Here is a 50,121-nt window from a genome sequence, read left to right on the forward strand (position 1 = left end):
ATCTTTAGACCCACGTATTGGCAGCCATTATAACAACCCTTCATTCGGTTACGGTGGTTATTGTTTACCAAAGGATACCAAGCAACTGTTAGCTAACTACGATGACGTACCAAATAACTTGATTAACGCCATTGTGGAATCGAACCGTACTCGCAAAGACTTTATTTCCGATGCGATTATCGCTAAAGCACCACGTAAAGTCGGTGTTTATCGCTTAGTCATGAAAGCAGGCTCTGATAATTTCCGCGCCTCTGCGGTACAGGGTGTGATGAAGCGCATCAAAGCGAAAGGTATCGAAGTGGTGGTGTATGAGCCGGTTTTAAAAGAAGAAGAGTTTTTCCGCTCTAAAGTTATTCGTGACTTAGAGACTTTCAAAGCAGAAAGCGACATTATTTTAGCCAACCGGATGGTGCCTGAACTGGAAGATGTGGCAGAGAAAGTCTATACCCGCGATTTATTTGGTAATGATTAATTTGGTGACGATGAGATGTCTGAAATTGTAACCCAAGAATTAGTTTCTATTATTATGCCTTGTTATAATGCAGAGCAATATATAAAAGACTCCATTAATTCTGTGTTAAACCAAACCTATCCTCACTTTGAATTAATTATTATTGATGACTTATCTACAGATAATTCTATTAATATTATTAATTCCTTCAGTGATAACAGAATCAAACTTATTCAATTAACACAAAATGGCGGTGCTGGGGTAGCTAGAAATACTGGTATAGAAGCAGCTCAAGGTCGGTTTATAGCTTTCCTAGATAGTGATGATCTATGGCGTCCAAATAAATTAAAAGCTCAATTAAGCCATATGATAGAAGGAAACTATCCTCTTTCGTATACTCAATACCAAAAGTTTACACAAGAGGGCAAAGGTAAACTCGTTATTCCTCCAAATACTGTGACATATAATGAATTACTTTATTGCAATATCATTGGTTGTCTGACTGCTGTCTATGATACAAAAATATTAGGCAAGCAATTTATGCCGCTGATCAGGAAAAGACAGGATATGGGGCTATGGCTAAAAATATTAGCCCAAGGTCACACAGCTTACTGTTGTCCTCAAGTCCTTGCTGACTATCGAACTGACTCAGGTATGACTCAAAATAAAATTGACGCCGCAAAATATCAATGGAAGTTTTACCGCCAGGAATTAAGTTTTAATATCATAAAATCAACTAAATATTTTATTGGCTATGCCATTAAAGGCATAATCAGAAAATAAAACTCAGGATTAACTATGCTAACTATCATCGGTGGTTCCGGTTTTATCGGCACCCGTCTCTCTAATCAATTAAAATCCCAAAATATCGATTTCAAAATTGTTGATATTCAAAAAAGCGAAGCTCATCCTGAAAAATGGGAATTTGCTGATGTTACCAAACCTGAAACACTTATTGAGCCATTAAAAGGCAGTGATGTTATTATTAATTTGTCTGCTCAACATAAAGATAATGTGCACCCAATTAGCCTTTACTATGAAGTGAATGTTGATGGTGCTAAAAATGTCTGTGATGTGGCTGAGCAGCTTGGCATTAAACATATTGTATTTACCTCTTCTGTCGCTGTTTATGGCTTTGTTGAAAAAGAAACTGGCGAAGACGGTGAATACCATCCGTTTAATGACTACGGCAAATCAAAACTTGAAGCTGAATATGTCTATGATGCATGGCAAGCCAAGTCAGCAGATAATATCTTAGTCACCATACGCCCAACGGTTGTTTTTGGTGAAAATAACCGTGGTAATGTTTATAATTTATTTCGCCAAATTGCTTCAGGTCGTTTCTTAATGATCGGAGCAGGGAATAACCAAAAATCGATGGCTTATGTTGAAAATGTCGCTGCATTTATTTATTTTGCGACTACGTTTACAACTGGAAAACATATTTTCAATTATATTGATAAACCTGACTTTACTATGAATGAACTAACCACTGTAATTTGTGGTGCGTTAGATAAACCAAAATCAAATATCCGAATTCCTTACCCAATCGGAATATTAGGCGGTTACTGCTTCGACATTCTTTCTAAAGTGACAGGTAAAGAATTTCCTGTCAGCAGTATTAGAGTGAAAAAATTCTGTGCAAGAACACAATTTAAATCAAACTACATTGCTGATACCTCATTTACACCACCAGTCACACTGGAAAAAGGTATAGCCAATACAGTTCAATACGAATTCAAATAAAATAGGCGAGTGCCTTTAACCATATTGCTATAGGGATAGAGTGTATTTATGAAGCGTCTTTCTGTTGCTGTACTTATGCTAACCGCATTAACGGGCTGCACCATCACCCCCGGTGCCTATATGTCAACCTCAGACAAAAATGTGGTTGATACCGGTGACCGTGACATTACCAAATTAGTTGATATCTACCCAATTTCACCAAAATTATTGGATGATATGTACACCGCCCCCACCATTGCTAAACCCAATGCGCAGTTAGAAAAGCAACTGACTAACTATGAGTACCGTGTGGGCGCAGGTGATGTATTAACTATCACAGTTTGGGACCACCCTGAACTGACTATCCCTGCGGGTTCATACCGTAGTGCGCAGGACTCCGGTAACTGGGTTCACGCTGACGGCACTATCTACTACCCGTATATTGGTAAAGTTAAAGTGATCGGTAAAACCGTCACTGAAATCCGTACACTGATCAGCAACCGTTTAGCCACCTATATTGAATCCCCACAAGTGGATGTCAGTATTGCTGCCTTCCGCTCACAAAAAATGTATGTCTCTGGCGAAGTTGCCAAACCAGGTACACTACCTATCACTAACGTTCCTTTGACTATCTTAGAAGCCTTTAATAATGCCGGTGGCTTAACCGAAAAAGCCGATTGGGATAACGTCGTTCTTACCCGTAATGGCAAGGAAATCAAAGTGTCATTACAAGATTTAGTTCAGTATGGCGATTTAACCCAGAATTACCTGATGCTACCAGGTGATGTGCTATATGTGCCACGTAATGATAGCCAGAAAGTGTTTGTGATGGGTGAAGTCGGTCAACCAACGACCTTAACCATTGACCGTGCGGGTATGAGCATTACTGAAGCTCTAAGCAAAGCGAGCGGGATAAACCAAACAACTGCTAATGCAACGGGTGTATTCGTTATTCGCCCAATTAAAAACCAGCCTGCTGAAGATAAAGAACTCGAAGCACTATTACCGAAAAAAATGGCCGCGGTGTATCAGTTAGACTTATCAGATGCCACCTCACTTGTGATGGGAACTGAATTTAAACTGCAACCTTATGACTTAGTATATGTTACTGCAGCGCCAGTAGTGCGTTGGAACCGCCTGATTACCCAACTATTACCAACCATTGCCTCTTATAACCAGTTAACGGAAGGCACCAAGCGTATTCACGATTGGTAATACACAATGTTTAATAATATTCTCGTTGTTTGTATGGGAAATATCTGTCGCTCTCCTACGGGGGAGCGTTTATTACAAAATTACTTCCCACAAAAAAAAGTGCGTTCTGCTGGTATTATCGCAAAAAATAAGTTGCCCGCTTATGACAGTGCCATCCGGATAGCCAAGCAACATAACCTTTCCCTTGAAAACCACCAATCACGTCGATTAACCAGCGAAATATGCCATAAAGCAGACTTAATCCTAGTGATGGAAAACGATCATATTGCTAAAATCCATCAGCAGTTTCCTGAAACTCGCGGTAAGGTGATGTTATTTGGGCAATGGATCAATAAAACCGAAATCCCTGACCCGCACAAACGCAGCGATGAAATGTTTGAACATGTTTACCAGTTGATGGAAAAAGCCGCGATTGCTTGGCAAGGCAAAATTTAATTTTATTTATTGGATGACTTAACATTTAACCTATTATGAACACAACAAAAAATAGCTCCCCTGCCTCAGATGAAATCGATCTGCTCGCTCTGTTTAAAGTTTTGAAATCCAACACCATTAAAATTGGGTTTTTTACTGTTATTTTTGCAGCTATCGCCATTGCATACAGTTTATTAGCAACCCCCATATACCAAGCGAATGCTACCTTACAGTATGACAAATTAGGTCAGGTCTCATTACTCGACCAAATGAGTGATGTCATGCCATTTGGTAACAGCAATAACCAAGTCGACTCTGAAATTGAAGTCATCAAGTCCCGCATGGTGTTAGGTAAAACCGTTGCAGACTTGAACTTAGACACTCAAGCAGCCCCTGAAGGCTTTGTCAGTAAGTTACTTGGTGAAGTGGCTCCCGTCCATATTGCCCTATTTCAATTACCTGAAAACTTAATTGGCCAGCCATTGACCCTGACGTATTTGGGGGATAATAATTATTCCCTCAATGTGGATGGCCAAGTCTTGCAAGGTAAAGTGGGTGAAGTGCTCAAACAAGGGGAAATTAACTTATTAATTTCCAGTTTCGCGGCTGAAACTGGCGAAGAGTTTTCATTAATCAAAAATGCCCGTTACTCCACCATTGAAGACTTACGCAATACCCTAACCATCGCGGAAGTGGGCAAAGGTACCGGTATTATCAGTTTAGCCATTAAAGGTGCGGATCAAGTTGAGAATGTTAACATTCTCAACAGTGTTATCCAAAACTATGTAGACCAAAATACCGAACGTAAAAAAGAAGTCACCAACAATACACTCGTGTTCTTAGATGGCTACTTACCTACGATTAAAAAGAAATTAGATAACTACGAAAACCAGCTCAATGCCTTTCGTAAAAAGAATGAATCGATTGACCTTTCTTTAGAAGCTAAAGCGGCTTTAGATACTGCTTTGCAGGTCGAAGAAAAGCTCAATGAATTGACCTTCAAAGAAGTGGAGATTCAACAGTTATATACTCGTAACCACCCAGCTTATCAGTCCCTATTAGACAAGCGCCAACAGTTGTTACGCGAAAAAGAAAAAATCAGCAAAAACATTCAAAAATTACCGAATACCCAACAAGAAATCGTCCGTTTAACCCGTGATGTTGAAGCAGAACAAGCGATTTACGCTCAGTTAGTTGCGAAACAACAAGAGCTCAGTGTACTGAACTCCGGTATTACCGCGGATGTGCGTATTATTGATTCTGCGGAGTCCCAACCAAAGCCTGTGGCACCAAAAAAATCACTGATTGTTGCTCTTGCCACTATCCTTGGCTTTATTGTCGGCTGTGCGTATGTGATTGCTCGCGAGTTCTTTAATAATAAAATTAAGAGCACGGAAGATATCGATGCATTGGGTGTCAACGTCTACGCTACCATTCCTTTCTCAGCCCATGAGAAAAAACTGATTGAAGCAGGCAATAAGAGCCCATTAGCGATAGAAAACCCAGCAGATACCGCCGTTGAAGCTATCCGTTCATTACGTACCAGCGTGTACTTCTCGGTTATGAACCAAGGTAACAACCTCGTTATGGTGACTAGTGCGTCACCTGGAGTCGGGAAAAGTTTTGTTACCTCCAATATGGCGGTGGTACTGGCTAACGCAGGTAAGAAAGTGTTATTAATCGATACCGACTTACGTAAAGGTCGTTTGCACAAAGCCTTTGGCTTAAACAATAAAGCGGGCTTATCTGAATATCTGTCACAGCAAAACATAGAATCACCCACTATTCATGCCAACGTGATTGAAAATCTTGATGTGATTTGCCGTGGTAAAAATGTCACTCACTCGTCTGAATTATTAATGGGTGAGCGCTTTAAGCAGTTGCTGGATAAAGTCAAAAACCAATACGACATTGTGGTGATCGATACCGCACCAATCTTAGCAATTACTGACTCAGCAATTATTGGTAAATATGTCGGTACTTCATTACTGATTGCTTTCTACGGGGTGAATACCGTGAAAGATGTCGATTTATCACTGAAACGCTTTAAGCAAAATGATATCGAAATTACGGGTGTGATCTTGAATGGTATCGATGCAAGATCTGACGATTATAACTACCATTACGAATATTAAGACTCAGGAATATTGAGATGAATAATCAACACGTTCTCGTTACTGGTGGTCTTGGCTACATTGGTAGCCATACCTGTGTACAGATGATCCAGCAAGGGATGCAGCCGGTTATTTTAGATAACTTGCATAATGCTAACCTTGAAGTGCTTAACCGTATTGAAGCTATCACAGGTGTTAAGCCGGTCTTTTACCAAGGTGATGTGCGTGATCGCCAAATTTTAGCGTCCATTTTTGCTAATCATCAAATTCATTCCGTCATTCACTTTGCTGGGTTAAAAGCCGTTGGTGAGTCAGTACAGAAACCGATTGAATACTATGATGTTAACGTCAATGGCACACTGGTATTAGTGGAAAGCATGAAAAAAGCTGGTGTTAAAAGCCTGATTTTTAGTTCATCGGCAACCGTATATGGCGACCCTGAAGAAGTACCATTAACAGAAAATTCCAAAGTCGGTGGAACCACCAACCCATATGGAACCAGTAAGTATATGGTTGAGCGTATCCTTTCGGATTTATATACTGCGGAAGATGATTGGTCACTGACATTGCTGCGTTACTTTAACCCTGTTGGCGCACACCCATCCGGAACCATGGGGGAAGACCCGCAAGGTATTCCAAATAATTTGGCACCGTTTGTTTCACAAGTCGCTGTAGGCCGCCGCCCACAAGTCATGGTATTTGGTAATGATTACCCAACACCGGATGGTACTGGTGTGCGTGACTATATTCACGTGATGGATTTAGCAGATGGCCATATTGCCGCACTGAATAAAGTTAGCCAACAAGCAGGATTACATGTTTACAATCTTGGTACAGGAACTGGCACAAGTGTGCTGGAAATTATTACTGCTTTTGAAAAAGCGGCAGGTAAACCAATTAAATATGAGATTGTAGCAAGACGCCCCGGTGATATTGCGGAATGCTGGTCTAGCCCAGAAAAAGCATTGAAAGATTTAAACTGGAAGGCACAGTATTCAATTCAAGATATGGTGAATGATAGCTGGCGTTGGCAGTCCATGAACCCTAATGGTTATAACAGCTAGCCTCAACGAGTTATTTCAGAGACGAGCCTTTATGGCTCGTTTTTTGTTTTCAGGGGTACAAATAATTTTTACGGTACAAATAAAAGTTCCACATGAAAACAAAGCCATTTGCGCGTAAACTCTTCTCATCATTTCTTATCAAAAATATCAGCTTAACGTTATGCCACACATTGTTTTATTCGAACCGGAAATACCGCCAAATACTGGCAATATCATTCGTCTTTGTGCCAATACTGGCTTTGATTTGCATCTTATTCACCCTCTTGGGTTTACATGGGATGATAAACGCCTACGCCGTGCGGGTTTAGACTATAGCGAATTTGCCGATATCAAGCACCACCATGATTATTTTACTTTTTTAAAAAGTGAAGGGCTAAACCCGGATAATAACCAATCTGAAAGTGGGGCTCGCGTGTTTGCCTTAACCACTAAAGGTAAACCAAGCCACAGCAATGTCAGCTACCAACAAAATGACTATTTGATGTTTGGCCCTGAAACCCGTGGGTTGCCACCTTATGTGCTAGATAACATGCCAATGGAGCAAAAAATTCGTATTCCTATGTTGGCAGATAGCCGCAGTATGAATTTATCCAACTCTGTGGCAGTGGTTGTGTTTGAAGCATGGAGGCAGTTGGGGTATGCAGGGGCGCTGCTAAAGGACTAGATTATAAAAGGAGCTCAGTTTGAGTTCCTTTAGTTTGAATCAATAAAAAAATGCTCTCCACCAATTAATGGGATCAACCTTGCGAGCACACTATCAAGAACCCCCTCATCAGCAACTACTCCAAACTTCATACTTCTATCTTTCCAAGATAGTGTTTGAATAAGGTTTGCCGCAGCAACACACGGAGTATCAAGATTATTTATCCCTACTTCTGTTATGTGCCCTCTAATGCTTGTGCTAATAGGACAACAAATTACCAAGCCTGATTTTTTATTATATTCCACACTGGATAAAACGAGTGCAGGCCGATATTTTCCTATTTCTTTTCCTTTCGTTGGGTCAAAATCTAACCAAATAATATCATTTCGCCTTGGTATGTAACTTTTACTCATTCACCAATTTCCATATCATTAATTTGAGCAAGTTCATCTGAATGACTATTATATTCATTCATATTGTCAAGCAAATAAGCTTCAGAAAACATCCTTATCTTCTTTTTGGGAGAAAGAACCAAATTACCGTTATTAACAGAAATATCAAGACGTTGACCAACCTCAATACCTAATTGTTTTAAGATAGCTGATGGGATAACAATGCCTTGGCTATTTCCCCATTTTTTTATAGCAACGCTCATTTCTCTTACCCCATACTTATTTTTGAGTATATTAGTTTCTCAATGTATAAACATTGTATAACTTCATTGAGGTTAAGGCAAATTTTTGGTCGATTTATATACAAATGAAGGAAATCAAAAATGAAAACGATCGAACTAGAACCCTCACAACTCAAATTCCATCCCCATCTTCAAAACCCCAAATACTGCCATTAAAGTTTTGATCCATTTCTAAGGACGGTTTATCGCTGGTTGGTTTACCGACAATACGTGCGGGAACCCCTGCCACTGTGGTGTGCGGTGGAACGGGATGAAGCACGACTGAACCTGCGCCAATTTTTGCGCCGCGGCCAATTTCAATATTACCGAGTATTTTTGCCCCTGCGCCAATCATCACCCCTTCCCTCACTTTCGGGTGGCGGTCACCACAGGTTTTCCCAGTACCACCGAGTGTGACGGATTGTAGGATTGATACATCATTTTCCACAATTGCAGTTTCCCCAATCACGATGCCAGTTGCGTGGTCAAGCATGATGCCACAACCAATACGAGCAGCTGGGTGGATATCGACCCCAAATGAAACGGAGATTTGATTTTGTAGGTAAACTGCCAGCGCTTGGCGGCCTTCTTTCCACAGCCAATTACCGATACGATAGGCTTGCAAGGCGTGGAAACCTTTCAAATACAATAATGGAGTGGAATATTTATCAACGGCGGGGTCACGTAGGCGAACCGCGGCTAAGTCCATTGCTGCAGAGAAAATCATGCCTTCGTCATTGCGATAAGCTTCTTCAACAATTTCACGCACTTCAAGCGCTGGCATAATCGGCGAGCTCAGTTTATTGGCTAGCATATAGCTGAGCGCACTGCCTAAATTGTCGTGCTTTAACAATGTCGCGTTAAAAAAGCTGGCGAGGAGTGGTTCGCAGTCCGCAAGAGACTTCGCTTCATCTTTAATGAAACCCCAAATTCTATCCAGTTCTTCACGCGACATAATCACTCACCTATCTATTTTTATTAATCATGCAGCTTTGGCATATCGGCAATTTCATCTTTCGTCGCACGCCCTAGTAGTGCTTGCGCCGCCTCTAACACATTTTTATGACGGTAAAGGATTTGATAAATTTGCTCAGTAATTGGCATTTCAACACCTGCCCGCTCAGCCAGTGCGCGGACTTCCTTGGTATTACGATAGCCTTCAACGACTTGGCCAATCTCTTTTTCTGCATCTTCAACGCTAACGCCATCACCTAGCATCATGCCAAAACGGCGGTTACGGGATTGGTTATCTGTACACGTTAACACAAGGTCACCTAAGCCTGCCATACCCATAAAAGTTGCAGGGTCTGCTCCCAAAGCTGCACCTAAACGACTCATTTCAGCTAAACCGCGGGTAATCAATGCAGTACGTGCATTCGCACCAAAGCCCATGCCATCAGAAATACCGGCACCAATAGCAATCACGTTTTTCACTGCACCGCCCAGTTGCACCCCAACCATATCCGGGTTCTTATAGACGCGAAAGCTCTTGCCGCAATGGAATAACTTTTGTAAGTCATCACCAAATTGGCTATCGCTTGCGGCAACAGAAATTGCTGTTGGTAAACCTGCGGCGAGCTCTTTTGCAAACGTTGGACCGGACAACACAGCCAGAGGAATTTCATTACCTAATACCTCACGTGCCACTTCTTGCAACAAACGGCCAGTATCCCTTTCTAAGCCTTTAGTCGCCCAAATAATACGGGAGTCTGCGCGTAAGTATGGCTGGATTTGCTTTAGTACATCACCAAAAACATGGCTCGGTACCACAATCAAGATATTAGGGCTCGCCTCAACGGCGCATTTTAAGTCCGTTTCGAGAGATAAACTATCAGGAAAAGAAACGCCAGGCAAAAACGCCTGATTGCTGCGATCTTGTTCTAATTGATGAATGTGTTTTGGGTCATGGCCCCATAACACAACCTGATGTGCATTACGTGCAAGCGTAATGGCTAAAGCGGTGCCGTACGAGCCGGCACCGATCACTGTCATTGAAGCAGTATTCATTAAGCGTCCTGTTGAGCTTCTGAGTTCTGCGCTTGTTCACCTTGTTGCTGCTGTAAATAGTTCATGAACAGTGCATCAAAGTTAACTGGCGCTAAGTTCAATTGTGGGAATGTACCACGGCCCACTAAGCTAGTGATTGCTTCACGTGCATATGGGAACAGGATGTTCGGGCAATATGCACCTAAGCAATGTGCCATTTGAGTACCTTCAATACCTTCGATAGAGAAAACACCCGCTTGCTGGACTTCACACAGGAAAGCGGTTTCTTCACCTAAAGTTGCAGTCGTTGTGACGCGTAAAACAACTTCATAAACACCTTCAGACAGCTGAGTTGAAGAAGTATCTAAATCTAATTTAATTTCTGGCTGCCACTCGTGTTGAAAGATGTGTGGTGCATTAGGTGCTTCAAATGAAACGTCTTTTGCATAAATGCGTTGAATTTGAAAAACCATTTCTGAGTTGTTTTGTTCTGACATAGTTTATGTACCTTTAACTTCCATATGAATTTTCCCTGTCATTCTTTGAGCTACAGGGGTGTTCGCTGCATTGCGCTACCCAAGTCACATACTGCGAATATAACTTGGGAGCAAATACATGCTGGATAACTACTTCTTACCACGAGCTAGCGGAAGGTTTTCACCTGCCCAGCCAGAGATCCCTTCTTTCAGGACAAAGACTTTTTCAAAACCGTGTTGTGCCAGCTGTTCAGCAGGTTTACCTGATTCCATACCACTCGCAGAAACGATAATCACTGGTTTCTGTTTGTGTTTTTCTAATTCACCTAAATTATTCTCTTTAATTTCAGACGGTGTTAAGTTAATAGAATCAATAATGTGCCCTTTACGGAAATCATCGCGAGAACGTAAATCGACAACAACCGCCTCTTCTTTATTAATCAGTGTAATCGCTTGTGAACGAGCAATCACTTTCGTTTTAGAGAAAAGGCCTTTAAAGGTCATAACAACCACAGCAACTAATAGCGCTATCCAAACCAGACTCAATAACATGTTCCGGCTTACAAATTGCATGATTTCTTGGATCATGGGGGGCAATCACTCCCGTTAGTTAAAAACGAATATCAAAGGGTTCTGAGTATACCTTTGTGTTGAGCTAATTACAGCCAATTCCCGCAAACTAGCTTATTTTTTTTGCGCTAAGGCACGCAAAATTAACACCGTTCAGTGAAAAATCGCTTTTCTGTTTCGAAGCGGTACGCAAATATTTTATCATAAACGTGCGAAACAGGTCTAAATCGTGCTTCAAATAGGCAGTGAATAAGAAAAAAGTATTGAATACTGGCTATACAAAATAAATCAGTGATAATAAAACTGTGTTATTTGACTTAATATAGTTCTGATTCAGGGCAAAAGTCCGAATTTATAAATGTTTTCAATACTATTTGTTAGACAGTGCTGGAAACCATCACTTGCAGATGAAATAATCAGTTATTGCATTTAATTGAGGTGATTTATCACGATGGCCAATACACATCATCGAATGAAAATTTCATTTATTCGTCAGGCTATTAGCGCTCTCTTTGGGTTAGGGTTGCTTGCGCTCGCCCCAACACAAACTGTGTTTGCCAACCAGATCACTGAAAATAAAGGGCAATTACATGATTTACTCAAAAGTATTGCTGAAAAAGAAAAAAGCGTAAAAGAACAACAAGCCAAGCGCTCAGCACTGCTTGAACAACTTAAACAACAAGAGCAAAGCATTTCCGCCGCAGGGCGTAGCCTGCATGAAACTCAAAATCAGCTAAAACAATTAGATAAAGAAATTGTTTCCTTAAATAGCAATATCAAGCAGCTACAAACCAAAAAACAACAACAAGAAAAATTATTAGCTGACCAACTAGACGCTGCCTTCCGGTTAGGTAAACACCAAGGGTTAACCCTCATGTTCAAAGGTGAAGAAGGCCAGCGAGAAGAACGTATTTTGGCCTATTACAGCTATTTAAATCAAGCGCGTGAAAAAAACATTGCCGCATTAGAAGAAACCACTAAAGAGCTACAAGAACAAAAACAACTCGAACAAAAAAAACAAGCCGAACAAAAAACAACGCTGGCTCGCCAGCAACAAGAAAAACGAAAGTTGGATAATGCACGTGCTTCACGGCAAAAAACCTTAAATGCCCTTGAAAGTACATTAAAAGAAGACCAAAAAAATCTTGCTGTTCTAAAACAAAACGAAGCGAGATTACGCGACAAAATTGCTCGCGCCGAACGTGAAGCTAAGGCCAGAGCAGAGCGAGAGGCCAAAGAAGCCGCACGTATTCGCGCACAAGTCGCTGAAAAAGAGCGTCAAGCCAAACAAAAAGGCTCAACCTATAAACCGTCAGAGAGTGAACGTTCACTGATGTCCCGTACTGGCGGTTTAGGGCGCCCTGCTGGGCAAGCTATTTGGCCAGTTCGCGGCTCATTGCTTCATAACTACGGTGATGTCATTTCCAGCGAACTACGTTGGAAAGGCATGGTTATCGCCGCTAATGAAGGAACGCAAGTCAAAGCCATCGCTGATGGGCGTGTGTTACTGGCTGACTGGTTGCAAGGCTATGGGCTCGTTGTCGTCGTTGAGCACGGTAAAGGGGATATGAGCCTGTATGGTTATAACCAAAGTGCCTTAGTGAATGTTGGCCAAGAGGTTAGAGCGGGCCAACCTATCGCCTTAGTGGGTAGCAGTGGCGGCCAAGAACGTCCTGCCCTCTATTTTGAAATTCGCAGACAAGGTAAAACCGTGAACCCTCGTCCATGGTTAGGACGATAAATTTTAAATTCAATTAATTAGGATAACATTATGTTGAAGCACTTTCCCTTTCGGCCACTCATTCTCTTCTCATTATTGATGATGTGTCTACCGGTGAGTGCTGCAAAATTAGCGATTGTGATTGACGATTTCGGATATCGCGTCAAGGAAGATAACCAAATTTTAGCCTTATCCCCAGCGGTGACTATTGCCATTTTACCAAGCTCACCTCATGGCCGTGAAGTCGCAGAAAAAGCGCATCAGCAAGGACGTGATATTCTCATCCATATGCCAATGAAACCATTGAGCAAGCAACCATTAGAGAAAGACACATTGGCCCCATCGATGAGTGCAGAGGAAATTGACCGTATTATTAAAAATGCAATAAGCCGGGTTCCCTATGCAAAAGGTATGAATAACCATATGGGAAGTGAGATGACGTCTAACTTGGCAGGAATGCGCCATGTGATGCACAGCCTGTCAAAGTCAAACTTGTTTTTCCTCGATAGCGTGACTATTGGCAATACTCAAGCAGGTAATGCTGCCAAAGAGTACAGCGTTCCCACGTTACGTCGCCATATTTTTATTGATAACCACCAATCGGAAGAAGAAACCCGCACTCAGTTGAATAAAGCCGTTGCTTACGCGCGTAAACACGGCAGTGCGGTTGCCATTGGCCATCCGCACCCATCTACCGTTCGAGCCTTGCAAAAATACCTTGCCCAACTTCCTGCTGATGTTGAATTAGTTGCCGTTAGTGCTCTGCTAAGCCCTCAATCTAAAACTAAACAACCAACATCATTAAGAATGTTATCTGAAGAAGCGAAGAAGGCACAGCCTCAGTCCGAACAACCAATGCAAAATGAAATAAAAACAGCGCCAACCGAAGAAGCTGTTATTGGGCAACCTGAGACCGTTAGCCAACCAGAAAATGTGATTATTCCGCAAGAGCTCGGTATATGTGAGTTTACATTACCAACCTCTAAGCGACAGGGAATTGATTTTATTATGTTTGTTGTTGAGAGTATTTATAACGATAAGGCTTTACAACCCCTGCTGGTTTCGGGCGATAAAGCGCAAAAACGCCCGCTTTTCAAGCAACAGCAGTAAGCCATTTGTATTCCCCCTTCTTAGTGCCAAAGCCAAGAAGGGGACTGGATATGATAAAAATTTAATCCCAGTTTAAAATCACTTTACCAGATTGGCCTGAACGCATGATATCAAAGCCTTTTTGGAACTCATCAATGGGGAATTGATGAGTGATAATTGGTGATAAATCTAAACCAGATTGAATGAGTGTCGCCATTTTGTACCATGTTTCGAACATTTCTCGGCCGTAGATCCCTTTAATAAATAACCCTTTAAAGATCACTTGGCTCCAATCCGTTGCCATTGAGGCAGGAGGAATCCCTAATAGGGCGATTCTGCCACCGTGGTTCATGGTGTCTAACATGGTCTGAAAAGCGGCTGGAGCACCAGAAACTTCTAATGCAACATCAAAACCTTCTTTCATTCCCAATTCGTTCATCACGTCTTTTAAATTTTCACGACTGACGTTCACGGCACGGGAAACCCCCATTTTTTTCGCGAGTTCAAGTCGATAATCATTCACATCCGTGATAACAACATGTCGTGCTCCCACATGTCGGCACACTGCGGCTGCCATGATGCCAATAGGCCCAGCGCCGGAAACCAGCACATCTTCCCCCACTAAATCAAAGGAAAGTGCCGTATGAACTGCGTTACCAAATGGGTCAAAAATCGCCGCTATTTCATCAGGAATGTTATCGGGAATTTTAAAAGCATTAAATGCGGGGATCACCAAATATTCAGCAAAACACCCTTCTCGGTTAACCCCAACTCCAATTGTATTGCGGCAAAGATGGGTACGCCCGCCGCGACAATTTCGACAATGGCCACAAGTAATATGCCCTTCCCCTGACACTCGGTCACCAATTTTAAAGCCTTTGACTTCCTGCCCAATTGCAACAATTTCCCCTATATACTCATGACCGACAACCATTGGAACAGGAATAGTTTTTTGTGACCATTCATCCCAGTTATAGATATGTACATCCGTACCACAAATCGCAGTTTTACGAATTTTGATCATCACATCATTGTGCCCGAGTTCCGGTTTCGGAACATCCGTCATCCATATACCTGGTTCAGCTTTCAGTTTGGACAGTGCTTTCATAAAAGACCTTTTATTTGATTATTTTTAGTTTTCTACCAATGCGGGTGAATGCATCAACAGCGTGTAAAATATCCTCCTCACTATGCGCTGCAGACATCTGAGTGCGAATACGTGCCAGACCTTGCGGTACAACAGGATAGAAAAAGCCCGTGACATAAATACCTTCATCAAGTAACTCTTCTGCAAAAATTTGGGCAAGTTTAGCTTCACCTAACATGACTGGGATGATGGCATGGTCTGCTCCAGCCAAGGTGAAACCCGCTGCTGTCATTTTTTCCCTAAATAACACAGCATTACGCCATAACTTCTCACGTAATGAATGACCTTCTTTCATCATATCGATCACTTTGATAGATGCGGCTACAATTGCAGGAGCGAGTGAGTTCGAAAATAAATAAGGGCGAGAACGCTGACGCAGCCATTCAACGACCTCTTTTTTCGCTGCCGTATAACCACCGGATGCACCGCCGAGGGCTTTACCTAATGTCCCCGTGATAATATCAATACGCCCCATCACATCGCAGTACTCATGGCTACCACGGCCATTTTCCCCAACAAAACCAACAGCATGTGAATCATCCACCATCACCAATGCTTGGTATTCGTCGGCAAGGTCACAAATGGATTTTAAATCCGCGATAACACCATCCATCGAGAACACACCATCTGTGGCAATCAAAATATGGCGAGCCCCTGCTGTTTTGGCTTCCTCTAAACGTGCTTTTAATTCCACCATATTGTTATTGCTGTAACGGTAGCGTTTAGCCTTACTTAACCTAACCCCATCAATAATTGATGCATGATTTAATGCATCTGAAATAATGGCATCTTCCGGTCCTAATAAGGTTTCAAACAGCCCACCATTTGCATCAAAACAGGATGAGTAGAGAATGGCATCTTCCATCCCAAGAAAGTCAGCAATTTTGCTTTCTAGCACTTTATGGCTGTCTTGCGTTCCACAAATAAAGCGCACAGAAGCCATCCCAAAACCATGGCTATCCATTCCTTGTTTAGCGGCCTCGATGAGTTCGGGGTGGTTTGCAAGACCAAGATAATTGTTAGCACAGAAATTAATAACTCGCTGGCCACCTGCAATTTCAATGTCAGCACCTTGTGAAGTCGTAATAATGCGTTCGTTTTTAAATAACCCGTCGGCTTCAATTTGTACCAATTGCTCTTGAATCTGCTGATAAAATCTTTCTGACATGATTTCTTCCTGTAAAGTGACTATTAATTGAGTTTAATAATAGTCTCTACACGTAGCGATATTCACAGCATAAATAAGTTAAGTTTGTAGCCAAGATCACGATATTTCCCTTGTTCTCATTTAAGTGTTAGCTCAATTCTCTTCTATCAATGCTACCGTCAGCGCCAAGAGATGTTATTATAGTCACCAATTACGATCCTATTTTCTTAACCCATTTGAGGTATACCCAATGATCATAGTCACTGGCGGAGCTGGTTTTATTGGCAGCAATATTATTAAAGCCCTAAATGCAATCGGCCGTACAGATATCCTAGTCGTTGATAATCTGAAAGACGGGACTAAATTCGCTAACCTTGTTGACCTTGATATTGCGGATTATGCAGATAAAGAAGATTTTATTGGCAGTATCATTGCGGGTGATGATTTCGGCGATGTCGATGCGGTATTCCATGAAGGTGCTTGCTCGTCAACCACGGAGTGGGATGGCAAGTATATGATGGACAATAACTATCAGTATTCGAAAGAGTTACTGCACTATTGTTTGGATCGCGAAATCCCATTCTTGTATGCTTCTTCCGCGGCAACCTATGGTGGTCGTAGCGATAACTTTATTGAAGAGCGCCAATTTGAAAAACCATTAAATGTCTATGGTTATTCGAAATTCCAATTTGACCAATATGTGCGTGAAATCCTGCCTGAAGCTAACTCACAAATCTGTGGTTTCCGCTATTTCAACGTCTATGGGCCAAATGAAGACCATAAAGGCAGCATGGCAAGCGTTGCTTATCACTTAAATAAACAAATCAATGAAGGGCAAAGTCCAAAACTGTTCGAGGGGAGCGATACTTTCCGCCGTGACTTTATTTATGTGGGTGATGTGGCTGCGGTAAACTTATGGTTCTGGGAAAATAATGTTTCAGGTATTTTTAACTGCGGAACAGGACGTGCGGAATCTTTCCAAGCTGTTGCTGATGCAGTCACTGAATTCCACAAAGATAAAAATGTGGCTATCGAATACATTGAATTTCCTGAAAAATTAAAAGGTCGCTACCAAAGCTTCACACAAGCTGACCTCACTAAGCTACGTGCCGCCGGTTATACCGCACCATTTAAAACGGTTGCAGAAGGTGTCACCGAATATATGCATTTGCTCAATAAAGACGCGTAACGCTTATTTCTGAAAAATTATTTATGAAAATATTGGTGATCGGCCCTTCATGGGTAGGGGATATGATGATGTCACAAAGCCTTTATCGTACGATCAAGGCGTTGCATCCCCATGCACAGATTGATGTGATGGCACCACAATGGTGTCGTCCTTTACTCGCCAAAATGCCCGAGGTTAACGAAGCCATTCCTATGCCTCTCGGACATGGTGCTTTGGAAATTGGGGAACGTCGTCGATTAGGTAAGAGTTTGCGGGCAAATGGCTATGATCAAGCTATTGTGTTACCAAATTCCTTAAAGTCTGCATTTGTGCCTTTCTTTGCAAACATCCCCAAAAGAACAGGGTGGCGTGGAGAAATGCGCTATGGCCTACTCAATGATATTCGTCCACTAAATAAAGAAGCTTTTCCTTTAATGGTGCAAAGATATGTTGCTCTTGCTTATGATAAGCAAACTATTAAATCAGCTTCCGATATTCCGACACCCATTTTACCGCCTAAACTAGTGACGGTGCCGCAAGAAGTTACTGAAACCCTGCAAACCTTTGGGGTTGATGGTTCTCGCCCTATTATTGGTTTTTGCCCTGGCGCAGAGTTCGGCCCCGCCAAACGTTGGCCCCATTATCACTATGCCTCTCTTGCTCAAACACTGATTAGCCAAAAAGGCTATCAAGTACTGCTATTTGGTTCACAAAAAGACCACGAGGCAGGTGAAGCCATTCGTCTAGAGCTGACCGATGATGCGAAATTACATTGCCATAATTTTTCAGGTAAAACATCTTTAGAACAAGCCGTTAATCTAATCGATGCCTGTAATGCAGTTGTCAGTAATGACTCTGGTTTGATGCATGTCGCGGCAGCGCTAGATAAACCTCTTGTCGCCTTGTATGGCCCAAGTAGCCCTGATTTTACCCCGCCATTATCAGATAAAGCAGAAGTCATTCGCCTAATTACGGGGTATCACAAAGTGCGTAAAGGTGACGGTGAAAGTGGTTATCACCAAAGCTTGATTCATATCCAGCCTCAATTAGTTATCGATGCGTTAACTCGGTTAAATATAGGTATTGAATGATGAGAGTATTATTAGTCAAGACATCTTCAATGGGAGATGTTCTACACTCATTACCTGCACTGACCGATGCACAGCAAGCCATATCGGGTATTCAATTCGATTGGGTCGTTGAGGAAGGCTTCGCGCAAATTCCAACATGGCACAGTGCCGTTAACCAGGTGATCCCTGTGGCCATTCGCCGCTGGCGAAAAAATTGGTTTTCTGCGCCGATCAGAGCCGAACGAGCCGAATTTCGCAAGAAATTACAAGCAACACATTATGATGCTGTCATTGATGCACAAGGGTTATTAAAGAGCGCTTTTCTTGTCACCCGCTTAGCGCATGGTGATAAACATGGCTATGACCGCCATAGTATTCGCGAACCATTAGCCAGCTTCTTTTATGACCATCGTTACGCAATCAGCAAGCAACAACACGCCGTTGAACGTATTCGCCAGTTATTTGCCAAAAGTCTTGGTTACACCTGCCCAACACAACAAGGCGATTACGCGATTGCTCGACACTTTTTGCAGTCTGCAGAAGAGCATCAAAGCCCTTATGTCATTTTTTTGCATTCAACTACCCGTGATGACAAACATTGGCCTGAAGAAAATTGGCGAGAACTTATTGGACTGATGGCTGAAAGTGGTATCAAAATCAAATTGCCCTGGGGAGCACCTCATGAGCAGCAACGTGCAGAACGATTAGCAAAAGGCTTTGATTTTGTTGAGGTCTTACCTAAACTCACGTTAGCTGAAGTTGCACAGCAAATTGCAAACGCTAAAGCGGTGGTTTCTGTCGATACTGGGCTTAGCCATTTAACAGCGGCACTTGATAAACCTAATTTTACCCTGTTTGGCCCCACCGACCCCGGCTTGATTGGGGGATATGGGCAAGGGCAACATACGATTAAATCTCCGAATAACCATATTGAGGATATAAGTGCTATCTACACTTATGAACAGTTGAAACATTTTCTATAGAAAGGTATCTTAGCTACTCAAGCCTTTTAGTCTTTTACCGCATCATTTACGTAGGCAATCTTTTTTCGTCTACTCAATACCAGACATTAATTATAATGAATAATTCAATTACAATCATAACGGCATTTTTTGACATCGGTAGAGGAAATTGGAATGCCAAGAGTGGTCGATCCGATAGATTAGAAAGAACTGCAGATACTTATTTTGAACACTTTCAACGATTGGCTAAACTTGATAATAAAATCATTGTTTTTACCTCCCCAGATTTAGAAGATAAAATCCTTAAACTTCGAGAGGGTAAACCTACTCATATAATTACCATTAATCTACATCAAAAATTTAAATTTATAATAGAAAAAATATCTTCTATTCAGCACAGTGATTCATTTAAAAGTCTTATAAAGACAGATCAATTACAAAATCCTGAATATTGGTCTGCCGAATATGTATTAATTAACAATTTGAAACCTTATTTTATTCATAAAGCCATTAAGTCCGGACTCACGGGTCAGGAACTCATTGCATGGGTCGATTTTGGTTACATCCGTAGAGAAAAAACACGGTATGGATTGGTTAAGTGGGCTCATCCATTTGATCGTAGTAAAGTTCATCTTTTTTCTATAAAAAAAGATTTGGATTTACAAAATGAACAAGCTGTAATGGACAAAGTCATCAACAATGAAACCTATATTATTGGTGGTGTGATTGTTGCGACTAAAGAAAAGTGGATTGAATTTTACCAGCTTGTTTTTCAAATACAGAAAAAATTAATACAATCTGGTGTTATTGATGATGACCAAGGCGTATTTTTAATTTGTGCTAGTCAAAAACCTAGTTTATTTAAATTAAACTATCTCGGCCATATGGAGTGGTTTAAAGTATTTAGATTATTTAATAAAGGCTCAAAAGTTAATTACTTAACACGTCTAAAAATTTTACTGAGAAGAATTAAATAATATTTAATTAAAAGCCCACCTTGTCTCTACAAGGTGGGTTTTCTCTATTTCTCTGGCGCAATAAACCCAAAGCACATGGTTTCAGGGGCGGCATCCGGTTCAGAACGATAAATCACATCTTCTTTTTCTATCGTAAATTGTGGCCAGAACTTACGTACCTTGGCAAAGTTTTCATGGGCACAATCATCATATTTCTTGCCCAGCAATAATGCACCATGTTGACGAATTTCGGCTTCAGTAATATCACGGTTATACACATTTGGCGGCATATGTTTTTCCATTGACCAGGGTTGGATCACATGCGGTCTATCCTTGCCATAAATAATAAACCATTGATATTGGTTATCTTCTCCACCAACATATTTAACTGGCGTGCCATATCGCTGGTACCAACGTTGTTCCCCGTCTGCTATCAAGGTTTTTACACCAATAAATTTTTGCCCTGCTCCACGGATATTCGCTGCCTGAACCGTGATATAACCAACCACGACTAAAACACCAAAAATGGCAAAACCAACCAATGACTTCTTAAACGGTTTTCTTGGCATCACGGTTATTGAGCCAACAAATAAAGGCGCACTAATAGCCATAAATGGCTGCAACCATTCAGTTATTCGACCACCATCGTGGAAAGAGAACCAGCCGTATATCACAACCAGTGGAAAAAGAAGGATAAAGTTAGCCATGCGGTTAGGCAACGCTTTAGGCCACCCTAACTTTCCGCCACTGCAATAAACAATAATCGCAGCAATCACTAACGGATAAAACACGCTAAGTGCGGCTTGTGTGGTATGAAGATTAAACCCAGGGTCGATTTGTGAATCTACCCATTTAAAAGCCGAAAAGTCCGTTGCCATCAACCAAAAGAAATTTGGCAATACCAAAGCAAACCATAAAGCAATCGCAAGGTAAAAAACAGGATGACGATAACTTTGACGAACTTGTTTTACGAATAGGGTCAATAAGAAAACAGACCCAACTAGCGCCAAGGTTGAGTATTTACCCATAGTTGCAAGACCCGCAAATAAGGCAAACGGTAACCACCATGCAGGGTTATCATCAACAGCACGTAAAAAGAAATAGATAACCCAAGGCCATAATGTCACTAAAATATAGTTATCATTATAAGGAATGATATCGAAATTAATGACACCAGATAAATTCAACATTAGCATTGCAAACCAAGCGAAATCACGACGCCCAGTCAAACGAAAGGTTAGCTTCCACACCCCAAGTAAACCAAATGCAATACCGACAAAATGGCTAAAATACCAATAAAAGCTGTAGGAGATATCAAGGTAAATTGCAGGCCACATCATGACGCCAACAAACCATGGGTTTTTAGGTGATCCCCACTCCCCATTCATTCCCCAGTTCACTGCTTCTACTGTGTCATAAGGTACGGTTGGGTCGAAATAAAAACTCGCTAAGATCCAAACTATGGCATAGCTTATGACCCATAAATAAACATATTTATTTGAAATTGATTGATTAGTGGCTGGCATATAGTCTTAAAAAGATAAGCAAAAGTTCCAACATTCCATTTGGATACTACCCTAATAGTAATAAACCAAATCGAATGACTCTATAATAAACGAGGCAGTCTACTATAGTTTAAATGCAATACTAGGATGTGCCATAAAATATTCGCAATTCATTGCTGTAATGTTCAAGTTAATACTCAAAAAAAGACATTACTTAGCTTTATTGCTCTCTCGGGGGTAAATAGGGTTGTAACAGTTTTAATAATCGTTGAAGAGCGCCTTGGTTCTCATGAAGAACCTCGGCGGCATGGCGCCCATAATATAACCGGTAATCTTCATCAGAAAGTAAACTGGTCACGGCTTGAGCCATTGATTCACTGTCTGTCACCGTAATTAAGCCATCTGCTTGAGTTAGTTTTCCACAAATATCTTTGAAATTAAATGTGTGAGGCCCCATTAACACAGGTAGCGCATGAGCTGCCGCTTCGAGCGGATTATGCCCTCCAGTTTCTACCAAGCTTCCCCCGACAAAAGCAATGTCTGCAATTCCATATAACAGCATCAGTTCACCCATGGTATCACCAATCACCACTTGAACCTCTGCGGAAGGAATCGTATTCGCACTGCGACGAATAAAGGTTAAACCGGCTTTTTGAGTTAGTTCTTCTGCTTTGGCAAAGCGTTCTGGGTGACGAGGGACTAAAATTAACAATAAATCAGGAAAACGAGATAATAATTTTTGATGTGTTTCTAAGACAATCGCTTCTTCACCCTCGTGAGTGCTGGTCGCTATCCAGACTGGGCGATGCGCCGCCCATTGTCGGCGTAAAGTTATTGCCCTGACAGCTAATTCAGGCGTCACAGAGATATCAAACTTCAGGCTCCCCGTGACACTCAATTGCATTCGCCGCAACCCTAATTGAACGAAACGTTCACCATCTTCCTGATGCTGTGCTGCGACCATGGTGACATTACGAAGCATTCGTTTCACAAAGCTGCCTAGCTTTTGATACCCTGCAGCAGAGCGCTCAGAAAGTCTTGCATTTGCAATAACCAATGGAATTTTACGTTTATGCAATTGGTTAATCATATTTGGCCATAGCTCAGTTTCCATTATGATCACAAGTTTTGGGTCGACTTGTTTCAGGAAGCGGTGCATTGAGCCAGGAAGGTCATAAGGTAAATAAACGTGGTCGACATCATCACCAAATGCAGAAAGAACACGCTCTGAGCCCGTTGGTGTCATCGTGGTTACTGTAATTGGCAAAGACGGATAATGATGGCGAAGTGCGCGGACTAGTGGAACGGCTGCGAGGGTTTCCCCGACAGAAACTGAATGTAATAAAATACCTTGAGGTTTTACTTTTCCCGCACAAAAGCCATATCGTTCACCCCAGCGTTTACGATAGGCAGGCGCTTTACGGCTGCGCAGCAATAGGCGAACCCATATAAATGGTTGGATAAGATAAAGAAGTACCTGATATAGACGCAGCAATAACATTCGATCTGATTCACTTACCAAAATTGGCGCTATCTTACCATAAAGCTCAAATAAAAGTGTGTAGAATATGCACCTAAAAATAGCAGTAAAATCTCATATACAGTTGCAACCCTACTAGATAGCCGATAATGTTAACGCTTATTCATGCTATTTTTTCGAATAGATAATACAAACAACGAGATACTATCATCATGATACACAAGGCTATTTACCCTGGTACGTTCGACCCAGTAACATCAGGACATGTTGATATTGTTACCCGAGCAGCAGCAATGTTTGACCATGTCCTGTTGGCTATTGCTAATAGCCAACGAAAAAACCCGATGTTTTCCCTTGATGAGCGCGTAGCCCTTGCTAAAGAAGTAACTTCTCACCTTGATAATGTTGAAGTTGTTGGGTTTTCTGAGCTTATGGCTAATTTTGCGCAAAAAAATGGCGCAAATATTCTTATTCGGGGCGTTCGTTCTGTGGCTGATTTCGAATATGAGTGGCAATTAGCGAATATGAACCGCCATTTTGTTCCTGACTTGGAAACCGTATTTTTATTACCATCGCAGAGTTTATCCTTTGTTTCCTCATCTTTAATCAAGGATGTTGCACTTCACGATGGTGATATTTCGTCTTTCCTACCCCCAGTGGTTGCTGAGGCAATGCTAAAGAAACTCAATAAAAAATAGCAAGGTTTCGCTATTTTTGACATTGCGGACAAAAGAAGGTGCTACGTTGCCCCTGTTTAATGCTTTCGATTGGCGTACCACACATTGAGCAGGGTTCACCTTTTTTTCCATAGACAAACAATTCTTGGGCAAAGTAACCCGGTTTACCATCCGACTGTAAAAAATCTTTCAGTGTCGTACCGCCTTGTTCAATAGAGCGCTGTAACACCTTTTTGATCTGCAACACTAGTTCAGTAATTTCAGCTAACGTTAAGGTATTTGTGATTTTTTCAGGTGATATTTTTGTTGCAAATAATGCTTCGTTAGCATAAATATTGCCTACACCAACAACGACTTTGTTATCCATTAACCATGGCTTAATTGCCACTTTTTTCTTTTGCGCTAATTCATAAAGATATTGCGGGTTAAAGGCGTCTGATAATGGCTCAGGCCCTAAGTGTGCAAGTACCGAACTGTTTTCTAAATCATCACACCAGAGCCAAGCGCCAAACCGGCGAGGATCCGTATAGCGTAATACCTTGCCATCTCGCATGACTAAATCCACGTGGTCATGTTTTTCTTCAGGCAATTCTTCGGTCAGAATACGCACACTACCAGACATTCCCAAGTGAACAATAATCCAGCCTTTTTGTAGCTCAATCAGCAAATACTTAGCGCGACGTTGAACACTCAAAACCGCTTCATCTGATAAACTTTTAATTTGTTCACTAACTGGCCAACGTAAACGACCGTTACGTACAATGGCGTAAGAGATTGTATTACCGACTAAATGTGGCTCTATTCCACGACGACTGGTCTCAACTTCTGGTAGTTCTGGCATATATAAACTCGCATTTTTCGCTTAAGGATACCATTTCGCAATTACCCCCATGAGCTCATCTTTGACAATTTCCCAAGTGAAATTATCATAAGCATGTTTTTTAGCATGGTAAGCTATTTCTTGACTATTTGGGTGATTTAACGCGCTAGTAATATCCTCCGCCATACTCAAAGGCGAAAGTGGCTCCCTGAAAATAAACCCAGTTTCATTATGGGAAATAAACTCTACCATTGCTCCTCGCTGGCTCGCTATCACAGGGCGACCCGAAGCCATCGCCTCTAATGCAACCATACAAAATGGCTCTGGAGCGATGGAAGGTACAGCAATCACATCCGCAAGAGAATAATAGTGCCGAATTTTTTCAGGATGAACACCACCTAAGAAAATGCACTGCTCACCCAAATTTTTTGCATAATCTTTTACTTCGTCTTGATATTGCGCTAGTTCACCTTTTAATGCAGCATTTGGGTCACCTACAATGACGAGCTTATAACGAGGGTCTTCTTTAAAGAAAGTCTCGCACGCCTGCATTAATTCAAGTAATCCTTTATCTCTAGCGATCCGGCCAGCGAATAAAACTATTTTATCTTCTGCTGTTAGCCCAAAATCCTCACGCTTGACCTCAGGTGGCTGAGCATAAATTTCACCATCAAACCCATTACGAACAACTTCAATAAGCGCATTTGGTAAACGTTCTCTGTACCAATTTTTCATAAAATGGCTTGGCACAATGATTTTTATGTCTTCAGGGACATCTTTAGGCTCGTACAAATTATGCATGTGTAACACAACATTATTATGTCCTTCTTTCTTAATTATTTTTTTGAAGGATTTAATATGATTGTGAACAAAAATAACACTTTTATTCGGGTTTGGCGAAAATTGATGTTTAATTTTGACAATTCTATCTGCATAAGAATATGGGTCTAACCTTGTCCATTTCTTAAATAGTCTTGTATACACTTTTCCAAACTTAATACGCTCAATTTCACAATACTCATTAACAACAGAATGAGCGCTATATCCATCATTTCGTATACAAACGATTCGGTTTTCAATGTCTAATCGTTTAGCGACATTGTACATCCACGATTCAATTGCAGCCGCACTTTTAGGGGGTATAGAAAATATAGGTGAAACTGTTAAGACAATCTTATTAATCATCATATTATTTTCTTTTTTTTGTGTGTTTTTCAAACAAGTAATATATGCCTGACAAAATACCTGATAAATAAGAGCCTTGCTTTAATAAGTGCTTGTACTCTTTTTTCCTTTCAGCAAATTTAGTGGCACACTTTAAATCATCCTTTGTCCAAGGTGATTGTGCTAATGCTTTATAAAAAGGCTGAGAAGAAGGATAGTTCGCCCATTTATGCCAAGGCTTACTCACCCCCGTGTAATGAATTAAAACTGTTTCAGGTGTAATAATGGTTTGATATTTTTGATGAGTTCGGTCATACAGTTCATTTTTTAGTGTATAAACCGTATTAAATTTCTGATTAAGTAATATCAGGTCATTCCTTAAAATAAGGTTTAACACATCTTGATCTGGGTACTTAAACCGTTGTTTCGCATTTTCTGCAGATAACAATTCAAAACATTGCTGAGTAACTCGTTTTTCGTGCCATTTTTTTAAGTTCACAAACATAACACCCGAGTTAAAATAGGTCTCAGCTAACTTTGGAGTGTGAAGCCGTGTCTCACTTTTTGTTCTTACACCGATGTCATCGGCAATAACACCACAAACTTTATCTTTAATTAAATCAGCCGCCAAATTCAATTGGCCATTACAGATAACATCCGCATCCAAATATAGAGCAACATCATAATCTTTCGAGAGATAATCTAAAGCAACTAACCGAAAATACATTGCTGAAGACCAAATATCAGAAGCTGGCAATGTTTTTAGTAATTGATTATCCAATTCATAAATATGAAATTCAGCTGGAAACTGATGAGAAATAACCTTCAGCTTCTCTAAAAAGCTAGGGCTGACTTTATCTAAAAAATAATGAAATCTGAAGAGCGTATTTGGGTTATTAATAAGTAAAGAGACCGCTGAAACACCAGCACCAAACTGATAGTTTTCATCCGAACCATAAATAACATCAAGACATGGTAATGAGGAATTACTCGTATTAGACCCCTCATTTAGTAGGTATTTATTTGTTATCAGGTTATTCATGGCACACTCTTTTCTGCTTAGTTGAACTATGTCCCATCATGGCGATTAAAAAACCTAAAAGAATACCTAAAGGCTTAAGGTCCACTTGTTCAAACATCCCACGAACGAGATAGAAACTAATAAGGCTTAACAGCAATGCAATGAAAGCAAAGTAAATTTCCGGTTCATCAGACCTATTTTTTATCCCTTGCATTGAGGAATAGCACATTGACAAAAATACCGCACTAAATATCGCTAACCCTGCAATACCCGCACCAAACCAAATATAAAGCCAAATATTATGGGGCCCGATAGATTGCTTAAATGTCCATTCCGGATGATTTTTTACAACACTATTGTATTTTTCATGATAGATTTTATCGCCAAAACCATAACCGATAACTGGATTTTCCAGTATAAGCTCAAAAGCGGTTCCTTGGGTTCCATTAGTATAACGGTGAGTGCTATCTGTCTGCTCTAGCTTATAAAACAGTTTTTTACTTGTATCGGGATAAATTAGTTTAATTGAAATAAGTGAAATTACCGAAAGGCATAATACAACCCCAATTAGCTTCCAAGGACGTTTAAAACACAAAAATAATAACCCCGCGACTGCGACTGCAACCCATGCCCCTCGAGCTAACGTTCCAAGTAAAACAAACAGAAATACAATACTTAAAATATAGAAATAAATAAGTCTAGATTTAGGCAATAAATACCAAAGAATAGGAAGTATTGGAAAGAAGAAAACTAACGCATCCGAAACATGCCTAAAATCATAGGTAGTAAACGGTAAGATACCCTGCTGATAGGCTATATAGTAGCGGTATAACTCAACAAGTAAAACTAAGGCTAACGATACAGTAAAACTCGTTAATAATAGTTTTGAAATCTCTTTTAGGCTTTCTCTATATAAAATAATTGGCAATAAAAGTGATAAACTTAGTATTCCATAATTCAATAAATTATTGTTAATAGTTTTAATAGATACACTTAATATATTTGAATAAGATGTTGATACGTAAAGAAAAATAGAAAAAGCAACAACTAAATATAAAAGTTTATTATTTAATCTTTTTAGCACTTTTTTTGTATCTAAAGACAGATAAACCAAAGATGTGGCTATCATCAAATAGAACAGAATATGCTTATATCTGGTTACATTTTCCACAAAAAAAAGAACAATAAAGATTAGCACCAAAGCTTTGTTATACTTTGAGAGAATACTTTCATTTCTATCTAAAAAAGACATAACTTGCCCAATTATTATTTACTTAATTTAACCAAAAAATACTGAAGATTATTTTTTATACCAGAGAGAATTTTTCCCTGATTAAACATATGCTTAGCACAATAGCGCAAATGATTACTGCTTTTAGCCTTCAGTAACGGAATGTCTTTCCAAGGTGATGCATTTTTTGCATTAGTAAAGGGCTGAGCTGTTGAGTAATTTGCCCACTCATGCCAAGGCTTAGTTGGGCCAATATAATGAATCAATACAGTTTCAGACGTTATTGGGTTCTCTTTTTTGCCTTTTTGCAGCTCATAATTAATACTATATTGAGTGTTGTATTTGCCATCAAGGTAAATGACTTTCCCTGTTAATAGCATATTTAAGATATCTTGATCTAAATAGGATAATTTTGCTTTAACAACATCTTGAGAAAGTAAGTCCATTGCTTTCGTTGAGATATCAAATTTTGACCAATTCACTAAATTTAAGACTAAAAAACCTGCATTAAAATACCCCGAAGCGATGCTCGGGATCCCTAACGCATCAGCTCTTTTTTGCCACCAAATACTATCCCTTTCAGGCACAACTGCAGCTATTTCATCATCTTTAAACGGAATATTTAACAGTGGCTGCAGCGTTCCTTGACACATAATATCTGCATCCATATAGATCATTCTATCTAGCTGGTTTGAAAAGTAATCCGCAATAATAAACCTGAAATAAGTTGCATATGACCAATTTTTGGTACTTGGGAGCAATTTAAGCTGTTCACAGTCAACTAAATAAACTTTAATACTCGTCTTATATTGCTCTGCGAGCTGTTTAAATAATTTACTTTGCTCATCATCAAAGTAGTCAGTAAACACATGAAATGAAAAAGAGATATCAGGATTTGTTTTTAATAGAGAAGCAATCGAGATCCCACAACCATATAGAAAATTACGGTCAATCCCATAGGAAATATGTAAGCTATCATTATTAACAATAGCGTCTGGTGACGATAAATCAATTTGCTGTGTAACCGCATTTTCTTTATTGAAGAACATTTATATCTCTCTTCTCTCTTTGACTCACAATGACTTTCTAATTGTGCGTTCTTTAATTTGTGCAGCTTTGCTTTCCGCTTTAGCTATCAATGATGCTTCTTGTTGCAAAATAACTCGCAGCGATAAGCCAAAATAGATTTTCATAAAACGAAGAATATCACGCTGAGTTAGCCCAATATTTAATGATGAGTAATATAAACCAATTAAATCTTTATTGCGCCAACGGGTTGGAACAGAATTTCTGAGTTGTGCCCGATGTAAATCAATTACTGATATTTTTAACTGTTCTTCATTTCCCGTAAATGGCAAATGCAGTAAAAAATGGCAAATATAACAATCACGATGGTTAATACCGGTCGCGTGCATTTTACGCACCATCTTCGCAACACGACGAATAATCATTTGTTTGGTACTAAAAGTTGGTGGGTTATCTAGCCAATTTGCACAATAATCTTCCAAACTCACCGTCGGGGTCAAATCTTCAGTAATAATAAAGGAGTGACGACGAAGAGGGTTAATCCCTTTTTGCCCAAAAGCTCGACCATTCATCGTGTCAACTCCCACTTGAGTCAGTTGATGAATAGCATTCCACTCTCGATCAGCGCCTAATACTGGCAACCGAAAAGAAAATAGATTTTTAAGAACTTCCTTTAGTGTAGTCCCATAATGAATTTTTATAAAATAGCTGCGTCCCTCAAGTTCAAAACGCAGAGTTTTACGCGATTCTAACGCACGAAAAACTTCACCTTGTAGCTTATCCGCCTCGATAAATGGATCTTTATTCTTCCACAATTCACTAAAAGGGGGTTTTAGCTCAATCATTCGCTTCCCCTAAAATAATATCTGCGGCTTTTTCTGGTAAACTATATAAATCTTCTGTATCGGCAAAATATCGCGCATTACTTGCCCATTGTGCTAATTGAACCGGATTTTTTAAACTATCTTCTAGAGCCAAGTTCAGAACCGTTTGCTCAAAGGGCTCATTTACCACAATACCGCATTTGGCTTGGCTAATAAATGAAGCATATCCACACACTTCTGTGACAATAATCGGTAAACCCGCGGTAATTGCCTCTAATAACACAATACCAGCAGCTTCTTGATAAGCCGGGTGCATTAATATATCGGCTGCAGCCATTAATTCTGCAATATCATTACGTCCACTAAAGAAAGAGACTTGTGAGCCGATTCCTAGCGTTTTCGCTAACTGTTGGTATTTCACTGGTTTATCTTGACCGACTACCATCAATAGCGTGTTTTTCTTAATATCATCGGGCAATGCCGCAATGGCTTTTATGGTCCGATCGACGCCTTTACGTTTGAAGTCAGAACCCACCTGCAATACTAAAAATGCAGATTCAGGTATTTGATTTTTTTCACGATAAACTTTTTTAGCTTCCGCAACTTGCTTATCATACTTTCTATCTTGGGCAATACCGGGTGGCAGCATATGGAAACGCTCATTTTCTGTCCCATAATGCTTTTTAAAATGACTAATTTGATGCGGTGTTAACATGAGTAATTGCGTCGGTTTCCCCACTGCAAAAACAGCTTTTTCAAATGCAGCATAGTGTTTATAGCGAGGCGTCAGCTTATAAAAAAAACCTTTTTCTTCAGCGACTTTTTGTGCATAACAAACATCTGCTGCATAATAAATATCTAGTCCTGGCATTTTATTGAAACCAACTACCCGCTCAGCAGGATGCTGCTTTAAATGCGCCAACACCCAGTCACAATATTGTGCGTTTCGTCCATGATTCGTTTTTGATGTCACCGGCACGATAATAATTTCAAAGCCGCTAGGCTTATCACCATCCCATGATTGGGTATAGACACGTACGTGATGCCCACGTGATTGGCATTCCGTTGCAATACGTAGAAAATCCCGCTGTAACCCACCAAACGGAAAGTATTTATATAAGCAAAATGCCAGATTCATGTTAATACCTTGTCATCATAGAGCGAATATTCATCGGCAATATTTTCTCTGTGGCTTTAATTACATCGGATGCAGGGACAATAGATAAATACTTTTTACTGCGGTCAAGTTCATCTCGCGGAGGCATAGGTTCATAGTCTCCGGCCCAGAATTGCACACTATTATCGCTCCAAGGCCGCCAAAAAATATGATTTGTCGCACCGAAAAGACACACAATTGGTGTTTTGACTGCAGCAGCAATGTGCATCGGTGCAGAATCAACACCGATGAATAGAGCGGCATGAGCAATCAGTGCGCCTAACTCTGGAAATGAAGTCTTTCCTGCAAGCTCAGTAACAGGCGTTGTTTGGCAACCATTTGCAATATCACTGATACATTCTAAATCTTCTTTACTCGGTCCCGATGTTAAAACCACTTGATAACCACGAGACTGCAATGCATCAATGACGGCTGAAAACTTTTCATTATCCCAACACTTAAAAGCTTGGCGCGCTGTTGGTTGAATAACGACATAGCTGCTATGGACACCTAAGCTTAGTAACCTTTCATCAATATTTTTCCAATCCTGCTCTGAATAAGACATCGTTAGATGCGTTTTTAATTCTTTTATTTCTAACGGCTTGAGCACTGATAGGTTATTCAGAACAACGTGTTCGCCTTCAGGTTCTATCAAATGCGTAAAACTATTACGCCAGTATTTAGAATCTCGATGGGTAAATTGATGGGAAATTTTTGTGTCAGCAGGAATAGCCCGAACTAATACACTCACCATCCACTGATCTGCAAGGTTAACAACTAAATCGTATTTATTTTTACGCAGCTTTAGCAGTAGCTTAATAAAATTATATGCTTTACTCAGCCCACTACTTTTTTTCCCCGCCATGCCGTACAAAGCGTTAATTTCAGCATTTTCAGAGAGAATGGGGATAGTATCCTGATAAAGCAAAACGTCAATTTCAGCATCAGGATATCGGTGTTTTAATGAGCTGATAACGGGTGTTGTCAGCAACATGTCCCCATGAAACCTCATCTTGATCACAAGAATTTTTTTAAACTGTTTTTTCACCAGGCACTCTTAATCAAGTCTATATGTAAAAGACAATAGTCATTCGACAACAAATATCATTATTAATTCAATGAATACTCACTATGTTACTACTTTCATAATAATGGTCATAGCTTCGAATGCACATATCCGCGACAACCCAAATTTTAGGTAAAAAAAAACTCAGCCGAAGCTGAGTTTTTAACGCAGAAAGCAAAATTATTTGATTTTTGCTTCTTTGTAGATCACATGCTTACGAACAACTGGATCGAATTTTTTCAGTTCCAGTTTTTCTGGCATTGTGCGCTTGTTCTTCGTAGTGGTATAGAAATGACCTGTACCTTCAGAAGAGACTAGCTTGATTTTCTCGCGAATACCTTTAGCCATTTTTTAGCTCCTTAGTACTTCTCACCACGGGTACGCAGTTCAGCAAGAACAGCATCAATACCCTTTTTATCGATAACACGCATACCTTTAGCAGATACACGCAGTGTTACGAAACGTTTCTCAGACTCAACCCAGAAACGGTGAGAGTGCAGGTTTGGCAAAAAACGACGTTTGGTCGCGTTTAATGCGTGTGAACGGTTGTTACCGCTCATTGGACGCTTGCCAGTAACTTGGCAGACTCGTGACATGTCTATTCTCCAAAAATCTAATCAGCTCGAGCTTTTTTGTTCTGGGTATGGCCGCCTCGTCAGGCTTAGGAGCCCATCTCAGCAAACTTTCATTGACTGAAAAAACCGTTGATACCTAAATAAAGATTTACTTTACTAAAACGTAAAAATTTACTGAGATAGGCCCTTCTCGCCAAACCCAAGATCCTTAAAGGTGGCGTAGTATACGCTTTCCATCGTTTTCACTCAAGCCCAACACAAAGAAAGTTGTCATTTTTTAGGCAAAAAAATAATTTTATAACCATCCTCGCTCCACAAATGACACACATTGCTTATGCCCAACGACAAAATGGTCAAGCAATTTAATCCCCATAATAGTACAAGCACGTTGGATACGCTCTGTCACTTGCCTGTCTGCTACGCTTGGTTCCGGATTACCTGATGGATGGTTATGGGCGAGTATAATCCCGTTTGCATTCATTTTTATGGCAAAGCGAATGATTTCTCTGGGGTGAACTTCAACTTTGTTTAAAGTACCTTTAAACAACTCTTCATGACAAATAATTTGATTTTTATTATTTAAAAATATCACGACAAAAACTTCACGCTCTTGCCCTGCGAACAAATCCAACAACTTTGCTTTCAACTGTTCAGGCCCAGTCATCACATCTTCATGTAAAAATTGTTCAGAGAAAAAACGGCGAGCTAATTCACTCACAGCCTGTAATTGGGTAAATTTACAACTCCCCATTCCTTTACATTGCTTGAGTTTTTCGTAGTCTGCTTGTAGAAGCAAATATACTGAACCAAACTCCTGTATTAAACGCTTCGCAAGCTGTAAAACGGGTTCGCCTTGGCTCCCTGTACGTAGAAAAATAGCGAGTAGTTCAGCATCAGATAACGCAGCTGCCCCGTATGCGAGTAGCTTTTCCCTTGGTGGTAGGTCTAGATGTTCACTCATCATATTTTTTGTCCCTAAATCCCTTGCTTCCTTTTTATCTAGTCTAAAAAACATTCACAATCACTCTCATAAGGGTTTGCGTAGCGCTTCGCAAAAATAGTACTGTGATGAAAAATCGAGCGCGCCACCTCGCGCTTCTCTGTGGTAATATGCCTCCCATGTTGACCGAATTGGATAAAAATAATGAATCAACTGTCACTATTAGGTAAGCAGATAGTTATTGGTATTAGTGGGGGCATTGCTGCGTACAAAATCCCTGAACTCACCCGCCGTTTGCGCGATAAAGGTGCGATAGTACGCGTTGTGATGACTCAAGGTGCTAAAGCCTTTATTACACCTTTAACCTTGCAAGCCGTTTCAGGGCATCCCGTTTCTGATGACCTGCTAGACCCTGCTGCTGAGGCTGCTATGGGCCATATTGAACTGGCTAAATGGGCAGATCTCATTATTCTAGCACCGGCTACTGCGGATTTAATTGCTCGCCTCAGTGCAGGAATGGCAAATGACTTACTCACAACAGTTTGCCTTGCTTCCGCAGCACCGATTGCACTTGTGCCAGCAATGAACCAACAAATGTACCGAGCAAAAGCAACCCAAGAAAATTTAATCAAATTGCAACAACGTCAATGTATGATTTGGGGGCCAGATGCAGGTAGCCAAGCCTGTGGTGATATTGGCCCTGGTCGCATGATTGACCCACTAGAAATTGTTCGTCTAGCCAATGAGTTTTTTACCCCTAAACTCGACTTACAAGGCATCAAATTACTGATCACTGCGGGCCCAACACGGGAAGCGCTAGACCCAGTTCGCTTTATTAGTAACCATAGTTCGGGGAAAATGGGTTTTGCCATTGCTAAAGCAGCCAGTCAACGTGGTGCCGATGTCACTTTAATTGCAGGCCCTGTAAATATTGAAACACCAGAAGGCGTTAACCGAATTGATGTCATGAGTGGCTTAGAGATGTATGAACAAGTGCATCAAACCATTGCTGAACAAAATATTTTTATTGGTTGCGCTGCAGTTGCAGATTATCGCGCAAAAAACATTGCTGAAAATAAAATAAAAAAACAAGGTGATGAAGTTTCGATTACACTTATCAAAAATCCAGATATCGTGGCTAGTGTCGGAAACCTAAAACACAATAGGCCATATGTTGTTGGATTTGCAGCTGAAACCCAAAATGTGGAAGAATATGCACGCCAAAAACGACAACAAAAGCAACTCGACCTCATTTGTGCCAATGACGTCTCACTAGCAGACAACGGGTTTAATAGCGATAACAACGCGTTACATCTTTTTGATGCAAACGGTGATACCCGTTTGCCTCACTGTAATAAAAACGAATTAAGCCACTATTTACTTGACGAGATACTTCAACGTTATGAAAAAAATTGACCTAAAAATCCTCGATAGCCGTATCGGTAATGAATTTCCTCTACCAGCCTATGCCACCACAGGTTCTGCTGGTTTAGACCTACGTGCATGCCTTGATGCACCAATCGATTTGGCACCAGGTCAAACAGAACTTATTCCAACAGGTTTAGCCATTCACATTGCAGATGAAAGTCTTGCTGCAGTCATCTTACCTCGTTCCGGTTTAGGTCATAAACATGGCGTTGTACTGGGCAACCTCGTTGGCCTCATTGATTCTGATTATCAAGGCCAGCTCATGGTGTCTGTCTGGAACCGCAGTGACAAAGCTTTTACCATTGAACCTGGTGAACGTATGGCACAAATGGTGTTTGTCCCGGTTGTTCAGGCGGAATTTAATATTGTTGATGATTTTGACACAACCGAGCGTGGAACTGGCGGTTTCGGTCATTCTGGCCGTCAATAAATAGAACATCCTGATAACTAATATGCTAGATAGAACCTAAATTAGGTTCTATCTTTATGAATAAAAACAATCAGCCGCATATTTTCTTTCAGGAAGCTTGCTCAACATTACTTATATTTTAAACATTTTTTAAATCCATTTTGCTTCGAAACTTTCTTTACTAAGAGCAAAATTTTGGATAGTTTGTTTTGCTGTTTTAGCAGGGGTCTTATTAGACATGGCAGAAAAAGCGATAACACAAAAACGTAACAGACGTGATGAGATTTTACAGGCTCTTGCGTTAATGTTAGAAAGTAGTGATGGCAGCCAACGTATTACAACAGCAAAACTTGCTGCTACGGTTGGTGTATCAGAAGCTGCGCTATATCGTCATTTTCCGAGTAAAATGAAAATGTTCGATAGCCTTATTGGGTTTATTGAAGACTCATTAGTTTCACGCATTAATCTGATTTTAACTGATGAAAAAGATACGATAATTAGAATTAAACTAATACTTGCCCTAATACTTGGGTTTTCCGAGAAAAATCCTGGGCTTACGCGTATAATGACTGGCCATGCTCTGATGTTTGAGCAAGATAGGCTGCAAGATCGTATTAACCAATTATTTGAACGTATAGAATCACAATTACGGCAGGTGTTAAAAGAGAAAAAAATACGTGATGGCCATGGGTTTATTCATGATGAGTCATTACTTGCTTCTCAGTTACTAGCCTTTTGTGAAGGGATGCTCTCTCGTTTTGTGCGTTCTGAGTTTCGTTATCGGCCAACCGTCGAGTTTGAATCGCGCTGGCCTTTAATTCTAGCTCAGTTACAATAACCGATTATTTATACTACTCACCCCGCCCATCATTGGGCGAGGGCTTTTTTTATTCAATTCCGTATTGTTCGCGATAAGCCTTCATAGCCGCTAAATGTTCCTGCATACCTTCCTTTTCAGCAAGATAGGTGATTAAATCGCTCATGGTAATAATTGAGTAAACTTTACAACCATAATCACGCTCAACCTCTTGTACTGCTGAAATTTCACCTTTGCCTTTTTCTTGGCGATCAAGGCATAACAGAACACCATTCAACGTAGCTTGTTGTTGTTTAATAATTTCCATTGATTCACGAATTGCCGTCCCTGCGGTAATCACATCATCAACTACCACAACACGCCCTTGTAAAGGACTTCCGACTAACACGCCGCCTTCCCCATGGTCTTTAGCTTCTTTGCGGTTGAAGCAGTATGGCATATCGATGTCATGGTGCTCAGAAAGTGCTACCGCTGTCGTCGTTGCAATGGGGATCCCTTTATACGCTGGACCAAAAATGACATCACACTCAATTGCGCTATCTTGTAATGCTTGTGCATAAAAACGACCGACAAGTGCCAGATCACGCCCTGTATTAAATAACCCCGCATTGAAAAAGTAAGGGCTTTTACGACCTGATTTCAGCGTAAACTCACCAAATTTAAGTACCTGTTTTTTCATGGCAAGTTCAATAAAATCGCGCTGATAGGCTTTCATTGGTCATTCTCCTCGTTGATGATTATTTATCTATTTTCAAAGCTGGCACACTAGTTGATGAACCAGCAGGCATAAAAAAGGCGACTTTTCAGCCGCCTAATTAATGATTAACTTACTTCAGCGCTTCTCGCTGAGCTTCAAAAATGGTATTTAAACCTGTTTTAGCTAACGCCAATAGGGCTAATAACTCTTCATGACTAAACGGTTCGCCTTCTGCGGTGCCCTGTACTTCAATCATTCGGCCATCATCCATCATGACAACATTCATATCGGTTTCAGCTGCAGAATCTTCAACATACTCAAGATCACATAGAGCTTCTTGGTTTACAATTCCAACCGAAACGGCAGCAACCATTGATTTTAGTGGGCTTTTTGCAATTTTACCTTGCTCAACCATGTTATTCAGTGCATCAACAAGCGCCACACAAGCACCAGAAATCGCTGCTGTCCGTGTACCACCATCCGCTTGAATAACATCACAGTCTAAAGTAATGGTGTATTCACCTAATTTTTTAAGGTCAACCGCAGCACGTAAAGAACGTGCAATTAAACGTTGGATTTCCATCGTACGACCGGTTTGTTTTCCTCGTGCAGCTTCACGTTGATTACGTGAGTTTGTTGCGCGCGGTAACATGCCATACTCCGCTGTAACCCAACCTTGCCCCTGCCCTTTTAAAAAGCGAGGAACCCCTTCTTCAACAGTTGCATTACATAACACCTTCGTGTCGCCAAACTCAATAAGAACAGAGCCTTCTGCATGCTTAGTATAGTTGCGCGTGATAGTAATCGGGCGCATTTGGTCTGCTTGTCTATCTGCTGGGCGCATGGTGTTATCTCCATTATCAACTCAAATTGGGACGCATTATACGTTGTTCAAGCGATAATGCCTATCCTGTCATCCTGCATAGCGTTATAATCGCCTAAATCTTTACGATAATGGGAACGAATTATGATCCGTAGTATGACCGCTTTTGCCCGTCGGGATATCAAGGGTGAATGGGGGAATGCGGCCTGGGAGCTGCGTTCCGTGAACCAACGTTATTTAGAAACGTATATTCGCTTACCTGAGCAATTCAGAAGCCTTGAGCCCGTTATTCGCGAACGTCTGCGTTCTCGCCTAACACGTGGAAAGGTAGAATGTAGCCTACGCTTTGAGTTAGATGGCGCAAATCGTGGTGAATTAATCCTAAATGAACAATTAGCACGCCAATTAATCAGTGCTGCGAATTGGGTTAAAAATTACAGCCATGAAGGTGAAATAAACCCATTAGAAATTTTGCGTTGGCCGGGTGTGATGTCAGCAGGTGAACAAGATTTAGATGTCATCAGCGAACAGCTACTGGCAGGCTTAGATGAAGCTATTGATGCTTTCATTCAAAGCCGTGAAGCTGAAGGTGCTTCATTGCATGCACTCATCGAACAACGCCTTGATGGCGTCTTAGTTGAAGTCGCAAAAGTACGTCAACATATGCCAGAAATTTTACAGTGGCAACGTGAACGCTTACAAAATAAGTTAGAAGAAGCTGATATTCAAGTGGATAACAACCGTCTGGAACAAGAACTTATTCTATTGGCTCAACGTGTTGATGTTGCAGAAGAACTGGATAGACTAGAAGCTCACGTTAAAGAAACGCGTAATATCTTGAAGAAAAAAGAGGCAACTGGTCGCCGCCTTGACTTTATGATGCAAGAATTCAACCGCGAAGCTAATACGTTAGCGTCAAAATCAATTAATAGCGAAGTTACAACCTCTGCAGTTGAACTCAAAGTATTAATCGAGCAAATGAGAGAACAAATTCAAAATATTGAATAATCACTCCTTGACGATTTTAATCCATAAAAAGCTAATCGACCTTAATTATCGTTTGGCTTTTTTTGGAGATATTCTCAATATTTACTCGAAATAGGTGCTAGTTGTCACGATTTTTGAAGCTATATTCCACAACAACCCTTCGACGATATTAAAAAATTTATACCGAAGCAGTATTAATTATTCTTTCTCAAATAATTAGTAACGTCGATTAAATCGTTCCCCATGAAATCATAACAACTTGATTTTTCATAATAAAATTTATTACCTATCTATTTTCCTAAAAATAAGATCTCGCTCATAAATCAATCAAATGTTTTGAGTTCAGTCACAGATAACAAAACAGATCTTTGACACCTCAATAACTGCTTATTAACATCCGTCTTGTATACAAGTTGAATTCAATATAAATACAATAAGGTTGATTACCTCGACAAACCAATAAAAAGGTAACTCTATGTCACATAATGATTCTGTTGTAACACCAGCAACGAAAGACTCACCAGGGCGTTTACGTTGGGGATTAGCAGCAATATTTTTTATTATCGGTTTGATTGCGTATATGGATCGCGCCAATATTTCCATTGTGGCCGAACATATGATGACCGATTTAGGAATGAGCAAAGTTCAATTTGGCTTTTTGGGTGCGTTATTTTCTCTTGGCTATGCACTAGCCCAAATCCCAAGCGGGATACTTGCAGAGCGGTTTGGTAGCAGACTAATCGCAACCATCAGCCTATATATTTGGTCTGCATTTACCATCTTAACTGTCGTGGCTCCTACCTATATTTGGCTATGTATCGTACGCTTCCTATTCGGCGTTGGGGAAGCGCCGCTCTACCCTGCAAATGCCGTTTTTAATACATGGTGGTTTCGCCAAAATGAAAAGGCACGAGCCGCTAGCTTCTTACTTGCCGGTTCCTATTTTGGGCCTGTGATTGCCCCCACTCTTACCGTATTTATTATGATTTCATTCGGGTGGCATGCCGTTTTCTATATATTTGGTGTGATTGGCATTCTTATCGGCATGGTTTGGTATTTTTTTGCCAGAAATAAGCCTGAGCAACACCCTAAAATTTCTCAAAGTGAAATCGCATTCATCCATGAAGGCCGAACAATTAGTGAGCAAGGCGGTACTGATGTTAAAGCCCCTTGGCGCAAATTTATGAAAGAACGTCCTTTCTGGGCTGTTGGCTTCCAATATTTTTTTGTTGCCTATATGACCACCTTATTCATGATTTGGTTACCCACCTACTTACAAGAAGCTCGAGGCTTTTCATTAACCCAAATGGGCGTAGCCGCCAGTTTTCCTTGGTTAGCAATTTGTATCGCAGTACTCACTGCAGGCTCAATTTCTGATTGGTTACTCAACAAAGGGTACTCGCAGTTAGTCGCTAGAGGCTATATCGCGATTGCCGGTTTTATTCTATTTATCGTGGGGATTTGCGGCGCAGCTCAAACTGAAAGTGCCATCGCTAGTGTTGCATGGCTAACCCTTGCGCTCGGCTCTCTAGGATTACCAGTTGTGACCTCTTGGGCAATCGCAGCAGATAAAGGCCGCCAATATGCTGGCTCGGTCAGTGGATGGATGAACTTGTGGGGTAATCTCGGTGGTGTTATTTCCCCTATTTTATGTGGCTGGCTTGCACAGCATTTTGGCTGGACCGTCGCTTTACTTTTCAATGTGATACCTATCAGTTTAGCGATTGTTTGCTGGTTTTTCATTCAGCCTGATAAACCTTTAGCTGCTGCCGTTAATCCTGACTAATTTTTACCCAAAACACATTATATTCAATAAATAAAGGTGTCCCTATGTTTACATTAAATCCTCGAGTTGCCTGTTTTAGCCCAGAAGTTATCGAAAGTTGCCGTGATGTTTGCCCGTCAACTATTGGACACATGACTGACTTCGGTTTTCTAAAAACATTACGCCCACAAATTGAACAGTGCCAATTTATTGGTAATGCTGTAACTGTACGTATTCCGCATATGGATTCATCTGCTGTACATAAGGTTTTCGACATCGTGCAAGAAGGCGATGTTGTCTGTATCGATATGTCTGGGGATTATGATCGTGCTTGTTGGGGCGAAATGGTTTCTTACATGGCACGGGCAAAGAAAATTGCCGGCGCAGTTATTGATGGTTGTGTCACTGATATCAAAGCATTAGGTGAGATTGGTGTTCCTATTTATGCACGTAAAGTGAGCCCGTTGACGACGCGAATCTTAGGTATTGAAGGCGCAATTAATGTGCCAATTAGTATAGATGGCGTAACGATTCATCCCGGTAATTTAATCATCGCAGATGGTGATGGCATTTTAGTCGCCGATGAAGTTACTCTGCAAGAATATCGTCAACGAGCCCTTAATGCTCAACATGCTGAAATTGATGTTAAAAAGCGCATTGATGCTGGTGAAACATTAGCGGCGATTTCAGGTGCAGCTAAATTTTTTGAATAAGGAGACTCCATGAAAATTGCAATTGCTCAGCTTGCCAGTAGCCCAGATAAAGCTCTAAATTTAAAAAAAGCCTGTGACACTATACAAAAAGCTGCTCAAGGCGGTGCCGACCTCGTCCTATTGCCGGAAATGTTCATGGCATTTGTTCCTGCAGATAGCGGTATTAGCTATGCCGATGTCGCAGAGCCTGTTGATGGCCCTTTTGTCTCCGAGTTGGCAAAAACCGCTAAACAATGCGGTATTTATGTGACTTGTGGAATTTATGAAAGTGCCCCGAATGAGCCGAAAAGAGCATTCAACACGACAGTTATGTTGAACCGCCAAGGTGAGCTTATCTATCATTACCAAAAAACCCACCTGTACGATGCCTTTTCATATCAGGAATCCCTCAACATTATTCAAAGTAATAATGCGTTAAAACCTGTGGAAACTGAATTTGGCAAAATTGGCGTTTTAGTCTGTTATGAGTTGCGTTTCCCAGAAGTTGCTCGAAAACTAACCTTAGCTGGCGCAGACCTTATACTCGTTCCCACAGCATGGGTAAGTGGGCCACTTAAAGAGGAGCATTACCAAACATTAGTTAAAGCACGCGCTTTGGAGAACACAATTCCTGTCTGCGCATGTGACCAAACTGGTAATATTTTTATTGGCCGCAGCCTTGTTTGTGATGCGCTTGGCGTAACCATTGCCTCTGCTGGCTACGATGAAACACTATTTTTTGCTGAAATATCAACGCAGCATACCGCAGAAACACGAGAAAAATTACCTTGCATGCAAAACCGGCGCCCTGAGCTGTATTAGTCTAAAAAACTGGCAAGGATGCTGGTTTATTCAACAAGTTAAGTTCAATTACCCACCAAAATTTAACAGCGCCCTAAATAATATAAAACTAGTGCATTACTTGTATACCAGCCTATTCCTTTCTATACTCACTAAAATTTCTATTATTAACACAAGATCCTGATGAAAGATAAACCACTAAGCCAACAAGCCTATACCGCAATTAAGCATAAAATTCTCAGTAAGCAATTTGGAGAGGAAAGTTATACCTCTGAAAATAGCTTAGTTGAGGAACTCGGTATGAGTCGCACCCCAATTCGCGAAGCCTTATATCAATTGCAAAATGAAGGCTTAGTCAAAATTATCCCTCGAAAAGGTGTTTTTATTCAGAAACTATCGTTAAAAGAGACTCGAGATAATTATGATTTACGCTTAGCAATTGAGTCACATGCAATTAAATTAGTGCGTGAATATTTAACTAATGAGCATTTTTCTATTTTAGAGACCATTATTGAGCGGCAAAATGAATTATTGAAGGAAAATGACTATCAAGGTTGGATAAAAGAAGATGAACGATTCCACCGTTTCTTCTTAGAATTACTGGATAACTCAGTTTTCTTAGATTTAGCGGACAATATTCGCCAGCGAGTATATTTTCAGCCCGACCCTATTTATCGCAATGAATATTATTATGAATCTACACGCCAACATCAGCAATTGGTTGAGCAACTCAAAGCAAAAGAATTTACCCTTGCGGAAGAAACGCTGACTGAGCATATTTTACGCGGTAAACGTAATTATGTTTAATGTTAAAACTAACAAAAAAGAGAAAACCAAATTTATGGTTTTCTCTTAAATTGAATGTTATTTATAACGATTTATCTTAGCTAGATTTGGCTTCTTTCAGTGCTGCGTCTTTATCATGGTGATAATGGAACGTAAATTGGAATATTATTGCCAATACAACAGTATAAGAAGCAAAAACTAACCAAATCATTTGCCAATCTTTAATACCATCCACGGTGTAATAGTCGACAACCAATCCACTTAGTATCGCACCAAAATAGGCCCCAACACCGTTAACCATTGTCATAAATAAGCCTTGGGCACTCGCACGCATACGCGTATCTACTTCTCTTTCAATAAATATAGAGCCTGAAATATTAAAGAAATCAAATGCGCAGCCATAAACAATCATCGACATGATCAAGAACATCAAACCAATGGCTGATGGGTCGCCAAACGCAAAGAAACCAAAGCGTAGTGTCCAAGCGAACATACTTAATAACATGACTGTTTTAATGCCATAGCGTTTCAAGAAAAATGGAATTGCTAAGATAAAACACACTTCAGCCATCTGAGAGATCGATAATAATATCGATGGATACTGTACCACCAAACTATCTTGGTATAACGGGTTCAGCCCGAAGTCGTGCAAGAATGGGTTACCAAATGTATTCGTGATTTGTAAAACAGCGCCAAGTAACATAGCGAATAAGAAAAATACCGCCATAATAGGCTTTTTAAATAACACCAAAGCATCTAAACCTAGCTTACTGATCCAACTACTTGAAATCGCTTTTTTATTGACTTCAATTTTTGGCAAAGTTAGTGAATAAAGCGCTAAAAGCAATGAACAACCACCTGCAATATAAAGCTGCATACTACTTAGCTCAAATTTCAATAAGCTAATGCTCCACATTGCAACAATAAAGCCTACCGTACCAAACACACGAATAGGTGGAAAGTTACTCACTGAATCGAGCTGATATTGGCTTAATGATGAATAACTGATGCTATTTGAGAGTGCAATTGTTGGCATAAAGGCCATTGCATTAATTAACATCACCCAGAACATGATAGTTGAACTTGTGACTGTTGCGGCATAAAACAATGCAGCAGCCCCAATCAAATGGCAAATCATATATAAACGATTTGCTGGAATGTATTTATCTGCAATGATTCCGATAAGCCCGGGCATTAAAATAGCAGCAATACCCTTTGAGCTATACACCATACCGACTTCTGCACCTGAAAAACTCAATGTTTTCATCATGTACGAGCCGAGTGTAACTAACCAACTTCCCCAAACAAAATATTGCAGGAAAAGCATGATTTTCAAGCGGGATTTAATATTCATACAAGGCTCCGTTTGGAGTTATATTTATTTGTTTTTATTTTCAACTCAGCAATGGTAACACCCATAAGGATGACAGCAACACCAACAAACTGAATGAATTCAAGAGGTAAATGCAATACCGTTACGGATAATAAAATCGTGACAGGTAACTGCATTGAGCTAACAATGGTCGCTAAACTGGTACCGATCAGTGGAGTACCTTTGGCAAACATCCACATACCGAAGAAAGAACCAAAGAAAGCCAGAGGTAATCCGTATGAGAAAAATAGAGATTGAAACGTTGAAGCGCTCAATAAGAATGTTGGCGGAACAACAATTGATGTCAAAATTGCGCCCCCTGTTACCATAATTGCAGAACGCATCATAGGATCTGTTTTAACCGCTAATGCTCCACTGACGTAAACACGAATAGCGTTCGATAATGCTGCACATAATCCTAATAGCACACCAAGCCAGTGAAACACGATCCCTGAACTGTTTAACAAACCTGTCGCTAATACTGTTCCAATTAATATCACCACAACTGACACCATGGTCATTACGGGAGGAATTTTGCGGTCAATAAATGCGTTAATTGCAACCCCCATCCATGTAAATTGCAAAAAGAGTACGACACCAAGTGCAGGGGATAAATATTGCAATGATGCATAATACAAAAGCCCGGTTAACCCGGTTGTCGTCCCAGTGAATAACATTAATAGGCCTTGCCGACGTGTTGGCCATACTAGACGTGCTTTTTTAACTAATACGCCTGCGACAACAAAAAACCACAGTAAAATCGCACCTAATACCGTTTGGCTACCGATGACATCATTCAAGGAATACCCTGCGCGGTAGGCCAACACGACGAGTGTTGAAAGGATGCCATAACTACAAGCGCCTAAAGAAACTAAAATTAGACCTTTAAATTTCATTTCAATATTCACCTTATTTAGTGTCATGGACATCTTTATATTAGTTTGAGAAAAAGAACCTAAAAAATTAGAAGCGTTCGATCACGCCTGTCACTAATTTCAAGAAGGTCGCTTTAACTTTTTCAGCTGTTTCAATAACTTCGTCATGACTAAGTGGCTGTTCTAAAATACCGCAAGCCATATTGGTTAAGCAGGAAATGCCCACTGTTTTAATTTGTGAATGATGAGCGACCAGAGCTTCTGGTACGGTAGACATACCAACAGCATCTGCGCCTAAGGTTCTGATCATACGAATTTCGGCAGGTGTTTCATAAGTTGGGCCTGTCCACCATGCATAAACACCTTCACGGACAGAAACACCTTGTTCAGCCGCTACATTCTTGATTGTTTGGCGTAATTCTTTGTTATACACCTCACTGACATCCAAGAAACGCACCCCTAATTCAGGGTTATTTGGCCCCATCAGTGGGTTATTTGCAGTTAAATTAATATGATCGGTAATAATCATCAGATCACCTGGGTTGAAGTCGGTATTTACCGCACCGCAGGCATTGGTGATAATCAATTTTTCAACACCCAACGCTTTCATCAAACGCACAGGGAAAGTGACTTGGTCAAGGGTAAAGCCTTCGTAATAGTGGAAACGGCCTTTCATGGCAACCACATTTTTACCTGCGATGGTGCCGATCACCAATTCATTGGCATGCCCTACCGCTTCAGATTTAGCAAAGTGTGGAATTTCGCTATAAGGAATATGCACTGCATTTTCTAATGTATCCGCGAACGGACCGAGTCCTGAACCCAGAATAATGCCCACTGTTGGTTTAATATCTGTGCGAGACTGAATAAAGCTTAAGCTTTCTAGAATATCTTTTGTATGATGCATGGTTGTTGTCTCCAAATTGACATCGACTAAAAATTGTTAAAATTGATCATAAAGCAATTTAGAAACAGAACAGCGATCTTAATCTCATTTTAATAAAAAGTATTTCGATATGATGTGTCACAGGAAGCAGAATCTTATGCGTATATTTGCTAATCTTTATCGATAGAGTCGGAATGAAAAGGAGTGAGGCGCTTGTTACATACACTATTAAATGAATTTCGCACCTCAAAAAATTCAAAAACACAAAAACTCAAAACGCTTTACCGATTAATTTTAAACCATGGTCCCATTAGGGCAGAGACGTTGACATCACTGGCTAGCATGAAACCAGCAACTTGTGCTCGGTTACTCGACGAACTGGGGAGAAATCACTTAATTTCGACTTCTGAGCTCGGAGAGTCGACCGGTGGCCGTAAACCAATCCTCTATAACATTAATGCTGCAGATGGTTATCTTGTTGGCATTGAAATGAGTGATATATATTCAACGATTGTTTTACAAAACCTAAAATTGGATATTTTAGGTATGGTAAAAGTGAAATATGAGCACCTAGAAACCGCAGAAAATATGGTGGATCATCTGCTCAACAGATTAGATATTTTATTAGCTGAACATGGACTTAGCGTAGAAAGCTTGTTGGGTATCGGCATCGCCATCGACCATATTTTAGAACGTGATAAACTGCCATATCATCAATACCACGCAAGAATAAAAGAACTTCACGACTACATTTCCAGTAAAGTTCCTTGTTTTGTGTTACTCGGAAGTGGGATTAGTTTTGCGGCTTTTGCTGAGTATCGCTTGCGCTATACCTCTGATAGCCAAAGATTTTTATTCACAACCTGTGATACTGATATTCGCAGTTGCACCATCATCAATAACCAATACGCTCCGGCCCCCATTAGTACAGCTCAAGCTTTTGGCCATACAACGATTGATATTAATGGCCAGCGCTGTGAATGTGGGTCATTTGGCTGTTTAAAGCAATATAGTTCACTGTCTGCGATTAAGGCACGAGTAATCCAGCAACTCAGGTTGGGTAAAAGTTCAATAATCAATGAATTAGTTAATAATGAGTCTGAAATTAGCTACCATACTATTTTCCAAGCTCTCACATTGGACGATGCCCTGTGCCTCGAAGCGCTTGGTGAAGCGGCCTATTATTATGGTATCGCCATCGCTAATGCTATTTTAACGACGCAAGCCGATGTGGTGGTGTGCGGCGGTACCCTAACACCTAAAAATCATTTTTTTGAGATGACTAAAAAATCGATTGAAGAAAAACTCGCTATTTTCCCTCATATTAAGACACGTATTTATCCCGCCAATGATTCATATGAAATCGTTGCTCAGGGTGCTGGTGGAATGGTAATGGAGAAGTACCTTGCTGATTAAGCGGTTCTTTCATTAAAACAGATAGAGTGTAGAATAAATCAACAAACCTATACTCTATCACTATTAATGAGGGGATCATGTTAGAATTTGAACACATCAGTAACACGGCGAAATCACTGGTACTACAGCAACTTAATTCTCAATCTCCTCTTGTTCATTGCATGACAAACGATGTTGTTCAGACCTTCACTGCCAATGTCCTATTAGCACTCGGCTGTTCCCCAGCCATGGTGATTGAACCCGAAGAAGCTAAGCAGTTTGCCGCTATCGCACATGGCTTACTAATTAATGTGGGCACATTAACGACAGAGCGTCGATATGCGATGAAATGTGCGGTTAACAGTGCAAATCAAGCACAAAAACCTTGGGTACTTGACCCTGTCGCTGCAGGTGCGCTCAGCTTTCGTACCCATTTTTGCCATGAATTGTTGACACTCAAACCTGCCGCTATTCGCGGTAATGCTTCTGAAATTATGGCGTTAGCAGGAAGCAGTGCAGGTGGCAGAGGCGTTGATTCCCTTAACTCCACTGATGATGCACTCCCCGCGGCACAATTATTAGCGAGACAAGCTAAGACTATTGTTGCGATAAGCGGTGAAGTGGATTACATCACCGATGGAACACGCACCTTTGCGGTGACTGGCGGCCATATTTTAATGACTCGGGTGGTCGGTACGGGATGCGCTCTTTCTGCGGTGGTTGCTGCATGTTGTGCTCTACCTGGTGATAGGCTGCAAAATGTTGCCGCTGCTTGCGCTATCATGAAGCAAGCCGGAGAAACCGCAACCCAGCGCTGCCATGGGACAGGTAGTTTTACCCCTGAATTTTTAGATGCGCTTTATCAATAGTTTTGTTGTGATCGGTAACTTTGTTATTTTCGGTAATTTAGTAGTAATGAAAACTTGGCATAGCACACTAAAGCCGAGTTTTCTTTCCTCTTATTTTTCTTGACCAATGACGAAAGTTATCTCTAAAACGAATAAAGCGATAAACACAATTTTTGCTATCGGGTTCAATATCGTAAAAACGCTGTAATGCAATTAAATCATTCGCTTTGCAAATAGCAAAATTACCATAATCTGATAAATCAATAACCTTTAGCCCCTCATTGGTTACAACAAAGTTTCCTGCATGGATGTCATTAGAAGATAAACCATAGTTATGTAATTGGTTAATGACAGACTTCATTTCTGCATAGTAAGGCGTAATATCATCCAGTTCAGATAAAACCGTTCCTTCCACATATTCCGCAATAATCCATGTTTCTACTGACTCACGACCGACCATTTTTTCAGCAACGAAATAGATGTCATTGGTTACCATACAACCTTTATTTTGAGCAGAGACTAATCGCATTAATAACTGTGAATAAAAAGGTCCTGAAATAATACGCATCAACCGTTTTTCAATACGCTTATCCCGTTCTTTTTCACATTTAATAATATAGTTTTGCCCATCTACATGAATACGAGCAACACTTCTCTCAATATTTCCGCTACCTAAATTCTTACCCGAGATCTTCCCATCAATATAATCATTAACAATTTGCCAAAAATCTATCTCACCTTCTTTTTGATAGGTGATAAAACCGTCTCTTTGTTTTTTTATTATGTTCTGCATAGCAAAATAGCCAATTTTTAATCAATTGACGGATGCTAGCAAATGGCAAACGACATTTCTTAGCGATTGTTGCAAAATGGCGTCTAAAAATAGGTAAGTTGTGCGATATACCTCAAAATTGGTAAGGTTTTAGAAAAGCTGTACGGCTCTATCTATGAGAGCAGGTCACCATAGTGCCAACCTACTCTCATAAAAACCGCTTAGTCGTTACCAAATAAATCGCGGGTATAGACTTTCTCTGCCACATCTTCCAGCTCAGGCACCATCCGGTTGGCTAAAATAATGTCGCTTTCTGCTTTGAAAGTCTCTAAGTCACGAATAACTTTAGAGCGGAAAAATTCATTTTCTTTTAAAACAGGCTCATACACCACCACTTCGATACCCTTGGCTTTGATGCGTTTCATCACACCCTGTACCGCAGAGGCGCGGAAATTATCAGAGCCAGCCTTCATCACTAAGCGATAAACACCGACTTTACGTGGTGCTTTAGCAATAATCGCATCGGAAATAAAGTCTTTGCGGGTGCGGTTCGATTCCACAATGGCGTTAATCAAGTTATTTGGCACGTCATCGTAGTTAGCTAACAGTTGCTTGGTATCTTTTGGTAAACAATAACCACCGTAACCGAATGATGGGTTGTTATAATGGCTGCCAATACGTGGGTCTAAAGAG

At 40.5% G+C, this 50,121-nt stretch carries 53 protein-coding genes; 25 read left to right on the top strand and 28 right to left on the bottom strand.

Annotation, left to right across the window (positions count from 1 at the left end; all coding sequences use genetic code 11):
* From PR725_RS15220 to trmL, 8 genes are all read left to right on the top strand, one after another.
* Nucleotides 1-472, top strand: a 472-nt coding sequence (locus PR725_RS15220; RefSeq protein WP_272569638.1) for a UDP binding domain-containing protein, incomplete at its 5' end; no start/stop codon positions are given.
* A 15-nt stretch (nt 473-487) separates the two neighbouring features.
* Complete coding sequence (locus PR725_RS15225) at nt 488-1,234, top strand: glycosyltransferase family 2 protein (protein WP_272569640.1); 747 nt, start codon at nt 488-490, stop codon at nt 1,232-1,234.
* 15 nt (nt 1,235-1,249) lie between these two features.
* On the top strand, nt 1,250-2,197 hold the full coding sequence (locus PR725_RS15230) for an NAD-dependent epimerase/dehydratase family protein (RefSeq protein ID WP_272569642.1): 948 nt from the start codon (nt 1,250-1,252) through the stop codon (nt 2,195-2,197).
* A gap of 48 nt (nt 2,198-2,245) precedes the next feature.
* Complete coding sequence (locus PR725_RS15235; protein WP_272569644.1) at nt 2,246-3,391, top strand: polysaccharide export protein; 1,146 nt, start codon at nt 2,246-2,248, stop codon at nt 3,389-3,391.
* 6 nt (nt 3,392-3,397) lie between these two features.
* Nucleotides 3,398-3,826 (top strand): arsenate reductase/protein-tyrosine-phosphatase family protein, encoded by a 429-nt coding sequence (locus tag PR725_RS15240; RefSeq protein ID WP_240105727.1) that lies wholly within the window; start codon nt 3,398-3,400, stop codon nt 3,824-3,826.
* Between the two features lie 35 nt (nt 3,827-3,861).
* Complete coding sequence (locus PR725_RS15245) at nt 3,862-5,940, top strand: polysaccharide biosynthesis tyrosine autokinase (protein ID WP_202983390.1); 2,079 nt, start codon at nt 3,862-3,864, stop codon at nt 5,938-5,940.
* Between the two features lie 17 nt (nt 5,941-5,957).
* Nucleotides 5,958-6,983 (top strand): UDP-glucose 4-epimerase GalE, encoded by a 1,026-nt coding sequence (gene galE, locus PR725_RS15250; RefSeq protein ID WP_109912517.1) that lies wholly within the window; start codon nt 5,958-5,960, stop codon nt 6,981-6,983.
* A 160-nt stretch (nt 6,984-7,143) separates the two neighbouring features.
* A complete protein-coding gene (gene trmL / locus PR725_RS15255) occupies nt 7,144-7,647 on the top strand; it encodes a tRNA (uridine(34)/cytosine(34)/5-carboxymethylaminomethyluridine(34)-2'-O)-methyltransferase TrmL (RefSeq protein WP_196719875.1) in 504 nt (167 codons plus the stop codon).
* Between the two features lie 29 nt (nt 7,648-7,676).
* On the opposite strand, the gene PR725_RS15260 is transcribed toward trmL, so the two are convergent.
* The 6 genes from PR725_RS15260 to PR725_RS15285 form a co-directional block, all read right to left on the bottom strand.
* Nucleotides 7,677-8,039, bottom strand: coding sequence for a type II toxin-antitoxin system PemK/MazF family toxin (locus PR725_RS15260; protein ID WP_004906953.1), 363 nt, complete (start codon nt 8,037-8,039; stop codon nt 7,677-7,679).
* Complete coding sequence (locus PR725_RS15265; protein WP_004906951.1) at nt 8,036-8,281, bottom strand: AbrB/MazE/SpoVT family DNA-binding domain-containing protein; 246 nt, start codon at nt 8,279-8,281, stop codon at nt 8,036-8,038. The genes PR725_RS15260 and PR725_RS15265 overlap by 4 nt, the downstream gene beginning before the upstream one ends.
* A 151-nt stretch (nt 8,282-8,432) precedes the next feature.
* Entirely contained in the window at nt 8,433-9,254 is an 822-nt protein-coding gene (gene cysE / locus PR725_RS15270) for a serine O-acetyltransferase (protein WP_004906950.1), read from the bottom strand.
* A gap of 23 nt (nt 9,255-9,277) precedes the next feature.
* Nucleotides 9,278-10,306 carry an NAD(P)H-dependent glycerol-3-phosphate dehydrogenase gene (gene gpsA / locus PR725_RS15275; protein ID WP_004906948.1) on the bottom strand — a complete coding sequence of 343 codons (1,029 nt, stop codon included), beginning with the start codon at nt 10,304-10,306 and terminating at the stop codon, nt 9,278-9,280.
* On the bottom strand, nt 10,306-10,782 hold the full coding sequence (gene secB / locus PR725_RS15280) for a protein-export chaperone SecB (protein WP_004906947.1): 477 nt from the start codon (nt 10,780-10,782) through the stop codon (nt 10,306-10,308). The genes gpsA and secB overlap by 1 nt, the downstream gene beginning before the upstream one ends.
* Before the next feature lie 129 nt (nt 10,783-10,911).
* Nucleotides 10,912-11,349: a rhodanese-like domain-containing protein gene (locus PR725_RS15285; RefSeq protein ID WP_004265159.1), complete on the bottom strand. Its 438-nt coding sequence runs from the start codon at nt 11,347-11,349 to the stop codon at nt 10,912-10,914.
* Between the two features lie 433 nt (nt 11,350-11,782).
* Here PR725_RS15285 and envC point away from each other — a divergent pair, with 433 nt between their 5' ends.
* Nucleotides 11,783-13,072 carry a murein hydrolase activator EnvC gene (envC, locus tag PR725_RS15290; RefSeq protein WP_115168198.1) on the top strand — a complete coding sequence of 430 codons (1,290 nt, stop codon included), beginning with the start codon at nt 11,783-11,785 and terminating at the stop codon, nt 13,070-13,072.
* Nucleotides 13,073-13,102: 30 nt separating this feature from the next.
* Nucleotides 13,103-14,161 (top strand): divergent polysaccharide deacetylase family protein, encoded by a 1,059-nt coding sequence (locus tag PR725_RS15295; protein WP_210782372.1) that lies wholly within the window; start codon nt 13,103-13,105, stop codon nt 14,159-14,161.
* 61 nt (nt 14,162-14,222) lie between these two features.
* Here the strand turns inward: PR725_RS15295 and tdh are convergent, their stop codons facing one another.
* Both tdh and PR725_RS15305 read right to left on the bottom strand, forming a co-directional pair.
* Complete coding sequence (gene tdh, locus PR725_RS15300; protein ID WP_004906937.1) at nt 14,223-15,248, bottom strand: L-threonine 3-dehydrogenase; 1,026 nt, start codon at nt 15,246-15,248, stop codon at nt 14,223-14,225.
* 10 nt (nt 15,249-15,258) lie between these two features.
* On the bottom strand, nt 15,259-16,455 hold the full coding sequence (locus PR725_RS15305) for a glycine C-acetyltransferase (RefSeq protein ID WP_272569649.1): 1,197 nt from the start codon (nt 16,453-16,455) through the stop codon (nt 15,259-15,261).
* Between the two features lie 229 nt (nt 16,456-16,684).
* On the opposite strand from PR725_RS15305, the gene rfaD reads away from it, so the two are divergent.
* From rfaD to yibB, 4 genes are all read left to right on the top strand, one after another.
* Nucleotides 16,685-17,623 (top strand): ADP-glyceromanno-heptose 6-epimerase, encoded by a 939-nt coding sequence (rfaD, locus tag PR725_RS15310; protein ID WP_004906933.1) that lies wholly within the window; start codon nt 16,685-16,687, stop codon nt 17,621-17,623.
* A 23-nt stretch (nt 17,624-17,646) separates the two neighbouring features.
* On the top strand, nt 17,647-18,693 hold the full coding sequence (gene rfaF, locus PR725_RS15315; RefSeq protein WP_272569651.1) for an ADP-heptose--LPS heptosyltransferase RfaF: 1,047 nt from the start codon (nt 17,647-17,649) through the stop codon (nt 18,691-18,693).
* Nucleotides 18,693-19,655 (top strand): lipopolysaccharide heptosyltransferase RfaC, encoded by a 963-nt coding sequence (gene rfaC, locus PR725_RS15320; protein WP_109912523.1) that lies wholly within the window; start codon nt 18,693-18,695, stop codon nt 19,653-19,655. The genes rfaF and rfaC overlap by 1 nt, the downstream gene beginning before the upstream one ends.
* Nucleotides 19,656-19,750: 95 nt before the next feature.
* Nucleotides 19,751-20,611 (top strand): protein YibB, encoded by an 861-nt coding sequence (yibB, locus tag PR725_RS15325; RefSeq protein WP_004906927.1) that lies wholly within the window; start codon nt 19,751-19,753, stop codon nt 20,609-20,611.
* Nucleotides 20,612-20,655: 44 nt separating this feature from the next.
* Here yibB and PR725_RS15330 read toward each other — a convergent pair whose 3' ends face one another.
* Together PR725_RS15330 and waaA are read right to left on the bottom strand one after the other, a co-directional pair.
* On the bottom strand, nt 20,656-22,116 hold the full coding sequence (locus tag PR725_RS15330) for a glycosyltransferase family 39 protein (RefSeq protein ID WP_004906925.1): 1,461 nt from the start codon (nt 22,114-22,116) through the stop codon (nt 20,656-20,658).
* A gap of 199 nt (nt 22,117-22,315) precedes the next feature.
* Nucleotides 22,316-23,596: a lipid IV(A) 3-deoxy-D-manno-octulosonic acid transferase gene (waaA, locus tag PR725_RS15335; RefSeq protein WP_004906923.1), complete on the bottom strand. Its 1,281-nt coding sequence runs from the start codon at nt 23,594-23,596 to the stop codon at nt 22,316-22,318.
* A gap of 191 nt (nt 23,597-23,787) precedes the next feature.
* On the opposite strand from waaA, the gene coaD reads away from it, so the two are divergent.
* Entirely contained in the window at nt 23,788-24,273 is a 486-nt protein-coding gene (gene coaD, locus PR725_RS15340; RefSeq protein WP_004906920.1) for a pantetheine-phosphate adenylyltransferase, read from the top strand.
* A 10-nt stretch (nt 24,274-24,283) separates the two neighbouring features.
* Here the strand turns inward: coaD and mutM are convergent, their stop codons facing one another.
* The 11 genes from mutM to radC form a co-directional block, all read right to left on the bottom strand.
* Nucleotides 24,284-25,093 carry a bifunctional DNA-formamidopyrimidine glycosylase/DNA-(apurinic or apyrimidinic site) lyase gene (gene mutM, locus PR725_RS15345; RefSeq protein WP_004906918.1) on the bottom strand — a complete coding sequence of 270 codons (810 nt, stop codon included), beginning with the start codon at nt 25,091-25,093 and terminating at the stop codon, nt 24,284-24,286.
* A 21-nt stretch (nt 25,094-25,114) separates the two neighbouring features.
* Nucleotides 25,115-26,290, bottom strand: coding sequence for a glycosyltransferase (locus tag PR725_RS15350; RefSeq protein ID WP_239498436.1), 1,176 nt, complete (start codon nt 26,288-26,290; stop codon nt 25,115-25,117).
* Nucleotides 26,262-27,278, bottom strand: coding sequence for a glycosyltransferase family 8 protein (locus PR725_RS15355; RefSeq protein WP_109912524.1), 1,017 nt, complete (start codon nt 27,276-27,278; stop codon nt 26,262-26,264). The genes PR725_RS15350 and PR725_RS15355 overlap by 29 nt, the downstream gene beginning before the upstream one ends.
* Nucleotides 27,271-28,509, bottom strand: a complete 1,239-nt coding sequence (rfaL, locus tag PR725_RS15360; protein WP_213942687.1) for an O-antigen ligase RfaL — start codon at nt 28,507-28,509, stop codon at nt 27,271-27,273. Before rfaL ends, PR725_RS15355 begins: the two co-directional genes overlap by 8 nt.
* 14 nt (nt 28,510-28,523) lie before the next feature.
* Entirely contained in the window at nt 28,524-29,537 is a 1,014-nt protein-coding gene (waaO, locus tag PR725_RS15365) for a lipopolysaccharide 3-alpha-galactosyltransferase (protein ID WP_117162980.1), read from the bottom strand.
* 24 nt (nt 29,538-29,561) lie between these two features.
* Nucleotides 29,562-30,359 (bottom strand): lipopolysaccharide core heptose(I) kinase RfaP, encoded by a 798-nt coding sequence (gene rfaP / locus PR725_RS15370; protein WP_004906907.1) that lies wholly within the window; start codon nt 30,357-30,359, stop codon nt 29,562-29,564.
* On the bottom strand, nt 30,352-31,476 hold the full coding sequence (locus PR725_RS15375) for a glycosyltransferase family 4 protein (protein ID WP_117162979.1): 1,125 nt from the start codon (nt 31,474-31,476) through the stop codon (nt 30,352-30,354). The genes rfaP and PR725_RS15375 overlap by 8 nt, the downstream gene beginning before the upstream one ends.
* 1 nt (nt 31,477) lies before the next feature.
* Nucleotides 31,478-32,542 carry a lipopolysaccharide core heptosyltransferase RfaQ gene (gene rfaQ, locus PR725_RS15380; protein WP_117162978.1) on the bottom strand — a complete coding sequence of 355 codons (1,065 nt, stop codon included), beginning with the start codon at nt 32,540-32,542 and terminating at the stop codon, nt 31,478-31,480.
* Between the two features lie 198 nt (nt 32,543-32,740).
* Nucleotides 32,741-32,908, bottom strand: a complete 168-nt coding sequence (rpmG, locus tag PR725_RS15385) for a 50S ribosomal protein L33 (protein WP_004265124.1) — start codon at nt 32,906-32,908, stop codon at nt 32,741-32,743.
* Nucleotides 32,909-32,919: 11 nt separating this feature from the next.
* Nucleotides 32,920-33,156 (bottom strand): 50S ribosomal protein L28, encoded by a 237-nt coding sequence (gene rpmB, locus PR725_RS15390; RefSeq protein ID WP_004265123.1) that lies wholly within the window; start codon nt 33,154-33,156, stop codon nt 32,920-32,922.
* 274 nt (nt 33,157-33,430) lie between these two features.
* Nucleotides 33,431-34,099: a RadC family protein gene (radC, locus tag PR725_RS15395; protein ID WP_004906900.1), complete on the bottom strand. Its 669-nt coding sequence runs from the start codon at nt 34,097-34,099 to the stop codon at nt 33,431-33,433.
* 180 nt (nt 34,100-34,279) lie between these two features.
* Between radC and coaBC the strand changes: the two genes are divergently transcribed.
* The 3 genes from coaBC (at nt 34,280) to slmA (ending at nt 36,750) form a co-directional block, all read left to right on the top strand.
* On the top strand, nt 34,280-35,491 hold the full coding sequence (gene coaBC, locus PR725_RS15400) for a bifunctional phosphopantothenoylcysteine decarboxylase/phosphopantothenate--cysteine ligase CoaBC (RefSeq protein WP_272569654.1): 1,212 nt from the start codon (nt 34,280-34,282) through the stop codon (nt 35,489-35,491).
* Nucleotides 35,478-35,933 carry a dUTP diphosphatase gene (dut, locus tag PR725_RS15405; RefSeq protein WP_117162977.1) on the top strand — a complete coding sequence of 152 codons (456 nt, stop codon included), beginning with the start codon at nt 35,478-35,480 and terminating at the stop codon, nt 35,931-35,933. The genes coaBC and dut overlap by 14 nt, the downstream gene beginning before the upstream one ends.
* 217 nt (nt 35,934-36,150) lie before the next feature.
* The gene (gene slmA / locus PR725_RS15410) at nt 36,151-36,750 is read left to right on the top strand and encodes a nucleoid occlusion factor SlmA (RefSeq protein ID WP_004906897.1); all 600 of its coding nucleotides are present in this window, start codon (nt 36,151-36,153) and stop codon (nt 36,748-36,750) included.
* A 49-nt stretch (nt 36,751-36,799) separates the two neighbouring features.
* On the opposite strand, the gene pyrE is transcribed toward slmA, so the two are convergent.
* Both pyrE and rph read right to left on the bottom strand, forming a co-directional pair.
* The gene (gene pyrE / locus PR725_RS15415; protein WP_004906896.1) at nt 36,800-37,444 is read right to left on the bottom strand and encodes an orotate phosphoribosyltransferase; all 645 of its coding nucleotides are present in this window, start codon (nt 37,442-37,444) and stop codon (nt 36,800-36,802) included.
* Between the two features lie 112 nt (nt 37,445-37,556).
* The gene (rph, locus tag PR725_RS15420; RefSeq protein ID WP_004265108.1) at nt 37,557-38,270 is read right to left on the bottom strand and encodes a ribonuclease PH; all 714 of its coding nucleotides are present in this window, start codon (nt 38,268-38,270) and stop codon (nt 37,557-37,559) included.
* Nucleotides 38,271-38,393: 123 nt separating this feature from the next.
* Between rph and PR725_RS15425 the strand changes: the two genes are divergently transcribed.
* From PR725_RS15425 to PR725_RS15445, 5 genes are all read left to right on the top strand, one after another.
* Nucleotides 38,394-39,257 carry a YicC/YloC family endoribonuclease gene (locus PR725_RS15425; protein WP_004906895.1) on the top strand — a complete coding sequence of 288 codons (864 nt, stop codon included), beginning with the start codon at nt 38,394-38,396 and terminating at the stop codon, nt 39,255-39,257.
* A gap of 454 nt (nt 39,258-39,711) precedes the next feature.
* Complete coding sequence (locus PR725_RS15430; RefSeq protein WP_109912527.1) at nt 39,712-41,022, top strand: MFS transporter; 1,311 nt, start codon at nt 39,712-39,714, stop codon at nt 41,020-41,022.
* Between the two features lie 44 nt (nt 41,023-41,066).
* A complete protein-coding gene (locus PR725_RS15435) occupies nt 41,067-41,714 on the top strand; it encodes an RraA family protein (RefSeq protein WP_272569658.1) in 648 nt (215 codons plus the stop codon).
* Between the two features lie 9 nt (nt 41,715-41,723).
* The gene (locus PR725_RS15440) at nt 41,724-42,515 is read left to right on the top strand and encodes a carbon-nitrogen hydrolase family protein (protein WP_110731531.1); all 792 of its coding nucleotides are present in this window, start codon (nt 41,724-41,726) and stop codon (nt 42,513-42,515) included.
* Between the two features lie 162 nt (nt 42,516-42,677).
* Nucleotides 42,678-43,301: a GntR family transcriptional regulator gene (locus PR725_RS15445; RefSeq protein ID WP_109912529.1), complete on the top strand. Its 624-nt coding sequence runs from the start codon at nt 42,678-42,680 to the stop codon at nt 43,299-43,301.
* Nucleotides 43,302-43,377: 76 nt separating this feature from the next.
* Here PR725_RS15445 and PR725_RS15450 read toward each other — a convergent pair whose 3' ends face one another.
* From PR725_RS15450 to PR725_RS15460, 3 genes are all read right to left on the bottom strand, one after another.
* Nucleotides 43,378-44,634, bottom strand: coding sequence for a nucleoside permease (locus tag PR725_RS15450; protein WP_109912530.1), 1,257 nt, complete (start codon nt 44,632-44,634; stop codon nt 43,378-43,380).
* Nucleotides 44,631-45,548, bottom strand: coding sequence for a DMT family transporter (locus PR725_RS15455; RefSeq protein WP_272569687.1), 918 nt, complete (start codon nt 45,546-45,548; stop codon nt 44,631-44,633). Before PR725_RS15455 ends, PR725_RS15450 begins: the two co-directional genes overlap by 4 nt.
* Nucleotides 45,549-45,615: 67 nt before the next feature.
* Complete coding sequence (locus tag PR725_RS15460) at nt 45,616-46,434, bottom strand: purine-nucleoside phosphorylase (RefSeq protein ID WP_004906865.1); 819 nt, start codon at nt 46,432-46,434, stop codon at nt 45,616-45,618.
* A 321-nt stretch (nt 46,435-46,755) separates the two neighbouring features.
* Here PR725_RS15460 and PR725_RS15465 point away from each other — a divergent pair, with 321 nt between their 5' ends.
* Together PR725_RS15465 and thiM are read left to right on the top strand one after the other, a co-directional pair.
* Nucleotides 46,756-47,829 (top strand): ROK family protein, encoded by a 1,074-nt coding sequence (locus tag PR725_RS15465; protein WP_227024238.1) that lies wholly within the window; start codon nt 46,756-46,758, stop codon nt 47,827-47,829.
* A gap of 77 nt (nt 47,830-47,906) precedes the next feature.
* Nucleotides 47,907-48,677, top strand: coding sequence for a hydroxyethylthiazole kinase (gene thiM, locus PR725_RS15470; protein WP_272569690.1), 771 nt, complete (start codon nt 47,907-47,909; stop codon nt 48,675-48,677).
* 67 nt (nt 48,678-48,744) lie between these two features.
* On the opposite strand, the gene PR725_RS15475 is transcribed toward thiM, so the two are convergent.
* Nucleotides 48,745-49,449, bottom strand: a complete 705-nt coding sequence (locus tag PR725_RS15475) for a lipopolysaccharide core heptose(II) kinase RfaY (protein WP_198635141.1) — start codon at nt 49,447-49,449, stop codon at nt 48,745-48,747.
* A gap of 200 nt (nt 49,450-49,649) precedes the next feature.
* On the bottom strand, nt 49,650-50,121 hold a 472-nt coding region (locus tag PR725_RS15480; protein WP_272569692.1), incomplete at its 5' end, for a UDP binding domain-containing protein.

Origin of the sequence: Providencia sp. PROV255, from assembly GCF_028478065.1 — a bacterium.
Taxonomy (GTDB): Bacteria; Pseudomonadota; Gammaproteobacteria; order Enterobacterales; family Enterobacteriaceae; genus Providencia; species Providencia rettgeri.

Bases quoted from the DNA above. Each gene is read 5' to 3' on its own strand.
- PR725_RS15450 (WP_109912530.1), bottom strand. From the start codon at position 44,634: ATGAATATTAAATCCCGCTTGAAAATCATGCTTTTCCTGCAATATTTT.
- PR725_RS15455 (WP_272569687.1), bottom strand. From the start codon at position 45,548: ATGAAATTTAAAGGTCTAATTTTAGTTTCTTTAGGCGCTTGTAGTTAT.
- yibB (WP_004906927.1), top strand. From the start codon at position 19,751: ATGAATAATTCAATTACAATCATAACGGCATTTTTTGACATCGGTAGA.
- PR725_RS15475 (WP_198635141.1), bottom strand. From the start codon at position 49,449: ATGCAGAACATAATAAAAAAACAAAGAGACGGTTTTATCACCTATCAA.
- rfaD (WP_004906933.1), top strand. From the start codon at position 16,685: ATGATCATAGTCACTGGCGGAGCTGGTTTTATTGGCAGCAATATTATT.
- radC (WP_004906900.1), bottom strand. From the start codon at position 34,099: ATGATGAGTGAACATCTAGACCTACCACCAAGGGAAAAGCTACTCGCA.
- PR725_RS15245 (WP_202983390.1), top strand. From the start codon at position 3,862: ATGAACACAACAAAAAATAGCTCCCCTGCCTCAGATGAAATCGATCTG.
- PR725_RS15240 (WP_240105727.1), top strand. From the start codon at position 3,398: ATGTTTAATAATATTCTCGTTGTTTGTATGGGAAATATCTGTCGCTCT.
- trmL (WP_196719875.1), top strand. From the start codon at position 7,144: ATGCCACACATTGTTTTATTCGAACCGGAAATACCGCCAAATACTGGC.
- rfaC (WP_109912523.1), top strand. From the start codon at position 18,693: ATGAGAGTATTATTAGTCAAGACATCTTCAATGGGAGATGTTCTACAC.
- cysE (WP_004906950.1), bottom strand. From the start codon at position 9,254: ATGTCGCGTGAAGAACTGGATAGAATTTGGGGTTTCATTAAAGATGAA.
- thiM (WP_272569690.1), top strand. From the start codon at position 47,907: ATGTTAGAATTTGAACACATCAGTAACACGGCGAAATCACTGGTACTA.
- rfaF (WP_272569651.1), top strand. From the start codon at position 17,647: ATGAAAATATTGGTGATCGGCCCTTCATGGGTAGGGGATATGATGATG.
- dut (WP_117162977.1), top strand. From the start codon at position 35,478: ATGAAAAAAATTGACCTAAAAATCCTCGATAGCCGTATCGGTAATGAA.
- PR725_RS15285 (WP_004265159.1), bottom strand. From the start codon at position 11,349: ATGATCCAAGAAATCATGCAATTTGTAAGCCGGAACATGTTATTGAGT.
- PR725_RS15235 (WP_272569644.1), top strand. From the start codon at position 2,246: ATGAAGCGTCTTTCTGTTGCTGTACTTATGCTAACCGCATTAACGGGC.
- galE (WP_109912517.1), top strand. From the start codon at position 5,958: ATGAATAATCAACACGTTCTCGTTACTGGTGGTCTTGGCTACATTGGT.
- PR725_RS15260 (WP_004906953.1), bottom strand. From the start codon at position 8,039: ATGAGTAAAAGTTACATACCAAGGCGAAATGATATTATTTGGTTAGAT.
- PR725_RS15445 (WP_109912529.1), top strand. From the start codon at position 42,678: ATGAAAGATAAACCACTAAGCCAACAAGCCTATACCGCAATTAAGCAT.
- waaA (WP_004906923.1), bottom strand. From the start codon at position 23,596: ATGTTATTGCTGCGTCTATATCAGGTACTTCTTTATCTTATCCAACCA.
- coaBC (WP_272569654.1), top strand. From the start codon at position 34,280: ATGAATCAACTGTCACTATTAGGTAAGCAGATAGTTATTGGTATTAGT.
- PR725_RS15465 (WP_227024238.1), top strand. From the start codon at position 46,756: ATGAAACCAGCAACTTGTGCTCGGTTACTCGACGAACTGGGGAGAAAT.
- PR725_RS15295 (WP_210782372.1), top strand. From the start codon at position 13,103: ATGTTGAAGCACTTTCCCTTTCGGCCACTCATTCTCTTCTCATTATTG.
- waaO (WP_117162980.1), bottom strand. From the start codon at position 29,537: ATGTTCTTCAATAAAGAAAATGCGGTTACACAGCAAATTGATTTATCG.
- PR725_RS15330 (WP_004906925.1), bottom strand. From the start codon at position 22,116: ATGCCAGCCACTAATCAATCAATTTCAAATAAATATGTTTATTTATGG.
- PR725_RS15430 (WP_109912527.1), top strand. From the start codon at position 39,712: ATGTCACATAATGATTCTGTTGTAACACCAGCAACGAAAGACTCACCA.
- pyrE (WP_004906896.1), bottom strand. From the start codon at position 37,444: ATGAAAGCCTATCAGCGCGATTTTATTGAACTTGCCATGAAAAAACAG.
- secB (WP_004906947.1), bottom strand. From the start codon at position 10,782: ATGTCAGAACAAAACAACTCAGAAATGGTTTTTCAAATTCAACGCATT.
- rfaL (WP_213942687.1), bottom strand. From the start codon at position 28,509: ATGTCTTTTTTAGATAGAAATGAAAGTATTCTCTCAAAGTATAACAAA.
- PR725_RS15375 (WP_117162979.1), bottom strand. From the start codon at position 31,476: ATGAATCTGGCATTTTGCTTATATAAATACTTTCCGTTTGGTGGGTTA.
- PR725_RS15435 (WP_272569658.1), top strand. From the start codon at position 41,067: ATGTTTACATTAAATCCTCGAGTTGCCTGTTTTAGCCCAGAAGTTATC.
- gpsA (WP_004906948.1), bottom strand. From the start codon at position 10,306: ATGAATACTGCTTCAATGACAGTGATCGGTGCCGGCTCGTACGGCACC.
- rph (WP_004265108.1), bottom strand. From the start codon at position 38,270: ATGCGCCCAGCAGATAGACAAGCAGACCAAATGCGCCCGATTACTATC.
- PR725_RS15440 (WP_110731531.1), top strand. From the start codon at position 41,724: ATGAAAATTGCAATTGCTCAGCTTGCCAGTAGCCCAGATAAAGCTCTA.
- rfaP (WP_004906907.1), bottom strand. From the start codon at position 30,359: ATGATTGAGCTAAAACCCCCTTTTAGTGAATTGTGGAAGAATAAAGAT.
- coaD (WP_004906920.1), top strand. From the start codon at position 23,788: ATGATACACAAGGCTATTTACCCTGGTACGTTCGACCCAGTAACATCA.
- PR725_RS15230 (WP_272569642.1), top strand. From the start codon at position 1,250: ATGCTAACTATCATCGGTGGTTCCGGTTTTATCGGCACCCGTCTCTCT.
- rpmG (WP_004265124.1), bottom strand. From the start codon at position 32,908: ATGGCTAAAGGTATTCGCGAGAAAATCAAGCTAGTCTCTTCTGAAGGT.
- PR725_RS15355 (WP_109912524.1), bottom strand. From the start codon at position 27,278: ATGAATAACCTGATAACAAATAAATACCTACTAAATGAGGGGTCTAAT.
- PR725_RS15425 (WP_004906895.1), top strand. From the start codon at position 38,394: ATGATCCGTAGTATGACCGCTTTTGCCCGTCGGGATATCAAGGGTGAA.
- PR725_RS15460 (WP_004906865.1), bottom strand. From the start codon at position 46,434: ATGCATCATACAAAAGATATTCTAGAAAGCTTAAGCTTTATTCAGTCT.
- PR725_RS15265 (WP_004906951.1), bottom strand. From the start codon at position 8,281: ATGAGCGTTGCTATAAAAAAATGGGGAAATAGCCAAGGCATTGTTATC.
- mutM (WP_004906918.1), bottom strand. From the start codon at position 25,093: ATGCCAGAACTACCAGAAGTTGAGACCAGTCGTCGTGGAATAGAGCCA.
- PR725_RS15305 (WP_272569649.1), bottom strand. From the start codon at position 16,455: ATGTCAGAAAGATTTTATCAGCAGATTCAAGAGCAATTGGTACAAATT.
- PR725_RS15225 (WP_272569640.1), top strand. From the start codon at position 488: ATGTCTGAAATTGTAACCCAAGAATTAGTTTCTATTATTATGCCTTGT.
- tdh (WP_004906937.1), bottom strand. From the start codon at position 15,248: ATGAAAGCACTGTCCAAACTGAAAGCTGAACCAGGTATATGGATGACG.
- slmA (WP_004906897.1), top strand. From the start codon at position 36,151: ATGGCAGAAAAAGCGATAACACAAAAACGTAACAGACGTGATGAGATT.
- envC (WP_115168198.1), top strand. From the start codon at position 11,783: ATGGCCAATACACATCATCGAATGAAAATTTCATTTATTCGTCAGGCT.
- rpmB (WP_004265123.1), bottom strand. From the start codon at position 33,156: ATGTCACGAGTCTGCCAAGTTACTGGCAAGCGTCCAATGAGCGGTAAC.